Raw genomic sequence first — 57,329 nt, 5'->3', positions numbered from 1 at the left:
ATTGAATTGGGGTTTGAACGGGTGTCGCTCAGCGAGCATGGCTGCGTTATGGGCACCTTGCCGGGGAACGTTGCCTGGCCCGTGCCGGCAATTGGGTTTATTTCGCATCTGGATACGTCACCCGACTTTAGCGGAAAGCACGTTAACCCGCAGATCGTCGAGAATTACCGCGGTGGCGATATTGCGCTCGGCATCGGCGATGAAGTGTTGTCACCGGTGATGTTTCCGATCCTGCACCACATGTTGGGGCAGACACTGATCACCACCGACGGTAAAACGCTGCTCGGTGCTGATGATAAAGCGGGCATTGCCGAGATATTGACCGCCATGGTGCGGCTACAACTGCGTAAGATCCCACACGGTGATATCCGCGTGGCCTTCACGCCGGATGAAGAGGTTGGTAAAGGCGCTCGGTTGTTTGACGTTGCAGAGTTCAATGCCGAGTGGGCCTATACCGTAGACGGTGGCGGCGTGGGTGAACTGGAGTGTGAAAACTTCAATGCGGCGTCAGTAACGGTGAAAATTGTCGGTAATAACGTACACCCGGGGAGCGCCAAAGGGGTAATGGTGAACGCACTGTCTCTCGCGACCCGTATTCAGCAGGCACTACCGGCGGACGAAACCCCGGAAACCACCACGGGTTATGAAGGGTTTTATCATCTCAGCAGCCTTAAGGGGAGCGTTGAACGCGCCGAGATGCACTACATCCTGCGAGATTTCGAGCGTGACGGTTTTGAAGCGCGCAAACGCCGGATGATCGAGATCGCTCAGCAGGTGGGTAAAGGCCTGCCGCGTGATTGCTATATTGAGGTGGCGATCGAAGACAGTTATTACAACATGCGCGAGCAGGTGGCTGAGCATCCCCATGTGATTGCGCTGGCGCAACAGGCAATGCGCGACTGTGATATTGAACCTGTCATGAAGCCCATTCGTGGCGGCACCGACGGAGCACAGCTGTCGTTTCGCGGTTTGCCGTGCCCGAACCTGTTTACCGGCGGTTATAACTACCACTGCAAGCATGAGTTTGTTTCCTTGGAAGGGATGGAACAGGCGGTGGCGGTTATTATGCGCATCGCGGCGCTGACGGCCGAACGCGCAAAATAACACCGATTACAATCGTTATAATTGCTTGCCGCAACAAGGGTTTGCTCCTAGTGTGGGACATATATCCAGCACAAGGAGCCTTATCATGAGCACTGAACACCGTATCGATCGCCAATGCCTTGAACAGTTTGTACAGGCTATTTGGCGCCATGCCGGCAGCACGGAGCGGGAAGCCGCACTGGTGGCGGATCATTTAGTCCAGGCCAATTTGGCTGGGCACGATTCGCATGGCGTCGGCATGATCCCAAGCTACATGGCATCGTTGGCGCAAGGGCATTTACAACTGAATGTCCATGCTCAGGTGGTGCGCGATGCGGGGGCCGTGCTGACGATTGATGGTGGTCAGGGATTTGGCCAGGTGGTGGCCAGCGAAGCGATGGATAAAGGGATTGAACGCGCTCGGCAATTGGGGCTGGCGGCGGTGGCGTTGCATAATTCACACCATATTGGCCGTATTGGTCACTGGGCTGAACAGTGTGCACGTGCCGGTTTTATCTCCATTCATTTTGTCAACGTGGTGGGCGATCCCATGGTGGCGCCGTTCGGTGGCAGCGATCGTCGTTTTGGCACTAACCCATTCTGCGTCATTTTTCCCCGTCCCGATAAACAACCGCTGTTGTTGGATTTTGCCACCAGTGGCATTGCTTTTGGCAAAACGCGCGTGGCCTACAACAAGGGCCAGAGCGTCGCGCCTGGTTATCTTATCGATCACCTGGGGCAACCAACGACGGAGCCTTGCGTGATGCACGAGCCGCCGTTTGGCTCGTTGTTGCCCTTCGGTGCGCATAAAGGGTATGCGCTGGCCACGCTGTGCGAAATTCTCGGTGGTGCGCTGTCCGGTGGGCGTACCACCCATGACGCGACGTTGAAATCTGACAGCGACGCCATATTCAACTGTATGACCACCCTCATTCTCAACCCGGAGGCTTTCGCTGCGCCGGAAATGCAGAATGAAGCAGAGGCGTTTATCGACTGGGTGAAGGCTTCTCCCCCAAGCGACGGACAGCCGATTGCAGTTCCCGGGGAATGGGAGGCGGCGAACCGCGTGGCGCGGTTGCAACAGGGCATCCCGATAGATGCAAATACCTGGCAGCAAATCTGTGCGGCAGCGCAACAGGCCGGAATGCCGGACCATGAACTGGAAAACTACCGGACGAAGGTCTTACGGGGATAAAAAAAGCCACCCGCCGAAAAGCGGGTGGCTTGATGAGACAGTACTCAGCTTCAGTCTTTAAAATACCAATAACCGTTATTAACCAGCGCGGTCAGCAGCGCCAGGAATGACGGGTCGTCAATTGCATCGCCGAGCATGGCAGCATCAACGCTGAAGTTCTGGCACATGGCATTGACAGCCTGCAGGTGCTCGGTATCCATCAGTTCACCGTTCGCAAAGCACTGGTCGCCTACGCGAAGCACGCGCAGTCCACCCAGGCGTTGCAGAGGTTCGCCCTGTTGCAGCAGTTCGTAAATTTCCCCGGCTTGATAAGGCGGCTCCGGCGGCGCAGCATCCAGTTCGTGGCGCGTCTGGGAGATAAACTCGCCGAACCACTGCTGGAAGTGCTCGGGTTGCTGAACCAAATCCAACATCATCTGGCGTAATGCGTCGACTTCCTGCGGTAACACCTCTGCCGGTTGTTCACGCAGTTGGATCTCCGGGTCGCTGTAGCGTTTACTGCCCAGTTCGCGTGCAAGTACATAGTCAGCAAAGCCGCTGACCAGCTCACGAGCATTCGGTGCGCGGAAGCCTACAGAGTAATTCAGGGCATTTTCCAGCGCGTAGCCTTCATGTGGGAAACCTGGCGGGATATACAGAATGTCACCCGGTTCCATTTCTTCATCAATAATGGCGTCGAACGGTTCTACCTGCAGCAGGTCAGGATGAGGGCAGTGCTGTTTCATCGGCACTTTTTCGCCCACACGCCAGCGGCGACGGCCCGTACCCTGAATGATAAAGACGTCGTACTGATCGAAGTGAGGACCAACGCCACCCCCCGGGACCGAGAACGAAATCATCAGGTCGTCCATTCGCCAGTCAGGCAGTTGACGGAATGGGCGCATCAGCGCGCTGGAAGGCTCATGCCAGTGGTCGACTGCCTGAACCAGCAGTGACCAGTTGTTTTCGCTCAGGTGGTCAAAACTCTCGAATGGGCCGTGCGCAACCTGCCAGCGGCCGTCCTGGTGGCTGACCAAACGGCTGTCCACTTCGTTTTCCATCGCCAGCCCAGCCAGCTCGTCCGGGGAGATCGGATCGATAAAGTTTTTGAAGCCACGCTTCAGAATCACCGGACGCTTTTGCCAATAGCGTTGCAAAAAATCGTTCCAGTCCAGATCTAATTGATAATCCATGTTCTATTCCAGGATAGAGGAGTGAGCCTGAGTGCGATTATACTCGTCATACTTCAAACTGCATCTTTGTTGGCTACGCTTAGTTACGTGGCCCGTCCATGGGCCACGCCCCTGCGGGGCCGCTGCAACCAGCGTTCAAATCTGCTCCCGGCAGATTTGTCACCCAAATCACTGACTTTAGTCAGCTCACCGGGCTTTGCTCGCTTGCCGTCGCCATGCCATTCGAATTATGTAGAGTATATAACGGAAGATTGGCCCCGGGGATCGGGGCCTGAACAACAGAATTTACTCGTGGTGGTGAGAGTCGTGCTGGCGAGCGAAAGTGACCTGCATGCGGGCCCCTCCCAATGGGCTATCGCTAATGGTGATAGAACCGTCGTACTGCTCAATGATCTCCGCTGCGACTGACAATCCCAGACCCTGGCCAGGGCGAAGCGTGTCTACCCGCTGGCCGCGTTGGAAGATCAGTTCGCGTTTGCTTTCCGGAATGCCTGGGCCATCGTCATCGATGACGATAGTGAGGAATTTATCGGAGTGGAGGGAGGTGATTTCAACGAACTCCAGGCAGTATTTACAGGCGTTTTCCAGCACGTTGCCCATGACTTCCATAAAGTCGTTTTTCTCCCCCATAAAAGTCACTTCTGGTGAGATATCCAGCGTGATCACCACGCCTTTACGTTGATAGACCTTGTTCAGCGCCACGGTGAGGCTGTCCAGCAGTGCTGGCACCGAATGGATTTCACGCGTCAGTACCGTCTGCCCCGAGTTGATACTGGCACGGTGCAGGTAGTAACCAATTTGCTGGGAGATACGGCTGATCTGATCGAGCATGATAGGCTCAACTTCCTCAATCGTGGTCTGCTTGCCGGTACGCAGTGAACGTAACGTGGTTTGCAGCACCGCCAGCGGCGTCTTCAGACTATGCGTGAGATCGGAAAGCGTGGTGCGATATTTGGTGTAACGTTGACGTTCGTTACGCACCAGAATATTCAGATTGCGCACCAGCCCGCGCAACTCACTGGGGGGATTCTCGTCGAGTTGGTCACGTTCACCGTTTTCCAGCTCTCCGACCTGATTCACCAGTGCCTTGATGGGGCGCAGGCTCCAGTAAGCCGCCAGCCAAAGCAAGGGGACCACCAGCAGTAAGTTGGCCAGCAGCACATAGCTGAACCATTCCCAAACCACATCCGAACGCTGAAGCTCTTGCGGAATGGTGTCGACCACCACGATGCTCAGCGCCGGTAACCTGGCCGTTGCCGCGTAGGTGTTGACCGCCACGGAGTGGGTCAATGCGTTTTGATCGTTGTCGTCATAATCTTTGAGCTGATCTTGCGCTTTGGGGTTGTTGCCCAGCACTTCGCTACTGACGCGAGTATCAGTATCAATTTCGTAGAAACCGGATTCCTCCAGCCACTCTTTATTGATGCGTTTTTCCAACTCTGGCACCTGACGCTGGCTCCACAACAGGTTGCCTTTATCATCGTAAATGAAAACCAAAGTAGGGAAGTTGAGATCAATATCCGGTGGAATGGCGATGGTTAACTTGTTGTTATTCCATTGAGCCAGGCTGAAGAACAGATTGCTTTCACCGCGCAGCAAACGAAAGGCGGTTTTGTCGAAACTGACAATATAGCCCACCACGGCCACCAGACCATAAGACAGCGACAGCGCCAGGATCACCCCGGCGGTTGCCATCAAAAAGCGGGCGCGCAGTGAAAACGGTTTTTTATCCTTGTTGAACATGATGTTCACTTCGCATCAAAACGATAGCCCTGGCCACGTACTGTGGTGATCACTTCCTGTGGGTATTCCGCCTGCAGCTTTTTACGCAACCGGCCCATTAGCACGTCGATGGTATGGCTTTCACGCAGTTCAGCATCTGGATACAGTTGCAGCATCAAGGAATCTTTGCTGACCACCTTGCCGGCGTTGCGAATTAAGGTTTCGATAATCGTGTATTCAAACGCGGTCAGTTTAATTTGCTGTTCGTTGACGCTGAGCTCGCGACGCGAGAGGTCAATTTGGAACGGCGGTAAAACGATGACCTGTGAAGCAAGGCCGCTATTGCGACGCATTAACGCCTGCATACGGGCGATGACTTCTTCCAGATGGAACGGCTTGGTGACATAGTCGTCGGCGCCGGCTTCCAGCACGGCCACTTTGTCTTGCCAGCTCTCACGCGCAGTCAGTACCAGAATCGGCAGCTTCATCTGGTGGGCACGCCAGCGGCGGATCAGGCTCAGACCGTCTTCACCGGGCAGGCCAAGATCGACAATGGCGATGTCTGGCGCATGTTCTTGCAGGAAATAGTCGGCCTCCTTGGCATCTTCCGCTGCATCAACCTGGTGGCCCATTTCACGCATCTGTACAGAGAGGTGGTGGCGCAACAAACCATTATCTTCAACAACCAGTACTCGCATGACAGACTCCTGTAGAGTGGCGGGTGAACATCCTGTCACCCGCGCTATAAAAGGTAACACGCTCTTTGGCGTATACGGGATAGCGCGGTAACCATACCCATCTGATCGTGTTGACGTTATGGTAGGTATAACCTGCACTTATCGCAAGGGACGCAGAACCTTGGTTAAAAATAAGCGCTATCTATTTTTTGTACGCCGCCATTATCGGCAACGCCCGATAAACGCAGGATAAACAATGGCGGGGCAAAGCTAAACCAAACTTAAACAGAAGAGGCCGTTAACCAGAAAACCCAGGCATTTTGTTCAGGTTACGTCAGGGCGGGTACCGCGCTGTACGGTTGTGACATAATTCCCTGTATCACAGTAACTCTTGGTGTGGGCCGCACCGGCCTATCTTTGACTCGGAACACTATGAAGCCCAGCAGCGACAATAAGCAGCACGCCACGCAGGATGCGATACACGTGACCTTTACCCGGCATTTACGGCAAGGATTGACGCGTAAAGCCGCGTTGCACCTGACGATTAAGCAACTCGCGATCGCCGGAACGCTGGGGTATTTGGCTAAACTTCCGCCCAGCCGCACGTTGGCCGTACAGCTGGCTATTTCGCGCGATACCGTCGAGTTAACCTATGCCCAACTGGAAGCCGAAGGCTACATTGCCCGAGCCGTAGGGCGTGGCAGCTTTGTCAGTTATCAGCAAAATACGTTGATCGGCCGTGAGTTGTTGGCTTCGGAGAAGACTGAAAGCACCCTCTTGGTAGAACGGGAGCTTAGCGCACATGGCCGTTCTCTGCTGGTTGCTGCGCATACTCCCCATACCTGCCGTAATGGTGCACTGACCCCTTCATTGCCCGACTTGCGGCTGTTCCCCATCGAAAGCTGGCTACAGCTCGAAAGACAGGCCGTGCGTCAGGGAGCCGAGTCTCTGTTAGGCTATGCCGATCCTCAGGGGCTGGTGGAGCTAAGAGCAGAAATTATTGAATATCTGCGCCGTGAGAGGGGGGTTAAAGCCAGTGCGGAGCAGGTGATCGTGGTGACCAGTTCCCAGCAGGCGTTATCGCTGTGTACCCAGGTCCTGTTTAACCCCGGTGACAGCGTCTTCGTTGAGGAACCCGGTTACCAGGGGGCTAAAAAATTGGCTCAGTCTGCGGGGTTAATCACATATCCAATCGGTGTGGATCAATCCGGTATGGATATTGATGCGCTGATTCAGGCGGACGCGGGAGGCCGGGGGGTGTATATCACGGCCTCTCACCATTATCCGTTAGGCCATTCGCTCAGCATTGAAAGAAGGCTGAAACTTTTGGCGTGGGCACAGCATGAAAAAGCCTGGATTATTGAAGATGATTACGATTCTGAATTTAATTATAACGGCCTGACGACCGCCTCATTGCAAGGGTTGGATCAATATCAACGGACTTTATATATTGGCACCTTCAGTAAAACCTTATTCCCGGGATTGCGTATTGGATTCCTTATCGTTCCTCCGCAGTTAATTAAACCTATGGTGGCGGCAAAGCAATTTCAGGATGGTTATACGTCTGCATTACCACAAATGACGTTATTCAAATTCTTACATGGCGATTTTTATGCCGAACACTTAAGGAACATGCGCAAGATATATCAGGCTCGGCTTGAGATTTTGCATGCTGCAGTTTATCAGTATCTTGGTGCCTGGACTCAGCCGCTGTTGCCGCAGGGCGGCCTGCAGCTGGTATGCCCGCTGGCAGACGCAGCCACTGAGCGGCGGTTGATTCATGCTGCCGCGGCCCAAGGAATGAAAGTCTACGGGCTGATTGACTTTTATACTCATAAACCCAGTAAAGGGGCCTTGGTCTTCGGCTTTGCTGCCTATACACCGGATGAGATTGTAAAATTTATCAAAAGGTTATCATCTATTTTTAGCGAACTTCCAGCTCCGGCCTAAAGGTGGTAGTCCCGCCAAATTGGTCTGCTTACTGTTATTAATTGGTCTGTATTCAGCCTTGAGTGGTGGGTGTATCCTGCTGGTATTACGTTATTTTTTCTCAGAAAACCCGCGAGGATCTATGCGCCCAATCAACAATGAAGTTGTAGTACGAAAAATACAAAGCGATGACAAATCACAGTGGTTGGATCTTTGGCAAGGCTATCTTCATTTTTACCGTGCGGAGGTTCCGGCGCAGGTCACCGATCATACCTTTGAACGGTTATGCGAAGGGCATCAGGTTTACGGCCTGGTGGCGGAAGATAAAGACGGCACATTGTTGGGATTAATGAATCTGATTTTTCACCCATCAACCTGGAGCTCTGCCGGTTATTGCTATATTGAAGATCTTTATGTTTCACCGGCGGCGCGGGGTAAGAAAGCGTCCGAAAAGTTATTCGAGCAAGCTTATCTGCTGGCGAATGAAAAAGGCAGCGATAGGGTTTATTGGATGACACAAGAATATAACGCCCCAGCGCGCTCACTGTACGACAAAGTAGGCCAAAGAAGCTCGTTTATTGTTTATAACCGTTAGCGGCGGAGAATATATGATGATCAATCAATTCGGGCAGCCGGTCGGTGAGTCATTATCCGAGTGGCGAGCGGCGAAACGGCCCGCAGGGGAAACCCTGGCAGGGCGCTTTTGCCAGCTGAAGCTGCTTGACCCACAGCGAGATCATGCTGCGTTGTTCCACGCCTTCCAGCAGGCGCCGGATGGCCGGGACTGGACGTATTTGTCGATAGAGCGGCCTGAGAGCCCTGCGGCGATGTTGCAACACCTGACTGCGCTGCAGGCGAACCCCACACTGGTGAATTTGACGGTGTTTGACCGTGAAAGCGAGCTTCCGGTTGGGACGGTGGCTTATATGCGTATCGACGAAGGCAACGGCGTAGCGGAAATTGGCCATGTCAGCTGGTCACCGGCGATGAAGCAGCGTTCAAGCGCCACCGAAGCGATTTATCTGATGTTAAAGCACGTGTTTGAGGATTTGGGCTATCGTCGCTGCGAGTGGAAGTGTGACAGCCATAATGCCCCCTCCAGGCAGGCCGCGGCGAGATTTGGTTTCAACCATGAGGGGACATTCAGGTATGCAGTGGTCACCAAAGGCCGCAGCCGGGATACCGACTGGTTCGCGATGACGGTTGACCGGTGGCCGGCTATCAACGCCGGGTTTGAGCAATGGCTAAACCCCGATAACTTTACTGCGAACGGGCAGCAGAAAAAACGATTGCAGGATTTTATGGAATAAAAAAGGCGGCCAAACGGCCGCCTTTTTTGACTTGAAACCAAGCCGTTACTTCAGTTCATCAACCATGGTCGCGGCGCGACCGATGTAATTCGCTGGAGTCATGGCTTTCAGGCGCGTTTTCTCTTCTTCCGGCAGGGCCAGCCCATCGATAAATGCCTGCATGCCCGCGGCATCCACACGCTTGCCGCGAGTGAGCTCTTTCAGCTTTTCGTACGGTTTTTCGATGCCATAACGGCGCATCACGGTTTGGATAGGCTCGGCCAGCACTTCCCAGTTGTGATCCAGTTCGTCCAACAGGTGTGCCTGATTCACTTCCAGTTTGCTGATGCCTTTCATGGTCGCCTGGTAGGCGATCAGCGCATAACCCAGGCCAACACCCAGATTACGCAGCACGGTGGAGTCAGTCAGGTCGCGCTGCCAGCGGGAAACCGGCAGTTTGCTGGCCAAATGACCCAATACCGCGTTAGACAAGCCCAGGTTACCTTCAGAGTTTTCGAAGTCGATCGGGTTGACCTTGTGCGGCATGGTAGAAGAACCGATTTCGCCAGCGATGGTTTTCTGCTTGAAGTGATTCAGGGCGATATAACCCCAGATATCACGATCGAAGTCGATCAGGATGGTGTTGAAACGCGCCACGCAGTCAAACAGTTCTGCGATGTAGTCGTGCGGTTCAATCTGCGTGGTGTACGGGTTCCAGGTGATGCCCAGAGACGTAACGAACTCTTCGCTGAAGACATGCCAGTCCACTTCAGGGTAAGCGACAATGTGGGCGTTATAGTTGCCGACAGCACCGTTAATTTTACCCATGATTTCCACGCGCTCAAACTGACGGAACTGACGTTCCATACGGTAGGCTACGTTGGCGAATTCTTTCCCGACGGTAGACGGCGTTGCCGGCTGGCCGTGGGTACGGGACAGCAACGGAATATCACGGTATTCCAGCGCCAGGCCCTTGATTGAATCGATGATTTTACGCCAGTACGGCAGCACCACGTCCTGACGCGCGGTTTGTAGCATCAGTGCGTGCGACAGGTTGTTGATGTCTTCTGAGGTACACGCAAAGTGGATAAACTCGGACACCGCCTGCAGGGCAGGGATCGCTTCCACTTTTTCTTTCAGGAAATACTCAACCGCTTTCACGTCGTGGTTGGTGGTGCGTTCGATAGTCTTGATGCGTTGCGCGTCTTCTTCGCTGAACTCTGCGACGATTTTGTCGAGGAAAGCGTTTGCGTCGGCGTCAAAAGCCGGAACTTCCTTGATTTCTGCGCAGGCGGCCAGTTTTTGCAGCCAACGTACTTCAACCTGCACGCGGAATTTCAGCAGACCGTATTCGCTGAAAATGGCGCGCAGTGCGCTGACTTTATCACCGTAGCGTCCATCAACGGGTGAGACGGCGGTCAGTGAGGATAATTCCATCGGTAGCAACTCCTGGGATCTATTAACAATGAGCAACGATATTTTGCGCCTGTTTGAACAGACGATTACGGGAAAACATTAACTGCAGGCGGCTGCCGCCAACCTGTTGCCACAGCACGGCGGCACGGATGCCCGCCAGCAATGTGGCACGAACCTTGGCCTGCACCTGCGGGTTTTGCAAGATAGCCGGCGAGCCGGTGACCTGGATACGTGGCCCGAGCGGACTGACCACGTCGACATAAATGCCGGCCAGTGCGCTGATAATAGTGTCGGATTCCAGATCAAAATGCGCCAACTGACGTTCAAGTTGACCAAGACGTTCACCAAGCTGGTTCATCGCCTGTTTATTGGCGTTGAGTTTGCGCTCCAGCACCATCAAGCTGATGGTGTAGCGAGTCAGTTCTGCCCCCAACCCTTTATTATTGGCATTGAGCACGCTCATCAGCGTCTCAAGACCCACTTTCAGATTACGCTCTTCACCACCAAAGACGGCCAGCGTGGAAGAAGGGTCCATCTGCAGCAGGCTGCTTAGCGAGATATGAAAGGCGTCGCGATCGCATTGGCCTTCGTGCGCCAACTGTTGGACCATACGCGCGGCCTGGCTGATTCCGGCCATCGCCAGCGTAATGTCATAATAATTCTTCGCCACGGTTACTCCTGTAAACGCTGTTCGATAATGCCGCCGCCGAGACAGATTTCATCCTGATAGAACACGGCAGACTGGCCTGGGGTGACAGCGGCGACCGGCTCGTCGAAACGCACTTCAATACGTTCTTCGTCAAGCGGGGTGACTGTGCATGGAATATCCTGTTGGCGGTAACGCGTTTTCACCGTACAACGGAAGGGGCCAGTCAGTGGCAGACGGTCGACCCAATGTAGCTGTTGTGCGATCAGACCGACGGACATCAGACGCGGATGCTCATGCCCTTGGGCGACCACCAAAATGTTGTTGGCAACGTCTTTGTCGACGACGTACCACGGATCTTCACTGCTGTCCTTCATGCCGCCAATGCCCAGCCCTTTACGTTGACCCAGGGTGTGGTACATCAAGCCCTGATGTTCACCGACGGTCTGGCCGTCGACAGTGACAATGGGGCCTGGTTGTGCAGGCAGGTAGCGGCCGAGGAAATCACGGAATTTGCGCTCGCCGATAAAACAGATACCGGTGGAGTCTTTTTTCTTGGCGGTGACCAGCTCAAGCTGTTCGGCGATGCGACGCACCTCAGGCTTTTCCAGTTCACCGACCGGGAACAGGCTTTGTGCAACCTGCTCGTGGCTCAGGGTATAGAGGAAATAGCTCTGGTCTTTGTTACCGTCGACACCGCGCAGTAAGCGGCTTTTGCCCTCTACGTCCTGGCGACGTACGTAGTGACCGGTGGCGATAAAATCGGCACCCAGATCTTCTGCGGCGAATTCCAGGAACGCTTTGAATTTGATTTCTTTATTGCACAGAATGTCTGGGTTCGGCGTACGGCCGGCTTTGTACTCTTCCAGGAACAGCTCAAAAACGTTGTCCCAGTACTCTGCCGCGAAATTCACCGTATGCAGTTCGATACCGAGTTTGTCGCATACTGCCTGCGCATCGGCCAGATCGGTCGCTGCGGAGCAATATTCTTCGTCATCGTCTTCTTCCCAGTTCTTCATAAACAGCCCAGCGACCTGATAGCCCTGTTGCTGTAACAGATAGGCAGTAACGGAAGAGTCGACGCCGCCGGACATACCGACGATTACTTTTTTCTGGCTGTTGTCTGACATGGGGATCTCACGAACTTGAACACGAACCGTGCTGATAAAAAACAAGCGCAGGATTTTACCACGTTGGCCGCGCCGGCGCACGGCACTTATTTATCTCAGAACGGCCAGTTATAGCTGCTGACCAGCGACAGCGGATAACGTTCCGGCTGTTGATAACAACGAACGCTTTCCGCTACCAGCGCGGAACGCAGGTTAGGGGCCTGCAATATTTCGTCGGCAGTCAGCCACAGACAGCGATCGATATCGCTGTCGTGCGGCGCTGTTGGCAACTGCTGCTCCAGCTCGATAACAAAGCAAAAGCGCAGAAACGGCGTATTGTCCGGTGCGATCCATTGATGCAGCTTGAGGAATGACTGCGGCGTGGCACGGATGCCGGTTTCCTCCCACAGTTCGCGTTCGGCGGCCTGCACCAAGGTCTCGTCAGCCTCGAGATGACCGGCCGGCTGGTTCCATAGTGCCTTGTTGTTGATGGTTTCTTCGACGATCAAAAACTTTCCAGCGGCGTGAACCACGCAGGCAACGGTGACGTGCGGTTTAAACATGGCGGCCTCTTACAGCGGTTTGTTAATGTGCTGATAGATATCATCCAACTCGGCAATGCGAGTTTTGTAACTGGCGGACAGGCAATTGACGTCGCTACCGCACAGTTTACGTTGCTCTAACCAGCTTTGTTGTTGGTCCAGCATCTCTCCGCTCACCCCCATGGCGAACAGGCCGTGCAAAAACTGGTATTTGGTGGCCATTTCCACATCTTTGTCGCTTAGCGTACGGCTGGCGCAGATCGCCTTTTCATCGGCGTTGACGGCTTTGGCGCAGTCGAAACTGGCAGCCTGTGCGGCAGAGACGGAAAGCAGAGTGGTGAACAGTAGCGCGGTTAATGTTTTCATCGTTGCTGCTCCAGAGGCCAATTACAGTGAATCCAGGATTTTCCATTCACCGGGTTGCAGTTCACCCAATGAAATATCGCCCATACTGTAGCGAATCAGCCGCAGGGTAGGAAAGCCGATATGTGCAGTCATGCGACGCACTTGGCGGTTTCGACCCTCGTACAGGGTGATTTTTAGCCAGGCGGTAGGGATCGACTTACGTTCGCGGATTGGCGGGTTGCGTGGCCACAACCATTGTGGTTCTGCGACCAACTCCACACAGGCAGGCAGCGTAGGGCCATCTTTGAGCGTGACACTGCTGCGCAAGGGCGCCAAATCGCTTTCCTGCGGCGTACCCTCGACTTGTACGTAATACACTTTGCCGGTGCGTTTACCCGGTTGGGTGAGCTGTGCCTGCAACTTGCCGTCATTGGTTAATACCAATAACCCTTCACTGTCGCGATCCAGGCGTCCGGCGGCGTAAACATCAGGAAAAGGAATGAATTCTTTCAGCGTCGCGCGGCCTGCTTCATCGGTAAATTGCGGGAGCACATCGAATGGCTTATTGAATAACACGACACGACGCGGGCCCTGTGCTACAACGGGTTTAGCGGACTCAGGCTTGCTGAATCGTTTAACTTTGTGATTTTTAACAGAGAATTTTTTCATAACAGTTGAGATTACGGATGATAGGCGCATTATAACCGAATCCGTTTCGGATTGGCGCGGACAGAAAATTCCAGTAGTATCTACACGCATCTTACAAAGCATTAACAAAAATTGCGCTTGAAGGAGAGGTTGATGGAAAGCAAAGTAGTTGTTCCGGCAGAAGGTAAAAAGATTACGGTCGATGCCCAGGGTAAACTGGTTGTTCCGAATAACCCGATCATTCCGTTTATCGAAGGCGACGGTATTGGCGTTGACGTTACCCCTGCTATGATTCACGTGGTTGATGCAGCAGTGAAAAAGGCCTACCACGGCGAACGTAAAATCTCCTGGATGGAAATCTACACCGGCGAAAAATCCACTCACGTTTACGGGAAAGACGTGTGGCTGCCGGAAGAAACCCTGGATCTGATCCGTGACTACCGCGTTGCCATCAAAGGCCCGCTGACGACCCCTGTCGGTGGCGGTATTCGCTCCCTGAACGTGGCCCTGCGCCAGCAACTGGACCTGTACGTGTGTCTGCGTCCAGTGCGTTACTACCAGGGCACCCCAAGCCCGGTTAAACAGCCAGAGCTGACCGACATGGTGATCTTCCGCGAAAACGCCGAAGACATCTATGCGGGTATCGAATGGAAAGCCGGTTCTGCTGAAGCAGACAAAGTGATCAAGTTCCTGCGCGACGAAATGGGTGTGAAGAAAATCCGTTTCCCAGAGCAATGCGGTATCGGCGTGAAGCCATGTTCTGAAGAAGGGACCAAACGTCTGGTTCGTGCAGCGATCGAATACGCTATCACCAACGACCGTGACTCTGTGACCCTGGTTCACAAAGGCAACATCATGAAGTTCACCGAAGGTGCCTTCAAGGATTGGGGCTACGAACTGGCACGCGAAGAGTTCGGCGGTGAGCTGATCGACGGCGGCCCATGGCTGAAAATCAAGAACCCGAACACCGGTAAAGAAATTGTCGTTAAAGACGTGATCGCCGATGCCTTCCTGCAGCAAATCCTGCTGCGTCCGGCTGAATACGACGTGATTGCGTGTATGAACCTGAACGGTGACTACATCTCCGACGCCCTGGCCGCACAGGTTGGCGGTATCGGTATTGCACCGGGTGCCAACATTGGTTCTGATTGCGCACTGTTCGAAGCGACCCACGGTACTGCACCTAAGTATGCTGGCCAGGATAAGGTGAACCCAGGTTCCATCATCCTGTCTGCAGAAATGATGCTGCGTCACATGGGCTGGTTCGAAGCGGCTGACCTGATTGTTAAGGGCATGGAAGGCGCAATCGCTGCCAAAACCGTGACCTATGACTTCGAACGCCTGATGGAAGGCGCTAAGCTGCTGAAATGTTCAGAGTTTGGCGACGCTATCGTTAAACACATGTAATGGTGTTTAAGCGCTAAATGATAACGGGAACCTGATGGTTCCCGTTTTTTATTATTCAAATCGCAACGGTTATCAAAACATTATCAAAATAAGTTATCAAAACTCGGCCATTTTGGCTTTTTTGAGTGTATCAATCTAAAGCGTGAGTTCAGTCCAAACCATAGGAGTGGAGTAGTCCCGTTTGCAAATTACTTGTTTGCTTTAAACAAAACCAGTAGCTGTACAAGTCGAGTTTGAAGGGCAGTGTTGAGCGAGGAGCGGAAGTTCGCATTTGTCATAATCGCCGGGGTGTAGGACTTACATTAGCGTGTAATAACCAAGCATTGATACTCAATACGTTCTGCCATTGAATTCGATAACCCCGTCAGGTTGGTCATCTCCAACACTGCGAATCATGGCTCCATGGTAAAGATAGGTGTTCCACCGTTTATCCAAAACATCCCAATAATTTCAGCGCAGCTGAAGAAGTTCACGATAACCAGTAATATTATTTCGAGCTCCCGGAATAATCCAGCACCTGTGGATGTAACGTTGCTTGGCCCATCAAGAGAGTGATCCAGACACAGAATATAATGAGTGTCAGCTGTAATCAGGCTGCTTTGACGCAGCAGGCAATGAGATAGTAAGTTCATCGCGCTTGGCTCTAGAAACACAGGGCGTCATACAACGTTTCTTTTCGCTTTTGGTTAACACTGAATCCCGGTGATCTACCTCGCCCTGGTAATTGACTCGACATTTTCCGCATACGCCGGTTTCACAGGCTGACTCAATATGAATATTGTGGTTCCTCAGAGCCTCAAGCAGCGTGGTTTGGCTATCTACCGGTATTTTTTGCCCTGTTTCCTTAATCGTAACAACAAAATCATCATCGCTGCTCTTGTCTTTAGTTGCAAAGTTTTCAAAGTGGACATGATTATCGTGCCAGTGGCTGGCACTTTCTCGTACCAACTGAACGAAACCAGGGCTACCACAAGTATAAACGTGAGTGCCTCTGGCATGGTTTTCCAGCAACTTATTTATATTGAGTGGATTATCCGAGGAGTATACAAAAACGCTGCCATCATACTTTTCAAGCTGTTGCGCAAAGGCAAAGTGGCGCACGTCATTCACGCAGTAGTGAAGTTCATAGGTTTCGCCGTAGGCCAGTGCTTCTGCAATCATCGGAATAAATGGCGTAATACCAATGCCGGCAGCAATGAAAATATGGTGCTCATCTCTCGCCATGCTGAAATAGTTGGCGGGGGCAGAGACGGTGAGAATATCACCAATCTGAGCATCTTCATGTAAATACCGTGAGCCACCACGGCTATCGGTAGCCTGGTTTACCGCAATATGATATTCGCTGTCGCTCCAGGGCTCACACAGGGAATATGCACGCGATAAGCCGTTAGCCAACTGGAGTGTGATATTCGCGCCGGCAGAATATGCAGGCAAAATGCCAGCATCAACGCGGCTCAAAATGAAGCGTTTAATCCCTTTATATTCATCAACAATATTGATGATACGCATTTCAAGTACGCCATTGTTACCTGATAAGCGTCCGCCCCAATCCTCAATATCATTATTATCAAGACGGCGTTGAAAAACACCTTTAACTTCGCCACCCAGTGGTTCAAGCGCGGCAAGTTGTTCGGTGATGGCGTGATTATCGGTTTCGATATAAAGGTAACGCAGTATCCCGGCGATGGTCCATTGAGGGTAGGGGCGCTCAATCACTTCGAGCCCGTCGCCAGCGCAGATTTTGCCTTCTTTAAGTACGCGGTAAAACCAGCCGGTTTTACCCGTATCCTGTACAAAGCGGGAAAGGGTAGGCTCTTTAAATCGGTGGTTGAGCTTAAAACAGGGCTGTCTTGGCTGGGCAACCTGAAGAATTGCCGTTCCTGCTTTGACAATATCACCCACACACATGTTGCCTTCGTTCATTCCAGCAGCAACCAGATTTTCGCCAAACCCGCCCTTTACAAGCAGATGACGAGAGTCGGGATATTGCGCGACCAAAGACGCATAATGCTCAGAATCATACTGTAAAATCGCGCGTTCTTTTCCTCCATGAAAGCTTTCGGCCTGTTCATCGTCAGTAAAGCCAGTAAAGGTGACGGTGACGCTATCGACCGGGTGCTTATCAATGCCGGTATTGACCGAGAATAAGTGCTTTACTTCGCCTTGCCGTAACTCATCGATTGTTGATTTTGGGTACATTGGATGCCTCTCTCTCCAGATCTGTAGCCCCATGGTACAGCCTCTTTATCTGGAAGAATTTAGAATAATTGACTACTGATTGCTAAAAACGGTCAATTATTGTAGCGGCATGCACCTCAGTTTTTGCTGATATAGCGCCTTGGTGATTTACCTAACGCTTTCTTGAACATGGTGATAAAGGCGCTTACGGAATCATATCCCAGCCGCTCCGAGACCATTTGCACGGTTTCACCTTCAATAAGCCTTTGAAGAGAAATAACAATATGTAGCTGTTTACGCCACTGGCCAAAGGTCATGCCGGTTTCCTTTACGACCAATCGGGAATAAGTTCTTTCGCTAAGGGCAAGAAAAGAGGCCCATTCTTTGATCGTTCGCCTATCTGCAGGATCGTCAAGCAGCTTGCGGGCTACTTTCCTGAGCCTGGCATCGTTTGAGAGTGGGAAGTTCAGTTGCTCTCTCGGCATTTGCGGCATCATATGAAAGAGCAGGTTGATCAGTAAATGCATCTCTGTTTGCATTGTTGCTTCTTGTGAGATGCTAGCTAAATGCAGGATCATTTCCCGCACCAAAGGGCTGACCGAGAGCGTGCAGCATTTCTCGGGCAAAACGGTGCGTGATGGTTCAAAATACACAAAACAAAAAGTGGCCGCAGCGGACGGGAGATTTCGGTGCGGGAGTCCTGGCGGGATCCACATGGCGGATTGATTGGGAACCATCCATAGTTCATCGTTAACTTCACAGGTCATTGACCCCGTTACCGGCATGACTAATTGTCCTCGCTTATGCGAGTGAACAGGGACCTCTAACTCTAAATTTGAGGAGCTCAGGAATAATACGTTAATAGATGATTCAGATGAGTCAGGATCAAAACTACCCATATCATTCACATTTCCAGACAGATGTTGGCGTTAGGGAATACATATGCTGGACTGGCCTCTCAGCAGTTTAGCTATCTGATTATGAAGTTGCGCTTCCGAGTATTACTGCAAATCCAATAAAGAATATCCCTACCAATGCGTTTCCAATGGCAGATAGCATAGGGTTGTATTTTAAACGGCTGAGCAAGTAAGAACCACAGAAAACGAGAAAGCCGAGGTAAACGAGAGTAATTGTGAATATCACGGTTGTAAGAATGATAAACGCCATTCAGGAGTGCTCTGCCTGAACATTTATGAACTGAGCGAAGAAATATAGAACAGTAGCGTCTTTGGATTCAATAGCGTCACCAGCATTCCGCGTCCGATGCTCCTCCGTGTATCAGCTGAAGATTTTTTTCCTCACTCGTTTTGACAGTGGCTTTAACACGGCGCGTATCTGAGATGATAGGGCCGGTATACTCGCTTGAAATTAACATGACCCCCTTCGCAGCGCAGCAGCTGGACGCTGAGCGTCATTGCGACAGGTCGACAGGGACAAATCAGTGAGTCTGCAGGCTCGACGTTGCGACAGACCGGTCGCATCACACATCAACACCACAGCTTCTGGTCTGTCGTCAGTATTTTCGCCCAAGAGACGCCTGAAGCGCCTCCTTATCCAGCATGGCTTTGGCAAGCAGCTTCTTGAGTCTGGCATTCTCTTGCTCAAGCGACTTCAGGTGCTTAACCTCAGGAACATCGGGGTGTACTAATCAACGGAGAGCAAGTCAAAGGCGCCTGACCATGAAACACGGGTAAGTGGTTGCCCGTTTATAACCAAACGCCAAAGCGTAAGTTAACCAATAGCTTGCCACTCTCTCTTAAGCAGAGCGTAAACGAAGGTATTGTCATATTGTTCCTCGCCATTTTCCGCTATAAACGTAACAAACTCCTTGAAGCAACCTTCCTGACGCATATGAAGACGGGCGCAAAGTTTCTGAGACGCCAGGTTGTAATCTTCTACGTAGGCATAGAGGCGTCTGGCGTTTTTCTCAGTAAATAAATAATTAAACAACGCCATGACGGATTCGGTGGCAAAGCCTTGGCCTTCATAACGCTGATTAAAGTGCCAGCCCACGCTCCAGGTATTCTGGTCCGGCTCTTCACTATTATCGGCAAAGAGATGGCCAATAAGTATGTCGTTCTCTTTGAGGCATACGGCGAACTGACTGGGATCGAGAGCACGCTTGTTAACCGATTCGACTGCTTCGGCCAAGGAGTTGAGTTTCTCGTCATAAAAACAAGGCGTGCGGGGCGAGGACAGGTAGTCAAATAGCGCATTCGCATCTTTGCCATTAAATGCACGAATAATGAGTCGTGGGGTAGTGGTGACGATCATGAAACCTTCTTGTTAACCGGCGCTTTTTGCGGTTTATCCTAGCATCGTTTTACAGATGTTAGGATCGGTATCTGACACATCAGCAATGGCGGTCACGACCAAACACTGATAAATATTATCTCTTGTGAAAATCTGAAATCGGCAGGTGTGAAGCGTGTTGAAAAGATGCCAGTAACCAAGGAACCAGAAAAATGATTGTTCGTCTTGCTACGACAGCGGATATTTCTGCGCTGGCCGCTATCGATAGTTCTCTATCTCATGTCCCGCATCGCTGCGCCCAGATTCGGGAATGGTGTGCGGCAGGAACCTGTTATCTCGCTGAGAATGAAGAGCAGGTGGTGGCCTATGGTGTGTTGAGCGCCCATTTCTTTGGCTGCGGTTTTATCGAAATGCTGATGGTGGCTGAAGGCTACAGGCGACAGGGAGTGGGTTCACAACTGTTACACACGCTGATATCACTTTCACCTCAGCCCAAGCTTTTTACGTCAACCAACCGTTCGAATGTAACCATGAGGGGATTGTTGCTGGCGGCGGGCTTTATCGAGAGTGGCCATATTGAGAATCTTGATGAGGGCGATCCGGAGATGATTTTTTTCTATCCGAACAGGTGTGCGAGGAATTAACCGACAGGTGAGTTCACGTCAGCTTCAGCGGCACGCGTTGTTATCCCTATTGAGCCGATAAAGCCTGGCCTGGTAAGACACAGATACAACCGTTGGGGCCTGAAAAGGCCCCGGAATGAAGAGTACTGGCGTTTTACTCCGCCTTCGTGGCATCAGGGTGGTTTTTCCCTTCCTCGATGAATTCTTCATCGATTTCATCCGTATTTTCCTTGCTGTCGCGGCCGGAAAGGATATTCCAGCAAGCGATAAACAGGGCGGCAATCAGTGGGCCGATGACAAAGCCGTTGATACCGTAGATTTCCATCCCACCCAGGGTAGAGATCAGGATCAGATAGTCAGGCATCTTGGTGTCTTTACCGACCAACAGTGGACGAAGGATATTATCGACCAGCCCGATGATAACCACGAAGAAGCCCACCAGGAACAGGCCTTTCCACAGCATACCGGTGGCGAAGAAATAGATGGCTGCAGGTACCCAGATAATGGCAGAACCCACGGCAGGGATAATGGACAGGAATGCCATCAGTGCAGCCCACAACAGGCTACCTTCGATCCCGGTGACATAAAACGCCAGACCACCGAGCGCACCTTGCACGACGGCGACCACGACGGTGCCTTTCACCGTGGCACGGGAAACCGCGGCGAATTTCACAAACAGGTGATGTTTCACGTATTCGGATAACGGCAATGCTTCGAGCGTCAGGTTGACCAGATAAGGGCCGTCTTTCAACAGGAAGAACAGCAGATATAGCATGACGCCAAAGCCAACGGCAAAGTTGAACGTACCCTTGCCGATCAGGAACACGCTACCGGCAAGATATTGCCCGCCTTGCAGCGCCAGCTCGGAGAGTTTCTTTTGTATTTCTGCGGCATTGTCGAGGTTATGTTCAGTCAGAAAATGGCGTGCCCAACCCGGCAGTAATCGCAGGGTGTCGGCCAGAATGACCGGGAATTGCGTGTTGTTACCTTGCAACTTGGTGTAGACAACGTTGAGTTCAATCGCCAACGAAGATGCGATGATCGCCAACGGCGTAAACACGATCAAACAGATCACTGCGACCGTCAAAAGCGAAACCAGGCCATTTCGATCGCCCAGGTATTGTTTGAGCTTTTGTTTCACCGGGTGGAAAATCACCGCCAAAATGATGGCCCACAGCACTGACGAGTAATAGGGACCCAATACGTCCAGAAAAGCAGCGGTAACAATAAAAAGGATCAGAATAAAGAATCCTTTTGAAATACCTTTAGACATCATACCCGTCCCTCTGATGATAGATTTTTCTTGTCAATCTCGATATGCACCGGCATTGACACTTCTTGAAGAACAAACCCTAACATCACAAACGCGTAACAGGTAGTGGATTTTATGCACCAATAATTAATAAAGCTTATTAATGATGCCTCATTTTGTGGGGGTATTGGGTATAGGAAACGGGGCGTTAAGTTCGCCAGCGAGAATCCCCTTCGTCGGTGACGTTACTGCTCACATAGGCCACAGCGGCCTCTCGTTGATTACCAGCCCAATGGACTCATTTTATATATTGTGTAATGGGCCTTTCGTTTATCGCGCCTTCGTTGTGAGCGATAACGCCAGTGCGCTCCCCAGCACCGCGGCGGACAGCACCAGTACGGAGGGGGCTGTCCAACCCGCGTAGGCAACAAGGGCACTCAAGACGACCGGGCCGATCACCTGGCCGAGATAAATGCCTTGCATCACCAGGCCCAGGCTCAGGGGGATCAATGTGGGCTCTGGCGCTGCTGCTGGTGTCGCCGCCAAGATAGTGGCGGGCAGCATGCCACCGATGCCACTAAACAGTAAACACAGCGGGACAAGCAGGCCGTTAGGCGTTATTGAAAGGAAAACGCCGGCCCCGGCAAGCCCCATGAAGGTACTGACAACAGCGAGCAGGGTTCGGGCCCGTAGACCGCGCAACAACAGCACGCCTGCGGCCAGGTTGCCGAGAATATTGACGGCAATCACGGCAGCGCTGACGCCACCTGCCGCTGCCAACGTTAACCCGATGCGTTGCATCAGGAATATCGGCAAAAAGGCCATCACGGCAAAGAACTGCAGGTTGTAGGTGGTAAATATCAACGCCAACAACAGCGGTTGTCGCGCACGCATGATACTGAGCAGCGCCTGCCGCAGTTTGATCGCGGGTGCTGAGGAAAGGGTTATCGCACCACGTGGGGTCGTTAATGGCAGCAGCAGTGCTGCCAGCAGCGTCAGGGCACCGCCCGCGACCCAACTCTGTTGCCAGCCAGCGAAATGCGGGCCGAAAAACAGGGAGAGGGCTATGCCTGCCGGCATAAAGGTGCTCCAGATGCTGAACACCAGATTCCGTTTTTGTGGTGCGACCACACGCGTGAGCACGGTCGGTGCGGCGACGACGACAATGACGAAGCCAATTCCTTCGACGACTCGGGTCACGATCAGTCCGGCAAAATCATGTTGCATGGCGCCGGCAAAGCTGGCGAGGCTGACAATCACTAATCCCAGGCTCAGTAAACGACGATCGCCCCAGCGGCGAACCAGCAGGCCTGCAGCGATACCGCCAAACACGCCGATAAACGGAAAGGCCGAGATGATCCAACTCAGCGACTCCAGCGAACGACCAAATTCGCGCTGCAGTTCCGGCAGGGCAATGGTTGCTTTACCCACATGGAGGGCAACGGCAATACCAGCGAACAGCACGTTGACGATTGCTGGCCATTGCGTCGCGGTAGGGCTGGCCGAATCCACCGGGTCTGATTTGCTTGTGGTCATGATTTTCTCCAGGGAGATAAAAATCAGACTATGCGTTATGTCGATAATACCAACAGTTCAATTATTGCTCTATTCACCGGCGAAACCATTCATTTCGAGCTTTATTGAGAAGCCAGAACGCTAAAGCTTCGGGTGTGAAGTGAAACGGAGAGTCACTCCAGAATAGGGTTATAACGAAAGAGAGAAGCCCTATGGCTTCTCTCTTGTTTAGGTGAAGATCAGAAAACGACGGGTTTTCTCATCATGTGTGCAATGGCTGCTAGGGACGAGACTGCGCGTATAATCCTGCCAGCACCTCCGCTATTTTTTCGCCAATAAAGTCTTTATTGCGGCTGACAAACCAGTGGTCACCGTGTACCACAAATTGCTGGAAGGCGTGGGTGGTTTGCGCCTCCCAGGCGGTCATTTCATCGACCAGCGTGACCTCATCCTCCAGCGCTGAGAACACCGTAATCGGGCAGGACAGCGGCGCGTCGTGTTGGTATTCATAACTTAATAGTAATGGCATATCTCTGCGCAGCCCCGGTAAGATTTGCTTAACGAACTCCAGATCGTCAATGTAGGTCAACAGACCGAGGATTTTTTGCTCTGAGTTGGAAGCAACACCACTTTCGCGTAACGATTCGCGGTTTTTCCAGGTGCCGGTGAGCTGTGGTGCCATGGTTGCCGATGAGAAGAAATGCACCGGCAAGAGTTTGTTGCCGGCACGCAATGCCCGGTAGAGCTCGAACATCACTATCCCTCCGTAGCTATGACCAAAGAAGGCGATGTCACCCTCCCAACCCAGCTGTTTTTCATCTTCCATCAAACGATCGAATGCCGTTTCCAATTCGCTCAACAACGCCGACAACTGGGTGTGGTTTTCTTCCTGTAACCGGTTTTCACGGCCCGGGGATTGAATGGCATAGACTTCGCAATCTGCCGGGGCGTTATAGAGGAAGTGAGCAAACATCGATGCACCAGCCCCCATCGAAGGCATCATAAACAGCTTGGTTTTCTTCGGCTGTTCATTCGGTGCCCGTTTTAAACGGACAAAGTATTCATGCACAACCTCAATGTCGGCTTCTGAAGTAATACCTGAAATGTCGCCGGATGGTGCTTGCGCAGTGCTGCCATTGGTCAATTCCTGGTAAAGTTGCTCGGCGAGTTCAAGTAAGCTTGGGCCTTTCACCATGCGCATCAACGGGTAATTGATCTCCAGTTTTTGCTGGATCCAATGGCGTAACTGGTTGAGCATTAACGAATCCAAGCCCATCGCAGAAAGCGATTTTTCCGGCGCAACCTTATCAACGGTGGTACCAAGGATCCGCGCTAATGCTTCGGTCAGCTGATGTTTCAGTTCCTGTACGGCCTCGGAACCCGACAACGCCTGTACTTTTTCACGCAGGCTGATATTACCGTCGTTTTGCCCTTTGATCTGCAGTGCTTCATTGGACAAAAAATGGGCGAAACGCAGATCGTTGCGCAGATGATCGTAATGCTCACGGAAACGCGCCCAGTCAATATTGGCGGCCATTCTTATCACATTGCCGTCCAGCAAAACTTGCTCGATTTTCGCTGTCACCTGTTTCTGGCTCATCGGCAGCCAGCCTTGTTTATCCAGCAGGTTCAATAACGAATCGGCATCCTTTGTTAGCCCGGCAAACTGACCGAGTACGCCGATATTGATCGCCTGCGCAGTCAGTCCCTGCATTTGGCGATAATGCGTTAGCTTGTCGATAAAGTTATTGGCGGCGGAATAACAGGTCTGGCCGCCAAAACCGAACACGGACGCGATGGAGGAAAGCGAAAGGAAGAATTCCAGAGGCGTATTCTGCAGGGCTTGATGTAAATGCCAGGCGCCCAAGGCTTTGGCCTCGAAGGCTGGCATCAGTTCGTCACGCTGCAGATTGCCGATCAGGGCATTTTGCATCACCGCCGCTCCGTGAATAACCCCGCCCAACGGGGCAACGTGCTTGATCTGTTCGATCATGGCCATCACGTCGGTGGACGAAGAGAGGTCGACTTTAGGTAACAGCACCTCAACCCCTTGTTGGCGCATTAGCGCAATGGCATGGCGATCCTCGTCATGCTTAGGGCCGCTGCGGCTGGCGAGCACCAGTTTTCTGGCTCCGTGCTCCACCAACCACGTAGCCAGCACTATGCCCAATCCGCTGGCCCCGCCGGTGATCAGATACGTTTTCTCCGCTGACAGTTGTAAATGCTGCGCGGGAAGTGCGTTGACGGAGACCCCCTCCATGGTCACCACCCTGTTTTCTGACTGGCGATCGTCGCCCAGTGCGGAGGGAAGTGCATTGACCGGAAGAGCGGAGTAGGCCGGCAATGGCATTGGCGTTGCGCTGTTAATTGCATCGATGGCCTGAGCAAAGAGCTCTGCGGCTTCATGCGGTCTCTTAGCGACCAGAGACAGAACATCTACGGCAAAATAACTGAAGTTTGCTTGTTGGCAGTGGAAGCTTAACGCTTCATTTTCTCCTTGGTTATGTGGGTTCAGCGCTATAAACCGGCCAAAAGGCTGCAGGCATCTCAGACTTTGCATAGCGCCTTTACCGCTGAGGTTATTCAGAACAATGTCGACGCCGGCACCCTGCGTATCGGTCATAATTTGCTGATGGAAGCTTAACGTCGTGCTGTTATAAACGTGCGTAATGCCCAATGAGCGAAGCTGTTCTCGGCTAGCGTCGGTATCGGCGCTGGCAAAGACATCGGCTTTTAGCTGTTGAGCCAAATGCACGCAGGCCAATCCCGTTGGCGTATGCGCGCAGTGGATCAGCACACGTTCACCCGGTTTGATTCGAGCTAGCTTGAACAGGGCTTGCCAAGCCGTCAGGCAGGCGATAGGCAGCAGTGCGGCTTGTTCAAACGACAGGGCGGCAGGTTTATGTGTCACGTAATGTTTGTCGACTCGAGTGATTCCGGCCACGCCGTTAGCGGTGATAGCGATAACCCTATCCCCCGTCTTGAAGCCGCTGACTGCCGAGCCGATGCGGGTTATCACACCACTGCATTCGTGGCTGAGTGAACGTTCAGACGTTGTACGGCGGTTCAATGCCGTGGCTTTTATCGCGAGCTCAATCTCATGTTCCTGAAGCTCCGCAGGTGTAAATTGACGCATTTGCAGTGAACCGATCACGCCCGGCACACCAAACACAGCATGATAATTCCCGCCGCACCCCGGTAGCACTTTGGCGGCGTTGAGCTGAGCTTGGTCGGGGTCTACGCTCTTCAACCTGCGGGCGAAGAGTTGCTCCCCGCGTATCGCCAATTCGGTTTCATTCTTACCCCTGTGGGGGGCCGTAATCAGTCCAGCAAGAAGGCTCAGTTCGCCTTCGTTAGCCTTGCCTAAATCAACAACCTTGCAGACGGCAAGCGGATATTCATTGTTCATGGTGCGGCTGACGCCATACAGCGGAGCCTGTATCAGATTAATGGGCGAGTCTTCTGGCGTGACCCACTCCGAGCCGCAGTTGATGGTCCAAAGGACGGGTTGCAGTTCATTTTCAATGATTGCGTGGTTGATATTGACGCTTTTCCAGATTAGCGATTCTATCCGGGGGGCCAAGTCATGTTCACCGACGTGCTCTTGCGGCAGCAGATTCACAATGCGCGTCAGGGCAGGGTAGCGTGCTTTGACTTCCCCCAGCGCATTGAGCACGGCCTGGCGCTCCTGCAGGTCTACCGGCCAATCGAATGCGGGGTTTTCTCCCAAGGTAATGACCGTCGCCCCGCGCTGCTTCAATGCGTTGGCGAGTGCGCGATAATGCGTCTGCACGTCCGCAATCAACAATACTTCTGTACCAGGCTGTGCCGGTACACTTACGTTGTCGACAGGATGCCAGCCATATTCATAACAACCGCTGTAGGCAATATCCTCTTCGTTACTGCGTGAGCCGATGATGTATTTTAATCGCAGGCCGATGATTTGAGCGACTACATTACCGGCATCATCAAACAGCAACACATCACTTTGCAGATAGTCTTCGTCGGCTTGTTGGACAGAAAGGTAGCTCCATAAAATATCGCCCTGTGCCTTTTGGAAGAAGTGGTAGCGTTCGATATGCACCGGCAGGTAAACACCCAACTCTTCGTCAGTGTCCTGCTGTCGCGTAGCGAGAATGCTATGAACCACGGTGTCCATGAGTGCAGGATGCATGAAGTAGCGGTCGAGGCCAAACTTCAGGCTGTCAGGTATGACTATTTTCGCCAACAACTTATTCGGCGCGCTCCAGAGGTTCTGGATAGTTTTAAACGCAGGGCCATAGCTTAAACCACCGCGTTTTAAACTGTTGTAAGTGGGTTGTACCGGGATTCGGTGGCTGACATCACGCTGAACTTCTCTCAGGCTGATTTGCGGCGCTGCCGGTTTAACGTCCAGATAATTTATTATTCCGTTCGCGTGTTTTATCCACTCCGCATCGGGTTTGCTGCCATCCCGGCTTAACAGCCAATAGCGGCCTGATGCAGAATCAATCTCCAGGTTAATGGTTAAAGGCTCCCCTTCATCCGGCAGGAACAGTCCGCGTTCAAAACTGATATCCATCAGATAACTGAACGACTCGCCAAAGGCCTGACGACCTGAGGCCATTGCAAGTTCCAGAATCCCGGCACCCGGGAACAAAATCAGATCATCCATCCGATGCTCGCTGAGATACGGATCTGCCTGGCTATCAAGAAATACATTGAACACGTGCCAGGTTGGATTGATGCCTGAACGATGATGTTGGGTAATATTGGGGTGGAAATCGAGTTTGAGGCGGTGTTCCTGATGGCGACGGCTCTCATTCCAAAAACGTTTCTCTTGCCAGGCATAGCGAGGCAAATCATGCAGTCGGCCTGCACCAGGGCAGACCTTGTGCCAGCTCATTGGGTGTCCCGCGATCAGCAGCGCACCCAGGCTTTGCTTAAGGCGCACGGCTTCATCTTCCTGACGGCGGATTGACGGCAATATTTGTGCATTGACGTTCAGCTTGGTGAACAGTTCTTGTGCTCCACTGCTTAAAGCCGGGTGTGGGCCGATTTCGATAAACATATCAAAGCCGTCTTCTACCATGCGTTGCAGTGCCGGCGAGAAATAGACCGGGTCGCGGACGTTTTGGTACCAATAATCGCTGACTAAATGGAGTCCGTCTTCCCGCTTGCCGCTGACGGTGGAATAAAGGGCAATCTGGGCGGCAGTGGGCTCTAAAGCGCTGAGTGAGGCGATCAGCTCTTCTTTGAGTGGGCCCATATGGTGTGAGTGGAATGGCACATCGACCTTCAGGAACCGATGGAAGACATCTTTTTTTTCCAGCTCACTGGCAATCGCGTCCAGTGGTTTACGGTCTCCGGAAAGGGTAATGCTTTCGGGGCCGTTAATGGCGGCTATGGACACGCGATCGGCAACGTTGGCAATCAACTTTTCGGCGGTCGGTAAATCGACGCCAACAGCCAACATGACGCCTTTGCCAGATGCCGCGTGCTGGCCGCGACTGCGGTGGAATATCACCTGCACTGCCTGTTCCAACGTGAGTGCCCCGGCGGTATAGGCTGCCGCAACTTCACCGATTGAGTGGCCAATGACACCTTCAGGCTCAATACCGTTGTGTTTCCATAATTCGACCAAGGCGATTTGCAAGGCCATGATGGCGGGTTGGGCAATCCGAGTATCACTAATTTGTGATTCTGATTCTGGACGGCTCATTTCTTCCAGTAACGACCAACCGGCAATGTCGACAAACAGCTTGTCGATGGTGGCGATTACGTGACGGAAAACGGGCTCCGTATCAATAAGCTGACGGCCCATGGCGTACCATTGCGGCCCTTGACCGGTAAAGACGAAAGCCAAACGCGGCTTCTTATCCTGTGCCTGCCCTGACTCAACGCCGGCGAGCGACTCACCGCGTAGGTAAGCACTTATCTTTTCACCAAGATCCTCCGTGCTGCTGGCTGCAATAGCGAGACGGTGGCGAAGTAACGATCGATGTTGACCGGCGTTGAAACAGATATCGTTCAGGTTAGCTTGGGTGTCTGACAGATAGGCCAGATAGGTTTGTAATTGTGCTTTCAGCGCCTCAGGCGTTTGGGCACTGCAACTGAACAGATTTACCTCCGGCCGGATATCTTCTGCCTGATCCAGGCCGACAATGACCTCTGTATCCGGTATGTATTCTTCCAAGACAACGTGAGCGTTGGTACCTCCTGCACCAAATGAGTTAACACCGCCTATACGTGAGCGACCGTGGCTCGGTGCAGGCCAGCGTTGATTGCGGTCCACCACCTTCAGGCGCCAATTCTCAAAGTCAATTTTGGGATTTGGTCTGTTGAAATGCAGGTTCGCCGGGATCTGTTTATGATGGAGGCAGAGCGCCAGTTTAATCAAGCCGGTGACACCTGCTGCCCCCTCCAGATGACCAAGGTTACTTTTTATTGATCCAATAAGCAGGGGCTGTTCAACGGGACGCTGGCTAAACACATTGGCGAAGGCTTGAGTTTCCAATGGGTCACCGACAGAAGTTCCCGTACCGTGGGCCTCAATATATTGCACTCGTTGCGGATCAATGCCTGCTTGCCGGTACGCCGTCTGAAGCATTTCCGTTTGGGCTTCGGGGTTGGGTACGGTAAAACCGGCAGGGGTAAAGCCGTCAGAGTTACAGGCGCTGCCTCGCACCAGGGCATAGATCTTATTATTGTCCGCCAACGCCTGAGTTAGTGGCTTCAGATAGACCAATCCCACACCTTCTCCGCGCACGTAGCCATTGCCACTTTCGTCAAAACTTTTACAGGTGCCGTCTGCACTGAGGAAATTGCCTTTTGACAGCATCATCGTCAACGCAGGGTTGATATTCAGGTTAACCCCGCCGGCAATGGCCTGCTTCGCCTCCCGTAACCAAATGCTCTGACACGCCAGGTGGATGGCAACCAGGGAGGCCGAACACGCGGTATCGACGGCAATGCTTGGACCTTTTAAATCGTACAAATAGGAAATACGGTTTGCTAAAGATGTCAGTGAGATCCCCATGGCTGACTGCGGGCTAATGCGATAACGGTTATCAGGATCGGCAAGAATATCCTGATAATCGTTGGCAAACGAACCGATATATACGGCGGTTTTTGAGCCGCGGAACCTATCCAGTCGATCGCCAGCGTCTTCTAACGCCTCAAAGGTTGCCTGCAGCAGCAAGCGCTGCATGGGATCGATATTTTCTGCTTCCTTGGGGAAAATATTAAAGAATTCATTATCAAACTTATCAATGCCATTGATAAAACCACCGCGTGCCGTCTTGGTTTTTCCGGTTTTATTGGTGTCTGGATCGTAGAACTTGTCCTTATTCCAGCGCTCAGGGGGGACGTCGGTAATACCGTCGACGCCTTTCAGTAATACATCCCATAACTCTTTGTGATTATTCGCATTTCCAGGGGTTTTGCAACCAATGCCAATAATGGCAATAGGTTCTCTATTTGCAGACATAGGGTGACCTCCGTGATGTAAACATAGGATTTTTTTGAAGATAGGAATTTTATTAATTTGCTATTTATTTATGGTTTTCTCATTGATTTTCTCTGTGGTCAGGCGTCGAAAATTAATTATAGATAGTTAATTTTTTTTCACATTTATATTTCCTTGTTTTTAGTAATGATTTTATATCACTTTGTTTTATTTGATTTATTATTTCTATTAAATCCATATGGTATTATTTTTTTTCTGATATAACTAAGGTTATTTGTGTTTGTCGAGATGAGGGGAAATTAAGTAGTATCAGGTGATTACCCTGTTTATTACTGACATAACCATCTCGGTTTTGATTTTTTATTTTTATAATTGTTTATTATCTTTATTTCTATAATTTCAACACGGTTCTATTTATCTTTTTGTTGTCTGGTTCGAGAGTGGGGCACTGTCATAATGATGCAGCATGTTATTTTTTTTCGGCGGCTCTGATCGATATCATTGAAAACTATCGACAGTCTGGGTAACACTGATGTCAACACCAAAGGAGAAAACGATGTACAGCGACAATGAGAAGAAGTTCTATATCATCCTGAACCGCAACCACGAACCTGCAACCTTGTTCAACGCGTCCTGTCACTTGACGGCAGGCATTACCGATTTGATCGAACAGCGTGAATTCCATCATTACCCTAGCGCTATCGACGGTGTCAGCGCCAATATGAGCCATTACCCGATCGTGATCCTGCAGGCGAAAAACAGCAGCCAGCTCAGCAATCTGATCCTTAAATGTAAGGAAGAGGCGGTGCTGGCAAACTTCTTCACCACCACCATGTTGTCGCACTCTGCTGAGCAGCAGATCGCGGATACTGCGAATACAGAGTACGAAAAGTTGGAGTTCGTTGCCGTAGCGCTGTACGGAGACACCGAACAGCTTAAGCCCCTAACGAAAAAATTCTCCGTTTATCGGTAAACCCTGTCTCCGCCATACCTCATTAACGTGCCCGATCACACAAACGCTGCCGCCGAGTTTCGTCAGGCGCATTTGTCATGATAGTTTCTATCAGAATAATGATGGGAGACGAGTATGGCAGGTAAGAAAACTACCCTGGCCGCCATCGCCAGAGAGGCACATGTCGGCATTGCCACGGTTGACCGGGTGATAAATCAACGAGCAGCGGTGCGGCCAGAAACGGAACGCAAGGTGATTGCGGCAGCGAAAAAATTGGGGTTCGCCCTGGAGAAATCGCATCGTTTGTTTGAAACGGCCGGGAAACCGGTTGTTCGGGTAAAAATGGGGTTTATCCTGCTGCGGAAGGCGCATTCGTTTTACGCCCAATTGGCTGATAGCCTGATGGAACAGGCTGCGTTATATCACGATCCTGCCTCTCCCCCGCAGTTCATTTTTCATGATATCAGTGCCGTCAATGAGACGGCCGCAGCCATTACGTCCCTAAGCCAGCGTGTTGACGTTATCGGCGTACTGGCGTTGGATAACCCGATGATTGGTTACGCCGTTGAAGAGGCGACCCGGCGGGGCGTCAAGGTGTTTACGCTCCTGTCGGATCTGTCAGTGCACAGCCGCACTGGCTATATTGGTTTGGATAACCAGCAGGCTGGTCGTACCGCTGCCTGGGCGGTGGAGAGATTATGCCGACAGCCAGGAGACGTTGGTGTGATCATCGGTGATAACCGTTTTTTGTGCCAGGAAACCTGCGAAATCAGCTTCCGCTCTTACCTGCGTGAGCACCAGAGCGGCCATCGGGTACTTGAACCGGTGCGCAACCATGAACAGGCAGAAAGCGCCAGGCAGGTAACTCAGGCCTTGCTGGCGCAACATACTGAGCTGGTGGCCCTCTATGCACCTTGTGGCGGTGTTGAGGGGATTATCGCGGCGCTGCGAGGAAGTGGCAGGCAACATGAGATTACCTTGGTTTGCCATGGCCCGGTGGACGGAGGGGAGATGGCGCTGTTTGATGGCACGTTGGATTTGATGTTGAGACACCGCATTACTGAGTTTGCCGCGACGGTTATCAACACTTTTGTGTCGGCTGTAACCCATGATTCGTCCGGTTTTATACATGTCATTAATCGTTTTGATTTGATCACCCAAGAAAATATTTGACTGCCTGGCTCCCTGTTCGGGGGCCGTTCCCCGGTTCCAATTCCCTAAGCCCCTCTATAAGCCGTCTCGTCTTGATTTGATAAAAAACTATCATTTTTGTGATAAAAATTAACGCGATCGCTATCAAAAAATGAAATTTTCGTCATTGCCGATTTTGAAACGTTTGTTTGATACTGACGCCACGCCTACTTCGCTACGGAACAAAAATCATGACTTTGTCTATCGCCAATGCACCTTGCAGTTGGGGAGTGGATGACCCTAACAATCCGCATCTTCCGCCTTACGCAACCGTCTTGCAGGAGGCAAGTACGGCTGGTTACCGCAGCATAGAGCTGGGGCCGTGGGGATACTTACCGACCGATGTCCTGACGTTGAATACCGAGCTGCAACGGCATGGACTATCGCTGGTGGCGGGAACCCTGTTTGACGATCTGGTCAGTGAGCATAACTTCGGCCATATCCTTGAATTGACACATAACATTTGTCGCAACTTATCGCAGTCGATAAAAGCGCAACAAAACCGCGCCCCTCATTTTTCGCCACCTTATCTGGTCATTATTGATTTCGGCGACCCGCAGCGGGCGAAATTTGCCGGGCAGTCTTCTCTGGCACCGCGATTGTCACCAGACGATTGGCAAAGAATGATCAGCCATATTATTACCGTCAGCGAGATTGCCTGGCAGAAGTATGGCGTACGGCCGGTTGTACATCCGCACGCGGGGGGCTGTATCGAATTTGCTGATGAGATCGAACAACTGACCGCCCAAATCCCGCATCAAACCGCCGGGCTGTGCCTGGATACCGGGCACCTTTACTACGCCGGAATGGATCCCGTTACCTGGCTCGACCGTTACTTCACGCGCATTGATTATCTGCATTTCAAGGACGTTAACCCACGGGTATTTCACGATGTATTGGCGCGTGGGTTGGACTTCTTTACGGCTTGCGCGCAAGGGGTGATGTGTCCTCTTGGCCAGGGAGCCATTGACTATCCGGCTGTGCGTGAATTATTGGCGGCACGTGGTTATCAGGGCTGGATCACCATTGAGCAGGAGCGCGATCCGCGTCATGCGCAGGGTAGCCTGCGCGATGTTACGGAAAGCCTTAACTATTTGCGAAACATCGGCTTTTAATCAGGAGAAACGTGATGATCAACGGCATTAAACCTTTGGGAAGATCGCTGCGCTGGGGCATGGTCGGCGGCGGCGGCACCAGCCAGATTGGTTATATTCATCGTTCTGCGGCACAGCGCGATGGGACTTTCACCCTGCTGGCTGGTGCGTTTGATATCGATGCGCAACGTGGGCGCAGCTTTGGGCAAAGCCTGGGGGTGGCACCGGAGCGCTGTTATCCAGATTACGCCACGTTATTTCGCGAGGAGGCCGCAAGAGCGGACGGCATTGAAGCGGTTTCCATTGCTACGCCAAACAATACCCACTTTGCTATCTGTAAAGCGGCGCTGGCGGCCGGTTTACATGTGGTGTGCGAAAAACCCTTGTGTTTCACCACGGAAGAGGCGCAAACACTGATCGAACTGAGCCAAAAGCACCATAAGATTGTTGGCGTCACCTATGGTTACGCCGGGCACCAGCTAATACATCAGGCGCGACAGATGATCGCCGATGGGCTGCTGGGCGAAATACGCATTATTAACATGCAGTTCTCTCATGGATTTCACGCGGCGCCGGTGGAGCAAGAAAACCCCAGTACCCGCTGGCGGGTAGATCCACGTTTTGTTGGCCCCAGCTATGTATTGGGGGATTTGGCGACCCATCCATTGTTCTTGTCGGAAACCATGGTGCCGCAGCTTAAGATCAAACGCCTGATGTGCAGCCGCCAGAGTTTTGTTAAAACCCGAGCGCCGCTGGAAGATAACGCCTTTGTGCTGATGGAATATGATAATGGTGCTGTGGGTTCCATGTGGTGTTCGGCGGTTAACAGCGGATCGATGCACGGGCAGAAGGTGCGTATTGTTGGCGAAAAGGCGAGCCTGGAATGGTGGGATGAACAGCCTAACCAACTACGTTTTGAAGTGCAGGGGGAACCGGTACGCATTCTGGAGCGTGGTATGCCCTATCTCGATCCTATGGCGTTGGCGGATGATCGTATTGGCGGCGGTCATCCGGAAGGATTATTTGAAGCGTGGTCAAATCTCTACAGGCGCTTTGCGCTGGCCATGGACGCTAGCGATCGAGGGGACGGCGAATTTCTGGCCGATCTATGGTACCCCGACGTGCATGCAGGTGCGATGGGCGTGCGTTGGGTAGAAAACTGCGTGCGGTCGGCCGATGCTGGCGCCAGTTGGGTGGCGTTTCGCTGAGGTGCCGTAGTGCAACCTCATCGTAGGGGTTATCGCGGATAGGCAGGCAAGCCCATTGTGTTGTCTGCCTATTCGCGACGGCTCAGGCGCTGGCACCGTCATAGGGGTGGATTTGCAACGACTCGAGTGCCAGTTCGGGCACGCAGCGCAGGTTAACAGCGCACATCTCCGAACCGTCCGGACCTTTCCCATAGGCAAACGCCTCGGTGCCGCATGTTTGGCAAAATTGGTGCTGGATAACCTGTTTGTTAAAGGTATAGCCGCGCAGCAAGGTATCACCGCTGTTCAGCACAAAGGTGTTGATCGGGAAGAACGCCAGCAACAAGCCTTTGCGGCGACAGATTGAACAGTTGCAACTCAGGGCTTCATGGGGCAGATCGGCGTTCACCGTAAAGGTGACGGCACCGCAATGACAGCTTCCTTGAAATGACATAATGGCTCACCTGCTGAAAATCTCAGTTCGTCCAATTATAGTTCACCTATTTAGCCTATTGATTGGCCTGGTGTACTGGACCTGAAGTGGGAAAGCGGTTTTGGGACGGCTGTATTAGAAAAATCTTTAAATTCTGTTAAGTTAGTGATTAAGGCAATGACAAGGAGACAGTGATGTTAGAGCAATACTACCCAGCCACCCTGAGTTCCAAACCGATCACGGACGAACAACATAAAAGACTGGTGGCTGTGCAAGCCGCACTGGAGCTGATCAAGGCGACATTATCCGACACCAACGACGGAAACGGTGTTGATTTCCAGCTTAAAGCGGCCGAAAAGCACATTGGCCCGATGGCTGACGCCATTCAGGAAGCGTTGAAATAAACGCCGAAAACGAGAATAAACCGCCTAAGTCTTAAGGGCGGTTTTTTTGTGCCAGCTTTGCTGGCGAACCGCGTTGAGCGCACAGCCATCGCATGATTGCTGTGATTTTTTCATTAGCGTATTGCCTTTTTCCCGACTAGTGCCGTTTTCAGCACCCACCTACTATGCAGATCCGGTTCATTACCAGGTTCCCTGTCATGTTAAAGAACACCCTATCATCAACTTCACCGCTGCGCTTTGGTGGTATTACGCTGTTGGTCAGCGTCGTCATGTTCTTTGCGACTGCCGCGCCGACCCAGGGCGCGCAGGTTATCACCTTTGTGCCTGATGCCGCTGGGGGATACCCCGAGAGCATTGCCTGGAATGAGCGCGCCGGGGCGTTTCTGGTTTCGTCGCTGCGCGGCGGGCAGATCGGCCTGGTTTATGAGGATGGGCGCTACAGGCCTTTCGCCGTCGACCGTTCACAGATCACGACTTCCGGCATTGTCGTTGACGCCGTGCGCAACCGCATGCTGGTATGCAACGAAGATGTAGGCATTGCGCTCACGTCTTCACCCGGTACGCACAATCGCGTGGCGCAGGTGCTCGAGTTTGATCCCGATACAGGTGCGCTGCAACATGTCTATGATTTCTCGCCGTTGAGCAAAGGACCGACGCTCGCCAACGATCTGGCCTTCGACGCGCAAGGCAATGTCTACGTTACCGATAGTTTCCAGCCGCAGATTTATAAAATCGACCAGGCAACCAAGGCGGTTTCGATACTGGTGCGTTCCGAACGTCTGATGCCCGCCACGACCACGGCGGCGTCGGGGGCGAAACCTTATCTCAACGGAATTGTTTACCACCCGGACGGCTATCTGATTGCCGGGGACTATTCCCGTGGTCTGTTGTGGAAGGTGGCGCTGGATGGGAGGCACGCTCTAAGCGAAATCAAGCTGCCACAGCGTTTGAAAGGGCCCGACGGGTTACGTCTTAAAAACCCCGACACTCTGGTGGTGGTGCAGTCTTTCCCTGGCACCGGGCAGGGCATGTCGGGGGATGTGACGCTGCTTTCTTCATCCGACGGCTGGGCTAGCGCGCGCATTACCGCTGTTGTCACGCCGCCGGGATTGGATGGACCCACTGCGGCGGCAGTCAAGGATGGTGAGGTTTGGGTTGTCAATTCACGTTATCCTCGCCTCTTTGCCGATACCGCGAATGCCGATCGCACGCGCGCGTTCAGCATCGTCAAGGTGGCGTTTAGCGATGGCCAAAATGTCTCCGGGTTGCCATGAAGGGCCGTAACGCCCACTGATGGGGCGTGGATTTTCAACTGAAAGCGGCAGCGCATGGGGCCGATGGCTGGCGCGATCGTCAATCCTGGCAGCAATCATCAACCGCTTAAGTGGCGTTCACTGAGGCGGTTTTTTTGTGCTATTCAGGCGGGAAAATTCGGATTTTTTGTCTACTGATAGCGGAAAAAAATTGGCAGAATTCATCTCAGGATTATTTTAGGGAATAGGCGAGGAGAGCGTTGATGAAAGATGTGCATATTGCACTGTCGGGTGGCTGCGTGCGGTTGGCTTACCCGGGAGAGGACGTACTGGATTTCACCGATAACCTGTCATTTGGGCCGCTGTGCGCGCTGGATGACGAGCAGGGTCTTCAGGCCCGATCCCGCTGGTTTCAAGATCTGCACCACTCTGTTAACGCCCCCGATTGGGACACCTCTGCACAACGCCTGACGGCGATGGAAAGCTTAAAAAAGCAGTTGGCTGCGATCACCGGGCAGGTGACCCTGTGGATTGGCGACAACGCCGATGAGCAATTAATGTTGCGTGCCCTGCTGCCATTACTGCGTGAACACCCGGTGTTTGTGGTTAACGTCACCGCACTTGCCGGACATGAAACCACCGGTTGCTGTCCGATTGAAACGCTCGAATCTTTGTGGGTTCGCCGGCGTGAATTGCCACCCGAAGACCAAGTGGCGCTCATTACCGACTGGTATAGACTGCTGAAGGAGAACGCCCCAGTGCGGATCTTTGCACAGGGAGAAGTGCAGGGGAAAACGCTGGAGTTCCACGACCCGTTGCTGTTGCAATAATGCCCCAACGATTACACCCAGGGTTCCCGGGTGGTCGGCAACGCAAGGGTGAATTCGCCCTATGGGGTCGGCGACACTTTTCTGAATTTCCGACTGTACGCGTTGATTGAGCGGGGCATATTGCAGGCGCAGACCGGCGGCGTGAACATGAACCTTCTCCAGGTGCGGCAGGCTTAATCGTGCTCACCCCGCGTTGTGATTTTTTGTGCGGTGGGGCGGATAAAGCGGGGCAAAGCAGTTTTATCCGACCCCGGCTTCTGTTTATAATGCGGCATTGACTGTACAAATAAACAGGTATCTCGCAATGACGCTGGTATTGGATGGTGAAAAGATTGGCCGTAACCGGTTTACCGGCGAGAAGATTGAAAACGGCAGCTTTATTAACTGCGATTTCTCGGGTACCGACCTGACCGGTACCGAGTTTATTGACTGTCAGTTTTACGATCGCGAGAGCCAGCAGGGCGGTAATTTCAGCCGTGCGCTGCTGAAGGACGCCAGTTTCAAAAATTGCGACCTGTCGATGGCGGACTTCAGAAATGCCAGCGCGTTGGGCATCGAAATCCGCGAATGTCGTGCGCAGGGTGCTGATTTCCGCGGCGCAAGCTTTATGAATATGATCACCGCACGCACCTGGTTTTGCAGCGCTTACATCACCAAAACCAACCTGAGCTACGCCAACTTTTCAAAAGTGGTACTGGAGAAGTGTGAGCTATGGGAAAACCGCTGGAACAGTGCACAGATCCTTGGTGCGACCTTTAGCGGTTCTGACCTGTCCGGTGGCGAGTTTGCCTCTTTTGATTGGCGTGCGGCCAACTTTACGCATTGCGATCTGACCAATTCGGAACTGGGTGAGTTAGACCTGCGTGGCATTGATCTGCAGGGCGTGAAACTGGACAGCTACCAGGTGTTTCAAATGATGGAGCGGCTGGGTATTGCGGTTATCGGCTAGGGTTATGCCCAGCGCCTTTCAAGCTGCAATCTTGTCGCTGCCGGCGATGTTTTATGAAGGGCCGTGAGGCCCTTCCCGTTCGCGACGGCTGGCGCTGCGGCGGATAAATAATAAGAGGTGTGTATAAATATTATAATAAATATTCCTTGCTTAAATAATTCCCTCGTGTATAAATAACGCCATCGGTTTGTAGTACAGACCTTATGAAAGCAGTTTTAGTAAAGCAGTTCTCAGTATTAGTGATATCCATAGATACCTCTTCTCCCGCGAATTTCCTTCTTTAGTGCCCAATAAGTTTCCAACAAAAACAGACCTCTATCGCCATATGGCGTCTCAAAAATATAAAGGAAATATCTATGTCTACTAAAATGACTGGTTTGGTAAAATGGTTTGATGCAGGTAAAGGTTTTGGCTTTATCTCTCCGGCAGACGGCAGCAAAGACGTGTTCGTACACTTCTCCGCTATCCAGAGCAATGATTTCAAAACGCTTGATGAAGGTCAGCGCGTTGAATTCACTATCGAAAACGGTCAGAAAGGTCCTTCTGCCGGCAACGTCGTCGTTTTATAATTTGTAGGTAGTGATTTATTTCTTGCGATAGCGAAGACGGTGTAAACCTGAGCAGATGAGAAATAAATGCAATGCCTGAATAAACTCCAGGATTACCTGGAGTTTATCTAAAAATAAATTAAGCGTATTTCAATAACGGAAGTTATTGGCAACAGCAAAAGAGATTGGCGTCGTAACAATAATAACGACGATGATTCAGTCTATTTTTCTGTTGTGAAAAAGTTGTGCTTAGGCTGCGTAAGGTTGGAGTGTTGGATGGACGCTTACGCCATAACATGACAGTCGGGAAAGTAACCGACAAACATTGATAACCCTGGCCTGCGGCCGGGGTTTTTTTATGCCTAATGATCAGATTAGACGGTGGTTAGCTTCGCTGAGAATCCAGTACTTCACTGTTTTTCACGACGTCCTGCGCTTTAACATAGCTTTCAATGAGCAACTGATAGGCCGGGAATATTTTGGTGTAAACCTCTGCCCATTGCTGTGCATCCTCACGGTTCCAACTCCCCTGAAGTTCAGAAGCTACGCCTGCAGTATCAATCGGAACTACACCGGCCTGCACTACGCGCGCCAGGGTGATTTCCTGCGCCATTTTTGAATAGGTGCCCGACGCATCGATGACAGCAAACACTTTATATCCATCGGCGATTGCGCTTATTGACGGGAAAGCCATGCAAACGCTGGTAATGGTACCGGCGATGATCAGCGTTTTTCGCCCGGTAGCCTTAACCGCAGCGACAAAGTCTGGGTTATCCCATGCGTTGATTTCGCCTTTACGGGCAACATATTTTGCGTGCGGGGCATTTTGGTGGATCTCAGGGATCAAGGGGCCATTAGGACCTTGCGGTACTGAAGCCGTGGTGATTACCGGCAATTTGCTTAGCGTAGCGATACTGGCCAGTGCGCCAGCGCGAGCGCGCAGCTCAGTCATTGGCATGTCGGCGACGGTCTGGAACAGGCCGCTTTGATGATCGATCAGCAACATAACGGCATCATTAGCATCAATAACAGGACGCTGACCATTGAAGTTTGCTGGAGTGCTCATAGTTGTATTCCTCTTTCATCGGTAGATGGAACGTCAATTAACGTTAAAAAAGCCGGGCTGAATCTCAGCACCTGCCTTTAGTCTAGGGATGGTGAGGATTTTCGGTAGAGGGTGAAATCAGGATACATCGTCCCATCAACAGAACAATAACGCGGGAGGGCGATGATTTAATCGCTGAACTAAACTTAAGTTGCATGAGAGACATGCGAAACGTCTATTGCAAGGAGCGCGGTCCTGTTTATTGGCTCGATGTGGAGGGCAGTCATCGTGACTTATCAACATATCGTTGTTGCAACGGATCTCAGTGAAGATGCTGAATTCTTGCTCGGAAGGGGGGCCAGGCTGGCCAGCGAGCTGAATGCCAAACTATCGTTGATTTATATCGATATCCATCATGCCGGTTATTACGCCGAACTGGGGATCGGTGAATATAACTACACCGATCGTACCTTTTCTGAACGTGTAAAGAATATGCTCAATGCGATCAAGGAACGGTCATCTTATCCGGTTGAAGAGGTGATTATTGGGCGTGGCGAACTGACGGAAGAACTGAATCGGGCGGCAAAGAACAAAGGTTTTGACCTGATCATCTTTGGCCACCATCACGATATCTGGAGCCGATTGATGTCGTCGACACGACAAGCGATCAATCAGTTGAATATCGATCTGCTGGTTGTGCCCATTGAGAAAAAATAAGCCATCCTGGGCTGCCCAAGATGCAGTCCGGGTTTTTCTATAACGGTTGCTTATCAACCAGATGACAACATAGAACAGTTCTTGAACTTATTCATTTCTGATAATACAGCTTAAAAATAATCACGCATGATTATTTTATTAATGGCATCAAAGGCTTGGCCTAATTCCGATAGTGATTGCCCTGACGCCTTGAATTTACAATGAATACCTCTTTTTGATTATAAAACCGCACGTTTTGACTGGCCCTCACCCCCCATGAGTTTTATCCTCGGACTTAATCAGGATTTGTATGACTTATAAAAATACATTCACATGGAGGAGTTCTTATGCGTTTCGACAATAAAGTGGTCGTTATCACCGGGGCCGGCAATGGGATGGGGGAAGCGGCGGCACGCCGGTTCTCTGCCGAAGGGGCAACCGTGGTTCTGGCTGATTGGGCGAAGGATGCGGTAGACAAGGTGGCCGCCTCACTGCCAAAAGGCAAGGCATTGGCGGTGCATATCGATGTTTCCGACCACGTTGCGGTTGAAAAGATGATGAACGACGTGGCGGAAAAATTGGGCCGTATCGACGTATTGTTGAATAATGCCGGTGTGCACGTCGCGGGCAGCGTGCTGGAAACCAGCGTAGCTGACTGGCGTCGGATCGCCGGCGTGGACATTGATGGTGTCGTGTTCTGTTCTAAATTCGCCATGCCGCATTTGCTGAAAACCAAAGGCTGTATCGTTAATACCGCTTCGGTTTCTGGCCTGGGGGGGGACTGGGGCGCCGCGTATTACTGCGCGGCGAAAGGCGCGGTGGTGAACCTGACGCGTGCGATGGCGCTGGATCACGGCGGTGATGGCGTGCGAGTGAACTCCGTCTGTCCGAGCCTGGTGAAAACCAATATGACCAATGGCTGGCCGCAGGAGATCCGCGACAAGTTTAACGAGCGTATTGCGTTGGGCCGAGCGGCAGAGCCGGAAGAAGTGGCTGCGGTGATGGCGTTCCTGGCCAGTGACGACGCCAGCTTTATTAACGGTGCCAACATCCCGGTTGATGGTGGGGCGACCGCCTCAGACGGTCAACCTAAAATTGTTTAAGTCGTAACGGTCAGGCCCGGCATCGCCGGGCCTGTAAACCTTACACGCCAATCCGATCTCGCAGTGTGTAGTAGGCTGCACCAATAGCGGTAAAGGGGATCTGTAGATTGCGGCCACCGAAGAACGGCAAGTGTGGCAGCTTGGCAAAGGCGTCAAAGCGTTCCGCATCGCCGCGCATCAACTCCGCAATCAACTTGCCCGCTAAATGGGTACAGGTCACGCCGTGGCCACTGTAGCCCTGCATGTAATACACGTTATTTTCAAGGCGGCCGAATTGCGGCATACGTGACAGCGTCAGCAGGAAATTACCTGTCCAGCGGTAGTCGAGTCGCACGCCCTTCAACTGTGGGAAGGTTTTCAGCAGTTTTGGCCGGATCAGGTTGTCTATATCGTCAGGATCGCGGGCACCATAAACCACGCCACCGCCATACAGCAGGCGGTTATCGCCCGTGATGCGGTAATAATCCAACAGGTAGTTACAGTCTTCAACGCAGTAATTCTGTGGGATCAATGACTGAGCCACTTCCGGTGCCAATGGTTCAGTGGCAACCACCTGAGTGCCGCACGGCATACTCCGTCTGGCCAGCCGCGGCTCCAGTTTATCGCCCAGATAGGCGTTACCAGCCACGATCACATAGCGTGCCTTCACCTGCCCATTGGCCGTACTGACGATCGCCGGTTCACCGTGCAAGATGTTGGTGACCGCAGACTGTTCGAAGATCCGTCCGCCTTGCAGGCGAACGGCTTCGGCTTCGCCGAGCGCCAGATTCAGCGGATGGATATGGCCACCGCTGTGATCGAGCAGCGCACCGACGTAGCGATCGCTGTTGACCTCTTGGCGGATCCGCCCAGCATCCAACAGCTCAAGTTGCGTGTTACCGTAGCGTTCCCAGTTTTGTTTTTGCTCTATCAGCGCATGATATTGCCGGTTGTTGAGCGCGGCGAAGATCCCGCCTGGGCGATAGTCGCATTCGATGGCGTATTGCTTGATGCGGCTGCGAATGATTTCTGCGCCCTCAAACATCATGCTGCCGAGTATGCGGGCGCTTTCCGGGCCGTAGCGTTGTTCTATCACGTCGATATCACGGCTGTAAGAATTCACCAATTGACCGCCGTTACGGCCGCTCGCCCCAAAACCAATACGGGCAGATTCCAGCAGGACGACGTTGTAGCCGGCTTCCACCAGAAACAGCGCCGAGGACAGGCCTGTGTAACCGCCACCGACGATACAGACGTCGCATTCAATGGATTCATTCAACTGCGGATAGGGCGCGTGGCTGTTGGCCGAGGCCGCATAATAGCTTTTTACGTGTTCAGTCATGGTGTCTGCCCTTATTCCAGCGAAATCCAGGTGGTTTTCAGTTCGGTGAATTTATCCAGCGCATGCAACGATTTGTCGCGTCCATTGCCGCTTTGTTTGTAACCCCCGAAGGGCACGGTCATATCCCCGTCATTGTAGTTATTGATGAACACGGTACCGGCTTTTAACTGGCGAGCCAGGCGGTGCGCACGGGACAGATCGCGTGTCCAGAGCGCGGCACCCAGGCCGTAGTCGCTGTCGTTGGCCAGTTGCATGGCGTGTTGTTCACCGTTGAATAGCGTGACCGCCAGTACCGGACCAAAGATCTCATCGCGCGCAACGCTCATGGCATTATCCACCTGGGTGAGAATGGTCGGGCCAAGATACCCGGCGTGACCATGCTGTGGGTGTTCGCGGCCATCAAGGAACAGCGTCGCACCTTGGCTCAAACCTTGTTCGATATAGTCAGCGACTTTCTCGCAGTGGCCTTGGTCGATCAGCGTGCCCATCACCGTTGCAGGGTCGAGCGGATCGCCGGGCGTGAATGCTGCAGCATGTCGACGCAGCGCGTGCAGGAATTCTTGCTGAATGCTCTCTTCAACCAACAGCCGAGTCCCAGCGATGCACACCTGCCCCTGATTATAGAAGATGCCCGCTGCGGCACTTTGTGCCGCTTTATCCAGGTCAGGACAGTCGGCAAAGATAATATTGGCGCTTTTGCCACCGGCCTCCAGCCATACCCGTTTCATATTGGATTGGCCGGCGTAGATCATCAGTTGCTTGGCGACCTGCGTGGAGCCGGTGAAGGTGAGGGCATCAACGTCATTGTGCAGCGCCAATGCCTTGCCGGCATCGTGACCGTAACCGGGGACAATATTCAGCACGCCGTCCGGCAGTCCTGCCTGTTGCGCCAGTTTGCCCAGATAGATAGCCGTTAGCGGGGATTTTTCAGAGGGTTTGAGAATCACGCTGTTGCCGGTGGCCAAGGCCGGGCCGAGCTTCCAGCAGGCTAACAACAGCGGGAAGTTCCAGGGGACGATAGCCCCCACGACGCCAATGGGTTCGCGTTCGATTAACGCCAGTGCATCACCCGCGGTGGGGGCAATTTCGCCGTAAACCTTGTCGATCGCCTCGGCATACCAGCGCAGGCAGCGAATGGCACCAGGTACATCGTCACGCAGACTATGGCGAATGGGTTTACCGGTATCCAGCGTCTCCAGCAGTGCCAGCTCTTCTTGATGCTGCTCCATTAACGTCGCTAACCGTAACAAGGTGGCTTTGCGCTGCGCAGGCGCTGCCCGTGACCAGTCCCCACGTTCAAACGCCGCCCGCGCCGCACTGACCGCCAGATCAATATCGACACCGCTACCGCGGGACACCTGCGTTAACTCGCGTTGGGCGGCAGGATCCTCCACGGCAAAGGTTTTACCTTCGGCGGCGGGTTGATAACGGCCATTGATAAACAGTCGGTTCTCAATATTCAGGGCTTGTGCCCGTTGTTGCCAATACTGTAAGTGGTGGAAGTCCATGCCTTGCTCCGTTGATCAGAAAGTCGTCGGTGTATGGGCGCTGATAATTCGGCAAATCCGCGCCGACGTGTTGCTGAAACTGTGGGGAATGCCGGTGTTGATGGCGTAGCTCTGGCCAGCCTGCAGATGATAAGCCTGCCCATTGACCTGCAATACCACCTCGCCTTCCAGCAGGGTGCCAATCTCTTCCCCCTGATGCTTAATACGTTCGCCGGTGGTGGTACCCGGCTCATAGGTTTCGATCATCATCGCCAAAGTGCGATTGGGGTCGCCGTTGTGGATCAATTTCATCGACACCCCCTGACTGCCAATTTCGATCAGATCTTGGTGATCGATAACAATTTGCGGTTCATCCGGTTTTTCCGGCTCGGCGAAGAACGCCGACAGTGACAGCCCGTACACCGTCAGCAGCTTTTGCAAGGTACTGATGGCCGGGCTGACCTTGTCCTGTTCGATAGTGCTAATGGCGCTGTGGGTTAATCCAGACAGTTCGGCCGCGCGGCGCTGTGACAGACCCAATTGTTGGCGGATCTGTGACAGGCGTTTTCCCGGTGCCAAGCTGACATCGCTCATGGGCGTTTTTCCTTTTGATAGTGTCGGCAAGCGCTAATGAAACCTTCAAACAACAGACGCGACAGGGCGTACTCTTCACTGTTCCATTCCGGGTGCCACTGCACACCCAGCGCAAAGGGCTGATCGCGCAGGCTGATAGCCTCCACCAGCCCGTCTGCGGCGTGGGCCTCGATACGCACGCTGGAGCCGAGGGTTTTTGCCCCTTGCCCATGCAGTGAGTTCACCCAGAATCTGTTGCAATCCGGTATCAGTTGCGAGAGTAATCCGCCTTCCTGAACGATGACTTCATGGGCAGGGGCGTATTGTTGTTCCAGCGGTAGGTCGTGATCTTCTCGGTGTTCGAGTAATTCAGGTAATTCAAACAAGCGACGGTGGAGGGTGCCTTGGGTGGCAACCACCATTTCCTGCATGCCGCGGCAAATGGCGAAAAGGGGAATGCGCCTGTCGAGCGTATGGCGGATTAACGCCAGGCTCAATTCATCTCGCCCAGGATCGGCGTCAGGCTCATCGCCGTTTTCACCATAAAGGTGCGGCTGCACATTACTGGGGCTGCCAGGCAATAAAATGCCATCGAGGTGAGGCAGCAGTGCGTCCAGCAGTTCCGGCTCCGCAAGCGCGTGCGGCAGGGCGATTGGCAGCCCTCCAGCGGCTACTACGGCATTTAGGTACTTTTCTTGCAAGGTCTGAGTGAGGTGCCCGTTTAACCTATACCTGCACATCACTACGCCGACCACTGGTCTGTTAAATATATTGCCCATGCTATCCCCTTGGTATGTTCGAAATTATGAACGATAAGCTTCTCCACTGCCGTTTTCGTTCAATATTTTATAAATCTAGCAGTCAAATGGGCAATATTCAAACTCAAAGTAACACTTGCAAAACAATTTTGTTGCATATATGTTTCATTGGTGGACATTATATTGAGCAAGATGGTCAAAAAACATCGACGGCAATAAGTGTGAGAACCACAGACAAAAACATACATGGCGGGTGAATCATGCAGACCAACATAGTAGAAGTGGAAAACTTTGTTCAGCATCATGAAGAAAAGCGAAGTAGCGCGTTCCAGCGTGAAGTGAAGAAGTACCTGGAGCGTTATCCATTAACTCAGCACGTTGACGTTCTGCTGACCGATCTTAACGGGAGTTTCCGCGGTAAACGCATTCCGGTCGCCGGGCTGAGTAAACTGGAGAAAGGGTGTTACTTCCCCGCATCGGTTTTCGCGATGGATATTCTCGGTAACGTTGTCGAAGAGGCTGGATTAGGGCAAGAACTGGGCGAGCCGGATCATATCTGCGTGCCGGTGCTGGGGACATTGACGCCGTCAGCGGCGGATCCGCAGTACATCGGCCAGGTACTGCTCACCATGCTGGATGAAGATGGTACTCCCTTTGACGTTGAACCGCGCAATGTGCTGAACCGAGTGTGGCAGCGTTTGCGTCAGCGCGGGCTATCCCCCGTAGTAGCGGTAGAGTTGGAGTTCTATCTCATCGATCGCCAGCGCGATTCGGAAGGCTATCTTCAGCCGCCATGCGCACCGGGGACTCAGGAACGCAATACCCAGAGCCAGGTTTATTCCGTCGATAACCTTAACCACTTTGCCGATGTGCTCAGTGAGATTGATGAACTGGCGCGTATGCAAGGTTTGCCGGCGGATGGTGCGGTGGCGGAAGCCTCGCCAGGCCAATTTGAGGTCAACCTGCACCACACCGACAATGTCCTGCAGGCCTGTGACCATGCATTGGCGCTAAAACGCCTGATCCGCATGGTGGCGGAAAACCACAACATGCAGGCCACGTTTATGGCAAAACCTTACGAAGAACACGCCGGCAGTGGTATGCACGTGCATATCAGCATGTTGGACAGGCAGGGCAATAACGTTCTTGCGGACGACGACGGCGAAGATTCCGCATTACTGAAACAGGCATTGGCGGGAATGATCGCCCTGATGCCTTCTTCTATTGCGTTACTGGCACCTAACGTTAATGCTTACCGCCGTTTCCAACCGGGCATGTACGTCCCTACTCAGGCATCCTGGGGCCACAACAACCGCACTGTGGCACTGCGCATTCCCTGTGGCGATCGCGACAGCCACCGTGTGGAGTATCGCGTGGCCGGCGCCGATGCCAACCCTTATCTGGTGATGGCGACCATTTTGGCGGGTATTGTTTATGGCCTGGAAACGACGTTGCCTTTGCAAGAGCCGGTAACCGGCAACGGCCTGGAGCAAGAGGGGCTACCTTTCCCAATCCGCCAAAGTGATGCGCTGTACGAATTTGAACACCAGCCGGTACTGACTGCGCTGCTGGGGGAAAGGTTTAGCCACGTCTACCTGGCCTGCAAAACGGATGAGTTGGTGCAGTTTGAGCGCCTGATCACCGAAACCGAAATCGAGTGGATGCTGAAAAACGCCTGACCCACTCAATATCCATTATACCGCGCGCGTCTGGCGCATTCCGCCGGCTATCCTGTGGCCTGCGAAGCTGCGCGCAGCGGTACAGCATTTCTTCCACTTTGGCGTACAGGACGCCAGCGAGGAAATAATCATGACATCCATAACTGAACCATCAGTCTGCTCAGGCGTGTGCCTGAGCCGCAGTAAATACGGGCCATCTACAGGCTTGTCCCCGTTGTCTTTACATCGCATTTTCCGCCGCCTGAGCAGCAGTTTCCCCGCGGCCTCTCTGAATGACGTTAACCAGTTACCAGCAGAGGACAAAGAGGGGAAGAGCCATGACGATTAATGCCATTAACGGTAATGAAGCAGCCAAACCGCAGCTGCGTAAATCCCTGAAGCTGTGGCAAGTGGTGATGATGGGCCTGGCTTATCTGACACCGATGACCGTGTTTGACACCTTCGGTATTGTTTCCGGCCTGACTGACGGTCACGTGCCTGCCTCTTATTTGCTGGCGCTGGCTGGCGTACTCTTTACGGCCATCAGCTACGGCAAACTGGTGCGCCAGTTTCCGACGGCGGGTTCCGCCTATACCTATGCGCAGAAGGCCATTAATCCGCACGTCGGCTTTTTGGTGGGGTGGTCCTCGTTACTCGATTACCTGTTCTTGCCGATGATTAATACGCTGCTGGCAAAAATCTACCTGACCGCCTTGTTTCCTGACGTGCCGCCGTGGGTATGGGTGGTGGGTTTTGTGATCATTATTACTGCCATCAACCTGAAAAGCGTCAATCTGGTGGCCAACTTCAATACGTTATTTGTTCTGGCTCAGGTTGCCATCATTGTGGTGTTTATTTTCCTGGTGGTGCGCGGTTTGCACAGCGGTGAAGGGTTGGGCACCGTGTGGAGTTTGCAACCGTTCGTGAGTGAGAACGCGCATCTGCTACCGATTATTACCGGTGCTACCATTTTGTGTTTTTCGTTCCTTGGCTTTGATGCGGTCACCACGTTATGTGAGGAAACGCCCGACGCCGCCAGGGTAATTCCACGCGCTATTTTTTTGACCGCGCTGTATGGTGGGGTGATTTTCATCAGCGTGTCGTTCTTTATTCAGCTGTTTTTCCCTTCTATTCAACGTTTCCACCAGCCAGATGCGGCATTGCCTGAAATCGCGCTGTATGTGGGCGGCAAGCTGTTCCAATCGATTTTCCTCTGCATTACCTTTATTAACACTTTGGCGTCCGGTTTGGCCTCACACGCCAGCGTGTCGCGGCTGTTATATGTAATGGGGCGCGATAACGTGTTCCCGGAAAAGTATTTTGGCTATATCCATCCGAAGTGGCGCACGCCGTCGTTGAACGTGCTGTTGGTTGGGCTGGTGGCGTTGTCTGCGCTGTCATTCGATCTGGTCACGGCCACGGCATTGATCAACTTTGGTGCACTGGTGGCTTTCACCTTCGTCAATTTGTCGGTGATCAGTCATTTTTATATCCGCGAGGGCCGCAACAAAACGTGGAAAGACCATTTCAATTATCTGTTCCTGCCGTTGGTGGGGGCTCTGACGGTGGGCGTACTTTGGTTGAATCTGGAAAAAAGCTCGCTAACCATGGGACTGATTTGGGCCGCTCTGGGCTTTGGTTACCTGGTGTATCTCACCCGGCGTTTCCGCCAGCCACCTCCGCAGTTTGAGCGACAACCGCAGCAATAACCCAAGCCAGGCGGGGACGCCCGCCTTTCTTTTTTTTCCTGTGGGCAGTAGAGTGAAAATCCTGATAAAAAATAACCTATTGGATTTCATCGATGCCCTCTTTCCCCGTCCAGTATAGAGCCACATTACTCGGCCTGTTAGCGATCTTGCTGTGGAGCAGCGTTGTCGGCCTGATACGTAGCGTTAGCGAGGGGCTGGGGCCTATTGGCGGTGCGGCGATGATTTACAGCGTCAGCGCGATTTTTTTGCTGCTGGTGCTGCGGCTGCCAAATTTTCGCCATTTCCCGCGAGCCTATCTGATCCTCGGTAGCCTGTTGTTTGTCAGCTATGAGATCTGTCTGTCACTGTCACTGGGCTACGCGAATACCCGCTTGCAAGCCATTGAGGTTGGGATGATCAACTATCTCTGGCCTTGTTTTACCGTGCTGATGGCGCTGGTATTCAACGGGCAAAAAGCCAAATGGTGGCTGGTGCCAGGGTTGTTACTGTCATTATTCGGTATCGGCTGGATCATGAGCGGCGAGGGCGGTTGGTCACCGGCGCAAATGCTGGAAAATGTGCGTAGCAATCCGCTGAGCTATTCGCTGGCGTTTGCTGGCGCGGTGATTTGGGCACTGTATTGCAATCTGACCAAGAAAATTGCGCAGGGCCAAAACGGTGTCGTGCTGTTTATTACGCTGACCGCCGTGGCGTTATGGCTGAAGTACGCGTTTAGCGCCGAAAGCGGCATGCAATTTACCCTGCCCGTGACCTTGACGCTGCTATGTGCGGGTATCGCGATGGGGGCGGGCTACGCGGCGTGGAACGTCGGTATTCTGCATGGCAATATGACGTTATTGGCGACGGTGTCCTATTTTACGCCGGTGTTGTCAGCGGTATTTGCCGCCCTCGTGCTGGAGACTGCGCTGACGGCCAATTTTTGGCAGGGGGTGGTGATGGTCACGTTGGGCTCATTAGTGTGCTGGCGGGCAACCCGAGGAAATTAACGGAAATTATCAACCGATTGTCCGATGTTGGACTAGAATCTAACTAGCGATTCTGCATGAAGGAACATGAAAATGAGAGACGATATCCAATTCATTCAGCAGCCAGTTATTGATGATGAAAGCTATATGCGCGGTGATACCGTGCGACTGACCACGGCTAATTTGCGCCACGAATACCAACTGGATGTCAGTATTTTGCGTCGCGAAGGCAAGTTGATTGTGGGGTCGGTGATCGCTGCCGCACCCAAAGTGGATATTCCACCCAAAGAGTGGGAGATCGCACCTGGGCAGGAGGTGGTTTTCCGTCAGGAGAATATCGCGAAAGCTCTGCCCGCCGTTAACTGAAGTTTGACCAGCGGGGGAGGGTATTCCCCGTTTATCACCGTAGATTTCCCCAAAATGCCAGCGTTAAAAGCGCTGGCATTTTCATTTTGACGACAGACCTGGTTACGTTTTTGTGTTGAACATAATTGGCACAGAAACTGCTTAAAAATTTACCGGGCATGACAAAAATCACAGCGATCGTGAATTTTCATGAAACATAATTTGACAAATGTGAACGCAATCGATTACCTATTCGCAAAATGCATAACTGGATCACAGATTCTTACACCCAGTGATTTCTATAATGCGCGCGTCGCCCGAGAGTTTGTAAGCGGAGGCAACGCCAGGTGTCGTCAGACTCATTGTCATCTTTTCTAACGGGCAGGAAATGGCCCTTTAAGCATGTGGTAATAAAATGAAAAAAATAGCTCTCGCAGCAGGTGTACTGCTCGCAGCGTCTTACAGTGCATCTTCAATGGCTGATAGCAAAGACAGCCAATACGTTTCAGATTGGTGGCACCAGAGCGTTAACGTGGTAGGCAGCTACCATACCCGTTTCGGACCTCAGTTGAACAACGACGTCTACCTGGAGTATGAAGCCTTCGCTAAAAAAGATTGGTTCGACTTCTATGGCTACGTTGACGTACCTAAGTTCTTCGGCGTTGGTAACACGCCGGATCGTGGCATCTGGGACAAAGGTTCACCGATGTTTATGGAGATTGAACCGCGCTTCTCCATCGACAAACTGACCGGTACCGATCTGAGCTTCGGCCCGTTCAAAGAATGGTACTTTGCTAACAACTACATCTATGACCTGGGCCACAATGCCGATGGTCGCCAGAATACCTGGTACATGGGTCTGGGTACCGACATCGACACCGGTCTGCCGATGAGCCTGTCGATGAACATCTATGCAAAATACCAGTGGGAAAACTACCAGGCTGCCAACGAAAACAGCTGGGATGGTTACCGCTTCAAAGTGAAATACTTTGTGCCGTTGACCCAACTGTGGGGTGGCAATCTGAGCTACATCGGCTTTACCAACTTTGACTTTGGTTCCGATCTGGGCAAAGACAGCAATTGGACCGACGGTACCGGCAAGCAAGTGCGTACCAGTAACTCAATTGCTTCCAGCCATATCTTGGCGTTGAATTACGATCACTGGCACTACTCGTTTGTTGCCCGTTATTTCCATAACGGTGGCCAGTGGCAGGATGGGGCTGATATCGGCACTCCGCAGGGCCCAATTAAATCCACCGGTTGGGGTTACTACCTGGTAGCCGGTTATAACTTCTGATTTTCCGTGGTGTCAGAAACAGAAAACCCCGCTTTGGCGGGGTTTTTTTTGTCATCACTGCGCAGGTTCACCCGGCAAATGTCTTACCGGCATAAATAATCGTCCTTTGATTACATGGCATTCATTATTGATCCAGTTGATGATTTGTTCACGGCTCACGCCTTCAGATTGCGCGTAGCGGTGAAGATCGCCATTAAAGTGCTGTGTGATGTATTCCATGAGGGTCATTTGCATGTCTTTTGCTCCTGAACGCCCGTCAGTTGCCACCTGGCCATTGCGGGAGGTTAAGGTTTCTCAGACGCCGAATTTAAAGTATTGGCAACTAAATCTCAACAAAAAGCACTGGTGTGGTGCATATGATGTCAGTTTTATAGCAAAAAGAATCCCGCACGGAGTGGCGGGAAGTATTCCGAATTATCACTTTGGGTGATGAAAAATAATTTGAGGTGCGACGAAAAAGAGCAGATTCACTCTTTTTTGTGACCCTCACAAACTACGACAAGGCTTATTTCTCTGCAAGAAAAATCTCAGTCAAATCATTCGGTTTTATCGAGTTATTTTGCAGTGGGGGACCGTATTTTCATCTGAAGGGTGCGTCCTCATTCCAGGGGATAAATATCTCAGAGTTTTCCGCATGCTTTATGTGGACAGTTGCGCCAATATTGGAGGCAATAACCCATGCAGGAAGTGACACCCATGCGTACACCTCATATTACCTTCACCGTGCTGGCGCTGATCGCGTCGTTGGGCCTGTCATCTGCACCGGCATTGGCTGATAAAGGGGGGAACGGCCATGGCAACAACGGTAATCATGGCAATAACGGTAACCACGGTAATAAGGCCAAAGGAAACGATAGCGACCAAGGCATGGTTTCAGTCAGTATTTCTCGTGAGCGTGCACGCTCTCTGGCAGTGAACTATGGGCTGACCGGGTACCGTTCTTTACCGCCGGGTATTGCCAAAAATTTGGCGCGTGGCAAGCCGTTACCCCCAGGCATCGCCAAGAAAATGGTGCCCTCATCGATGCGCCATGATTTGCCTTATTATCCAGGCTATGAATGGCGTATTGCCGGTGACGACCTGGTCTTGGTCGCGCTGAGCACCGCATTGGTAGCATCAGTGATCAATGGCGTGTTTAATTAACGCGGGATTTTGCTGCGTAGAGCCTCGCTTCGGCGGGGCTTTTTATTTGCCTGAACCCAAGGTTCGTGGTGAACTCTTATCCTTATTGTTTTTAGGCAAATAAATAAGGACATGGTCATGTTCAGGATGTTATTAATTGCCTGTTGTCTGGTCAGTTTTTCCTCGTTGGCTGAAAGCAACATGGCACTCGGTGAGCTGGTAAACCAGCGGTTGTCTTACATGAAAGATGTTGCGGGTTATAAGGCACAACGCAATCTGCCTATTGAGGATTTGGCGCAAGAGGCCAACGTATTGGCAAGTGCGGAGGCAGAAGCGGGGCGTTTAGGATTGGATCCGCTTTCTGTCAGGCCCTTTATCAAGGCACAAATGGACGCGGCCAAGGCAATCCAATACCGTTATCGCGCAGACTGGCTGGCGCAGCCGGAAAGTGACTGGCAGCCGCGCCCGCTCGAGAGCGTACGGCCGCAGATTGCTGAACTCAGTAGCCGTATTTTACAGCAGCTGGCGACGGAGGTGAAAAGCGGTTCGTTGACGCAGGCCAGTCGCAGTGCCTTTATTCACGCGATTGATCAGGCCAACCTGAGCGAGGCTGACAAACAGCGCTTATTTACCGCCTTGCTGGCCGTCAGGGTAAGCAAGGCGGGGTGACAGCGCGATTAATCGCAACCCACGCCGCTGCGTTGAAAGGTCAGCACGCGGCTGCGATTAGCAATTAAATCCACGCTGTAACCACGGAAGTACAGGCAAAAGCGTTTTAACCACGGGCCGTCGTTGCTTTCAACCAGCATGCGGCCCTGGCCGAGCGAACTGATTGTCCCGGTCTGTGCCGCAGGGCCAACCCCAATATGCACCTGATCGCCGCAAATTTCGAAAGCTGTTCGGTACTGCGGGTGATACCACAACCCCTGAACGTGTTTCAGGCAGTCGCGGTTGGGTGTCACTGGCAGAAAACTGCGCGTCACATGGCCCACTTCCCCTTCAACGGCTTCCCCCGTCCATTTGAGCCGTATCGGCATATGAGCGGAAAGCGACACGGCGTAACCATCATCAGCTTGATACAGGGGTTCATCGCTACCCAGATAGGCGACGTTGCCGTTTTTCACCTCCAGCCAGTAGGGTTCGGCCACCGTGGCATAAATACCGTCAGGAATCGCCGTGCTGCGTTGCGGGAGCGCTTCGCCAAGCAAAGCGGCCATGACCTGCAGTGCCATAGCAAAACTGTCACAGTCCTCGCGGTTGGCGACCAGTACGACGCCAGCTTGACGGTCAGGTGCCAACAAGAAATAGGTTTTGTAGCCGGCATGTGAACCGCCGTGCCCCAGCAGTTGATGTTGGCCGAGCGGAGTTTGTGCCAGCCCCAGACCATAACGGCTGAGTTGGCCCTGGTTGAGATGACGCGGCGCACTGAGTTGTGCCAGTACGCCACGGCCGGGATCGCGATCGGCGAGCAGCGTTTGTAACCAGCGGGTGAGGGCATTGGCGCTGCCCGTCAGGCTACCGGATGCGGAAAGATGCAGACCCGCAGTGGCGAGTTGCCAACCCTGTGCTGAACGCCAGTAACCGGGGGCTAGACCGGGGACAACGTCAAACCAGCTTTCGGGCGCCCGTAGCTGCACCTGCAACGGCTGGGCGATGTGCTGCTGCACCAGTTGGTCAAAATCATAGCCCCTGGCTTGGAGTGCGGCTTCGACCAGCCGGTAACCGGTATTGGTGTAGGTGATTTCGCTTCCCGCGGGGTAGTTCAACCCACTCAGCCCTTGCAGGAACTGCATCACCGGCTGTGCCTCGCTGCGAGTGTGCACCGAGATGCCCAACAACCCCAGGGTTTCGCGCACGTCGGGGAGCCCGCTGGTCATGTCGAGCGCTTGGCCGACGGTGACGTCTGCCAACGGAGATTGCAGCTCAGGCAGCAAGTTGCCAAGCCGGTCACTGAGGCTGATGGCGTTGTCCGTGGCATTTAGCGCCAGCGCGGCGAAAATATGTTTGGTGACAGAGGCATAACGGACTACGGTGTCGGCGGTAAACGGGGTATTTTGCGCCAGATCGGCAAGGCCGGCGCTGGTGGTCGCTTGGATCTGCATCGCGTCGAACAGGGTAATCGCTCCACCGGGTTGGCCATCGGGCTGCCAATCAGCCAACAGCCGGTTGGCAACCGCCTGTGCGGCGCGCCAGTTTAGCGGGATTTCAGACATATCTAGCCTCCAGAATAGATTATCAATTTGTGCCTCGATGGGCTTTTCGCCAGATTGTCGCGTACCACGCAATCTGCGGGCCGCTGTTTTGTGCGCTGTTCCGACCAGATACGGTAATTTTCAGTCAAAACTGAGATGCAGTACGCAAATCGAAACGGCAGAAGGGAAGGAGGCAAAATGTGTGCCACAAGGCAAGACGTCAAGCGCAGGGATATGCGAGGCCGGCGCCGTGCCTCGCAACAGGTCGAGAAGATTTAGCGTGGCAACCCGCCCCAGGAAAGCAGACTGTCGATCATTTGTTTGAGCAGGCGTTGCAAGGACGCTGCACGCTGCGGATCAAAAGCAAAGGGATACTGTTCTGACATGTAGTTCACCTGCGCCAGCTCAAGCTGAATGGCATGCAGCTGTTCTTGCGGCTGGCCATAAGCGCGAGTGATGTAACCACCTTTGAAACGGCCGTTAAGCACGTGCGTGAACTGTTGCTGCTGTTCACAACAGGCGACCAGACGATCGCTCAGCGCCGGGGCGCAGCTTTCACCGCTGTTGGTGCCCAAATTGAGGTCCGGCAGCTTACCGTCGAACAACCGTGGGATCACTGAGGCAATAGAGTGCGCATCGAAGAGCAATGCGTAACCGTGTTTTGCCTTTAACCGTGCCAGTTCATCCTGCAATTGCTGGTGATAGGGTTGCCAGATGTCTTGCAGATAACGGGAACGCTCCTCATCAGAGGGTGCCTTGCCCGGCAAAAAGCTCGGACGTCCGTCAAACAGCACGTCAGGATACAGACCGGTCGTCGCGGTGGTATACAGCGGCTTATCGTCCGCGGGGCGGTTCAAGTCGATGACAAAGCGCGAATAATTACCGACCAACATGCTGGCACCCATCGCACGGGCAAAATCGTACAACTGCGGGATATGCCAGTCGGTGTCGGGTAGCGGTCGCGCGTCGTCGGTCAAACCGGCTTCGACCGCCGGCGTGAGTCGAGTACCGGCATGGGGAATGCTGATCAGCAACGGCAGGCTGCCGGCATGGAAATCAAACGGATCGCGAATAGTCATTGACGTACTTCTCCTCGGAAAATCACCGTACAGGGCAGTTGTCCGCCCAACCAGTAAGCCAGTTCAGCCGGTCGCGACAGCGGCCAGTGTACAAAATCTGCCACTTTGCCCGTTTCCAGCGTGCCATGGCTGGCTTGAAGGCCCAGCGCTTTAGCCGCGTGAGTCGTGACACCGGCAAGGGCTTCTTCCGGTGTCAGACGGAACAGGGTGCAGGCCATATTGATCATCAAACGCAATGACAGGGCCGGTGAGGTGCCTGGATTGGCGTCACTGGCAATGGCCATTGCCACACCGTGTTTGCGGAACAGGTCAACCGGTGGACATTGGGTTTCACGTAACAGGTAGTACGCCCCTGGCAGCAGTACCGCTACGGTACCGGCGTCGCCCATGGCGCGGGCATCTTGTTCGGTGGCGTATTCCAGGTGATCGGCGGATAGGGCATGGTGCTGCGCTGCCAATGTGCTGCCGCCCAGTGCAGAAAGTTGTTCGGCGTGCAGTTTCACGGGCAAGCCCGCCGCTTCAGCGGCGGCGAACACTTTTGCCACCTGCGCGGGAGAGAATGCCAGGTGCTCGCAGAAGGCGTCGACCGCGTCGGCCAGCCCGGCGGCAGCCGCTTGAGGAATGATGGTGTTGCATACCAGATCGATATAGTCGTCGGCGCGGTTGGCGTATTCCGGCGGCAGGGCGTGC

General features: G+C 52.7%; 51 protein-coding genes and 2 pseudogenes (2 of these 53 cut by a window edge). 27 read left to right on the top strand and 26 right to left on the bottom strand.

From position 1 onward, the window contains the following. On the top strand, positions 1 to 1,104 hold the 3' portion of the coding sequence (gene pepT, locus ACI2J2_RS07550) for a peptidase T (RefSeq protein ID WP_404759773.1). The gene continues 126 nt to the left of window position 1, outside the view; 1,104 of the gene's 1,230 nt are visible here — the last part of the coding sequence; its start codon lies off the left edge, out of view; it ends in the stop codon at positions 1,102 to 1,104. Positions 1,105 to 1,189: 85 nt separating this feature from the next. Beyond that, complete coding sequence (locus ACI2J2_RS07545) at positions 1,190 to 2,278, top strand: malate/lactate/ureidoglycolate dehydrogenase (RefSeq protein ID WP_404759772.1); 1,089 nt, start codon at positions 1,190 to 1,192, stop codon at positions 2,276 to 2,278. Positions 2,279 to 2,328: 50 nt separating this feature from the next. On the opposite strand, the gene ACI2J2_RS07540 is transcribed toward ACI2J2_RS07545, so the two are convergent. The 3 genes from ACI2J2_RS07540 to phoP form a co-directional block, all read right to left on the bottom strand. Next, positions 2,329 to 3,450 (bottom strand): JmjC domain-containing protein, encoded by a 1,122-nt coding sequence (locus ACI2J2_RS07540; protein WP_404759771.1) that lies wholly within the window; start codon positions 3,448 to 3,450, stop codon positions 2,329 to 2,331. 285 nt (positions 3,451 to 3,735) lie between these two features. Beyond that, positions 3,736 to 5,193, bottom strand: a complete 1,458-nt coding sequence (phoQ, locus tag ACI2J2_RS07535) for a two-component system sensor histidine kinase PhoQ (protein WP_265556973.1) — start codon at positions 5,191 to 5,193, stop codon at positions 3,736 to 3,738. Positions 5,194 to 5,198: 5 nt separating this feature from the next. Then, entirely contained in the window at positions 5,199 to 5,870 is a 672-nt protein-coding gene (phoP, locus tag ACI2J2_RS07530; RefSeq protein ID WP_020826469.1) for a two-component system response regulator PhoP, read from the bottom strand. A gap of 411 nt (positions 5,871 to 6,281) precedes the next feature. Here phoP and ACI2J2_RS07525 point away from each other — a divergent pair, with 411 nt between their 5' ends. The 3 genes from ACI2J2_RS07525 to ACI2J2_RS07515 all read left to right on the top strand — a co-directional run bounded on the left by ACI2J2_RS07525 (position 6,282) and on the right by ACI2J2_RS07515 (position 9,088). Then, positions 6,282 to 7,799 carry a PLP-dependent aminotransferase family protein gene (locus ACI2J2_RS07525; RefSeq protein WP_404759770.1) on the top strand — a complete coding sequence of 506 codons (1,518 nt, stop codon included), beginning with the start codon at positions 6,282 to 6,284 and terminating at the stop codon, positions 7,797 to 7,799. A 121-nt stretch (positions 7,800 to 7,920) separates the two neighbouring features. Then, positions 7,921 to 8,373, top strand: a complete 453-nt coding sequence (locus ACI2J2_RS07520; RefSeq protein ID WP_209632868.1) for a GNAT family N-acetyltransferase — start codon at positions 7,921 to 7,923, stop codon at positions 8,371 to 8,373. Between the two features lie 13 nt (positions 8,374 to 8,386). Continuing rightward, positions 8,387 to 9,088, top strand: a complete 702-nt coding sequence (locus tag ACI2J2_RS07515; RefSeq protein WP_404759769.1) for a GNAT family N-acetyltransferase — start codon at positions 8,387 to 8,389, stop codon at positions 9,086 to 9,088. A 45-nt stretch (positions 9,089 to 9,133) separates the two neighbouring features. On the opposite strand, the gene purB is transcribed toward ACI2J2_RS07515, so the two are convergent. The 6 genes from purB to rluE all read right to left on the bottom strand — a co-directional run bounded on the left by purB (position 9,134) and on the right by rluE (position 13,794). Further along, positions 9,134 to 10,504 carry an adenylosuccinate lyase gene (gene purB / locus ACI2J2_RS07510; RefSeq protein WP_061807620.1) on the bottom strand — a complete coding sequence of 457 codons (1,371 nt, stop codon included), beginning with the start codon at positions 10,502 to 10,504 and terminating at the stop codon, positions 9,134 to 9,136. A 22-nt stretch (positions 10,505 to 10,526) separates the two neighbouring features. Continuing rightward, positions 10,527 to 11,153, bottom strand: a complete 627-nt coding sequence (gene hflD, locus ACI2J2_RS07505) for a high frequency lysogenization protein HflD (protein WP_265556967.1) — start codon at positions 11,151 to 11,153, stop codon at positions 10,527 to 10,529. A gap of 2 nt (positions 11,154 to 11,155) precedes the next feature. Next, on the bottom strand, positions 11,156 to 12,259 hold the full coding sequence (gene mnmA / locus ACI2J2_RS07500) for a tRNA 2-thiouridine(34) synthase MnmA (RefSeq protein WP_209632871.1): 1,104 nt from the start codon (positions 12,257 to 12,259) through the stop codon (positions 11,156 to 11,158). 95 nt (positions 12,260 to 12,354) lie between these two features. Then, complete coding sequence (locus tag ACI2J2_RS07495) at positions 12,355 to 12,801, bottom strand: NUDIX hydrolase (protein ID WP_209632872.1); 447 nt, start codon at positions 12,799 to 12,801, stop codon at positions 12,355 to 12,357. 9 nt (positions 12,802 to 12,810) lie between these two features. Beyond that, positions 12,811 to 13,146 carry a lysozyme inhibitor LprI family protein gene (locus ACI2J2_RS07490; RefSeq protein WP_265556964.1) on the bottom strand — a complete coding sequence of 112 codons (336 nt, stop codon included), beginning with the start codon at positions 13,144 to 13,146 and terminating at the stop codon, positions 12,811 to 12,813. 21 nt (positions 13,147 to 13,167) lie between these two features. Next, the gene (rluE, locus tag ACI2J2_RS07485; RefSeq protein ID WP_404759768.1) at positions 13,168 to 13,794 is read right to left on the bottom strand and encodes a 23S rRNA pseudouridine(2457) synthase RluE; all 627 of its coding nucleotides are present in this window, start codon (positions 13,792 to 13,794) and stop codon (positions 13,168 to 13,170) included. 132 nt (positions 13,795 to 13,926) lie between these two features. Here rluE and icd point away from each other — a divergent pair, with 132 nt between their 5' ends. Continuing rightward, positions 13,927 to 15,180 carry an NADP-dependent isocitrate dehydrogenase gene (gene icd, locus ACI2J2_RS07480; protein WP_012006449.1) on the top strand — a complete coding sequence of 418 codons (1,254 nt, stop codon included), beginning with the start codon at positions 13,927 to 13,929 and terminating at the stop codon, positions 15,178 to 15,180. A 579-nt stretch (positions 15,181 to 15,759) separates the two neighbouring features. Here icd and ACI2J2_RS07475 read toward each other — a convergent pair. The 4 genes and pseudogenes from ACI2J2_RS07475 to ACI2J2_RS07460 all read right to left on the bottom strand — a co-directional run bounded on the left by ACI2J2_RS07475 (position 15,760) and on the right by ACI2J2_RS07460 (position 19,632). Continuing rightward, complete coding sequence (locus tag ACI2J2_RS07475) at positions 15,760 to 17,379, bottom strand: MOSC domain-containing protein (protein WP_404759767.1); 1,620 nt, start codon at positions 17,377 to 17,379, stop codon at positions 15,760 to 15,762. A gap of 116 nt (positions 17,380 to 17,495) precedes the next feature. Beyond that, positions 17,496 to 18,125, bottom strand: a complete 630-nt coding sequence (locus ACI2J2_RS07470; RefSeq protein WP_404759766.1) for an AraC family transcriptional regulator — start codon at positions 18,123 to 18,125, stop codon at positions 17,496 to 17,498. 570 nt (positions 18,126 to 18,695) lie between these two features. Continuing rightward, positions 18,696 to 18,994: pseudogene (locus tag ACI2J2_RS07465) on the bottom strand (IS3 family transposase); the annotation flags it as partial. 95 nt (positions 18,995 to 19,089) lie between these two features. After that, on the bottom strand, positions 19,090 to 19,632 hold the full coding sequence (locus ACI2J2_RS07460; protein ID WP_404759765.1) for a GNAT family N-acetyltransferase: 543 nt from the start codon (positions 19,630 to 19,632) through the stop codon (positions 19,090 to 19,092). A 191-nt stretch (positions 19,633 to 19,823) separates the two neighbouring features. Between ACI2J2_RS07460 and ACI2J2_RS07455 the strand changes: the two genes are divergently transcribed. Further along, positions 19,824 to 20,255, top strand: coding sequence for a GNAT family N-acetyltransferase (locus tag ACI2J2_RS07455; protein ID WP_404759764.1), 432 nt, complete (start codon positions 19,824 to 19,826; stop codon positions 20,253 to 20,255). 133 nt (positions 20,256 to 20,388) lie between these two features. Here the strand turns inward: ACI2J2_RS07455 and ACI2J2_RS07450 are convergent, their stop codons facing one another. From ACI2J2_RS07450 to ACI2J2_RS07440, 3 genes are all read right to left on the bottom strand, one after another. Then, on the bottom strand, positions 20,389 to 21,510 hold the full coding sequence (locus ACI2J2_RS07450) for an AI-2E family transporter (RefSeq protein ID WP_209632920.1): 1,122 nt from the start codon (positions 21,508 to 21,510) through the stop codon (positions 20,389 to 20,391). Positions 21,511 to 21,816: 306 nt separating this feature from the next. Further along, positions 21,817 to 23,022: a CynX/NimT family MFS transporter gene (locus tag ACI2J2_RS07445; RefSeq protein WP_404759763.1), complete on the bottom strand. Its 1,206-nt coding sequence runs from the start codon at positions 23,020 to 23,022 to the stop codon at positions 21,817 to 21,819. A gap of 259 nt (positions 23,023 to 23,281) precedes the next feature. Then, entirely contained in the window at positions 23,282 to 30,469 is a 7,188-nt protein-coding gene (locus ACI2J2_RS07440) for an SDR family NAD(P)-dependent oxidoreductase (protein WP_404759762.1), read from the bottom strand. 535 nt (positions 30,470 to 31,004) lie between these two features. Between ACI2J2_RS07440 and ACI2J2_RS07435 the strand changes: the two genes are divergently transcribed. The 4 genes from ACI2J2_RS07435 to ACI2J2_RS07420 all read left to right on the top strand — a co-directional run bounded on the left by ACI2J2_RS07435 (position 31,005) and on the right by ACI2J2_RS07420 (position 34,893). After that, positions 31,005 to 31,421, top strand: coding sequence for a DUF2000 domain-containing protein (locus ACI2J2_RS07435; protein ID WP_209632923.1), 417 nt, complete (start codon positions 31,005 to 31,007; stop codon positions 31,419 to 31,421). Between the two features lie 114 nt (positions 31,422 to 31,535). Further along, positions 31,536 to 32,573 (top strand): LacI family DNA-binding transcriptional regulator, encoded by a 1,038-nt coding sequence (locus ACI2J2_RS07430; RefSeq protein WP_404759761.1) that lies wholly within the window; start codon positions 31,536 to 31,538, stop codon positions 32,571 to 32,573. Positions 32,574 to 32,782: 209 nt separating this feature from the next. After that, entirely contained in the window at positions 32,783 to 33,706 is a 924-nt protein-coding gene (locus tag ACI2J2_RS07425; protein WP_404759760.1) for a TIM barrel protein, read from the top strand. A gap of 14 nt (positions 33,707 to 33,720) precedes the next feature. Next, on the top strand, positions 33,721 to 34,893 hold the full coding sequence (locus ACI2J2_RS07420) for a Gfo/Idh/MocA family protein (RefSeq protein ID WP_404759759.1): 1,173 nt from the start codon (positions 33,721 to 33,723) through the stop codon (positions 34,891 to 34,893). An 82-nt stretch (positions 34,894 to 34,975) separates the two neighbouring features. On the opposite strand, the gene ACI2J2_RS07415 is transcribed toward ACI2J2_RS07420, so the two are convergent. After that, on the bottom strand, positions 34,976 to 35,326 hold the full coding sequence (locus tag ACI2J2_RS07415; RefSeq protein ID WP_404759758.1) for a GFA family protein: 351 nt from the start codon (positions 35,324 to 35,326) through the stop codon (positions 34,976 to 34,978). 173 nt (positions 35,327 to 35,499) lie between these two features. Between ACI2J2_RS07415 and ACI2J2_RS07410 the strand changes: the two genes are divergently transcribed. From ACI2J2_RS07410 to cspA, 6 genes and pseudogenes are all read left to right on the top strand, one after another. Then, positions 35,500 to 35,709, top strand: a complete 210-nt coding sequence (locus ACI2J2_RS07410) for a hypothetical protein (RefSeq protein ID WP_209632928.1) — start codon at positions 35,500 to 35,502, stop codon at positions 35,707 to 35,709. Between the two features lie 197 nt (positions 35,710 to 35,906). Beyond that, complete coding sequence (locus ACI2J2_RS07405) at positions 35,907 to 36,983, top strand: gluconolaconase (RefSeq protein WP_404759757.1); 1,077 nt, start codon at positions 35,907 to 35,909, stop codon at positions 36,981 to 36,983. 242 nt (positions 36,984 to 37,225) lie between these two features. Next, positions 37,226 to 37,792 (top strand): DUF1835 domain-containing protein, encoded by a 567-nt coding sequence (locus tag ACI2J2_RS07400; RefSeq protein WP_404759756.1) that lies wholly within the window; start codon positions 37,226 to 37,228, stop codon positions 37,790 to 37,792. A gap of 12 nt (positions 37,793 to 37,804) precedes the next feature. After that, positions 37,805 to 37,969 (top strand): annotated as a pseudogene (locus tag ACI2J2_RS07395) (DUF3658 domain-containing protein); the annotation flags it as partial. 127 nt (positions 37,970 to 38,096) lie between these two features. Further along, complete coding sequence (locus tag ACI2J2_RS07390; protein WP_265557133.1) at positions 38,097 to 38,741, top strand: Qnr family pentapeptide repeat protein; 645 nt, start codon at positions 38,097 to 38,099, stop codon at positions 38,739 to 38,741. Positions 38,742 to 39,097: 356 nt separating this feature from the next. Beyond that, positions 39,098 to 39,310, top strand: a complete 213-nt coding sequence (cspA, locus tag ACI2J2_RS07385; protein ID WP_012006483.1) for an RNA chaperone/antiterminator CspA — start codon at positions 39,098 to 39,100, stop codon at positions 39,308 to 39,310. A 364-nt stretch (positions 39,311 to 39,674) separates the two neighbouring features. On the opposite strand, the gene ACI2J2_RS07380 is transcribed toward cspA, so the two are convergent. Next, the gene (locus tag ACI2J2_RS07380; RefSeq protein WP_265557132.1) at positions 39,675 to 40,355 is read right to left on the bottom strand and encodes a hydrolase; all 681 of its coding nucleotides are present in this window, start codon (positions 40,353 to 40,355) and stop codon (positions 39,675 to 39,677) included. Between the two features lie 267 nt (positions 40,356 to 40,622). On the opposite strand from ACI2J2_RS07380, the gene ACI2J2_RS07375 reads away from it, so the two are divergent. After that, complete coding sequence (locus ACI2J2_RS07375) at positions 40,623 to 41,051, top strand: universal stress protein (RefSeq protein ID WP_265557131.1); 429 nt, start codon at positions 40,623 to 40,625, stop codon at positions 41,049 to 41,051. 326 nt (positions 41,052 to 41,377) lie between these two features. Further along, positions 41,378 to 42,133, top strand: a complete 756-nt coding sequence (locus ACI2J2_RS07370) for an SDR family NAD(P)-dependent oxidoreductase (RefSeq protein ID WP_061807606.1) — start codon at positions 41,378 to 41,380, stop codon at positions 42,131 to 42,133. Positions 42,134 to 42,173: 40 nt separating this feature from the next. Here the strand turns inward: ACI2J2_RS07370 and ACI2J2_RS07365 are convergent, their stop codons facing one another. Genes ACI2J2_RS07365 through puuD form a run of 4 tightly spaced genes read right to left on the bottom strand, consistent with a single transcriptional unit; the run spans position 42,174 to position 46,293 of the window. Next, positions 42,174 to 43,454 (bottom strand): FAD-binding oxidoreductase, encoded by a 1,281-nt coding sequence (locus ACI2J2_RS07365; protein ID WP_265557130.1) that lies wholly within the window; start codon positions 43,452 to 43,454, stop codon positions 42,174 to 42,176. 11 nt (positions 43,455 to 43,465) lie between these two features. After that, positions 43,466 to 44,962: an aldehyde dehydrogenase PuuC gene (gene puuC, locus ACI2J2_RS07360; protein WP_209632935.1), complete on the bottom strand. Its 1,497-nt coding sequence runs from the start codon at positions 44,960 to 44,962 to the stop codon at positions 43,466 to 43,468. A 15-nt stretch (positions 44,963 to 44,977) separates the two neighbouring features. Beyond that, positions 44,978 to 45,535, bottom strand: a complete 558-nt coding sequence (gene puuR, locus ACI2J2_RS07355) for an HTH-type transcriptional regulator PuuR (protein WP_209632936.1) — start codon at positions 45,533 to 45,535, stop codon at positions 44,978 to 44,980. Next, on the bottom strand, positions 45,532 to 46,293 hold the full coding sequence (puuD, locus tag ACI2J2_RS07350) for a gamma-glutamyl-gamma-aminobutyrate hydrolase (RefSeq protein WP_265557128.1): 762 nt from the start codon (positions 46,291 to 46,293) through the stop codon (positions 45,532 to 45,534). Before puuD ends, puuR begins: the two co-directional genes overlap by 4 nt. A 239-nt stretch (positions 46,294 to 46,532) precedes the next feature. On the opposite strand from puuD, the gene ACI2J2_RS07345 reads away from it, so the two are divergent. The 6 genes from ACI2J2_RS07345 to ACI2J2_RS07320 all read left to right on the top strand — a co-directional run bounded on the left by ACI2J2_RS07345 (position 46,533) and on the right by ACI2J2_RS07320 (position 52,246). Then, entirely contained in the window at positions 46,533 to 47,951 is a 1,419-nt protein-coding gene (locus ACI2J2_RS07345) for a glutamine synthetase family protein (protein WP_209632938.1), read from the top strand. Between the two features lie 130 nt (positions 47,952 to 48,081). After that, positions 48,082 to 48,279, top strand: coding sequence for a hypothetical protein (locus ACI2J2_RS07340; protein ID WP_404759755.1), 198 nt, complete (start codon positions 48,082 to 48,084; stop codon positions 48,277 to 48,279). Further along, a complete protein-coding gene (locus ACI2J2_RS07335) occupies positions 48,269 to 49,639 on the top strand; it encodes an APC family permease (protein WP_404759754.1) in 1,371 nt (456 codons plus the stop codon). Before ACI2J2_RS07340 ends, ACI2J2_RS07335 begins: the two co-directional genes overlap by 11 nt. A 92-nt stretch (positions 49,640 to 49,731) precedes the next feature. Beyond that, positions 49,732 to 50,625, top strand: coding sequence for an aromatic amino acid DMT transporter YddG (gene yddG, locus ACI2J2_RS07330; protein WP_265557125.1), 894 nt, complete (start codon positions 49,732 to 49,734; stop codon positions 50,623 to 50,625). Positions 50,626 to 50,697: 72 nt separating this feature from the next. Beyond that, positions 50,698 to 50,970, top strand: coding sequence for a hypothetical protein (locus ACI2J2_RS07325; protein WP_209632942.1), 273 nt, complete (start codon positions 50,698 to 50,700; stop codon positions 50,968 to 50,970). Between the two features lie 394 nt (positions 50,971 to 51,364). Further along, a complete protein-coding gene (locus ACI2J2_RS07320) occupies positions 51,365 to 52,246 on the top strand; it encodes a nucleoside-specific channel-forming protein Tsx (RefSeq protein ID WP_209632943.1) in 882 nt (293 codons plus the stop codon). A 54-nt stretch (positions 52,247 to 52,300) separates the two neighbouring features. Here the strand turns inward: ACI2J2_RS07320 and ACI2J2_RS07315 are convergent, their stop codons facing one another. Further along, complete coding sequence (locus ACI2J2_RS07315) at positions 52,301 to 52,480, bottom strand: hypothetical protein (protein WP_209632944.1); 180 nt, start codon at positions 52,478 to 52,480, stop codon at positions 52,301 to 52,303. A gap of 462 nt (positions 52,481 to 52,942) precedes the next feature. Between ACI2J2_RS07315 and ACI2J2_RS07310 the strand changes: the two genes are divergently transcribed. Together ACI2J2_RS07310 and ACI2J2_RS07305 are read left to right on the top strand one after the other, a co-directional pair. Next, entirely contained in the window at positions 52,943 to 53,389 is a 447-nt protein-coding gene (locus ACI2J2_RS07310) for an anti-virulence regulator CigR family protein (RefSeq protein ID WP_404759753.1), read from the top strand. Positions 53,390 to 53,506: 117 nt separating this feature from the next. After that, positions 53,507 to 54,037 carry a chorismate mutase gene (locus ACI2J2_RS07305; RefSeq protein ID WP_404759752.1) on the top strand — a complete coding sequence of 177 codons (531 nt, stop codon included), beginning with the start codon at positions 53,507 to 53,509 and terminating at the stop codon, positions 54,035 to 54,037. 8 nt (positions 54,038 to 54,045) lie between these two features. Here the strand turns inward: ACI2J2_RS07305 and ACI2J2_RS07300 are convergent, their stop codons facing one another. The 3 genes from ACI2J2_RS07300 to hutI form a co-directional block, all read right to left on the bottom strand. Continuing rightward, on the bottom strand, positions 54,046 to 55,581 hold the full coding sequence (locus ACI2J2_RS07300) for a serine hydrolase domain-containing protein (protein WP_404759751.1): 1,536 nt from the start codon (positions 55,579 to 55,581) through the stop codon (positions 54,046 to 54,048). 254 nt (positions 55,582 to 55,835) lie between these two features. Beyond that, positions 55,836 to 56,639: an N-formylglutamate deformylase gene (gene hutG / locus ACI2J2_RS07295; RefSeq protein ID WP_209632948.1), complete on the bottom strand. Its 804-nt coding sequence runs from the start codon at positions 56,637 to 56,639 to the stop codon at positions 55,836 to 55,838. Further along, a protein-coding gene (gene hutI / locus ACI2J2_RS07290) for an imidazolonepropionase (RefSeq protein WP_265557121.1) crosses the window boundary here: on the bottom strand, positions 56,636 to 57,329 show its 3' portion. 530 nt of this gene lie beyond the right edge of the window; the window shows 694 of its 1,224 coding nt (coding positions 531-1,224); its start codon lies off the right edge, out of view; the stop codon is at positions 56,636 to 56,638. The genes hutG and hutI overlap by 4 nt, the downstream gene beginning before the upstream one ends.

The sequence above is a fragment of the Serratia sp. NPDC087055 genome (genome assembly GCF_044900985.1).
In the GTDB taxonomy this organism is placed as follows: Bacteria; Pseudomonadota; Gammaproteobacteria; order Enterobacterales; family Enterobacteriaceae; genus Serratia.
Note: the sequence above shows the minus strand (reverse complement) of the source record. Positions and strands in the feature narration are given on the sequence as shown.

Excerpts from the sequence above, each read along its gene's own strand:
- ACI2J2_RS07420 (WP_404759759.1), top strand. The coding sequence starts at position 33,721 with ATGATCAACGGCATTAAACCTTTGGGAAGATCGCTGCGCTGGGGCATG.
- ACI2J2_RS07475 (WP_404759767.1), bottom strand. The coding sequence starts at position 17,379 with ATGTACCCAAAATCAACAATCGATGAGTTACGGCAAGGCGAAGTAAAG.
- icd (WP_012006449.1), top strand. The coding sequence starts at position 13,927 with ATGGAAAGCAAAGTAGTTGTTCCGGCAGAAGGTAAAAAGATTACGGTC.
- purB (WP_061807620.1), bottom strand. The coding sequence starts at position 10,504 with ATGGAATTATCCTCACTGACCGCCGTCTCACCCGTTGATGGACGCTAC.
- ACI2J2_RS07345 (WP_209632938.1), top strand. The coding sequence starts at position 46,533 with ATGCAGACCAACATAGTAGAAGTGGAAAACTTTGTTCAGCATCATGAA.
- phoP (WP_020826469.1), bottom strand. The coding sequence starts at position 5,870 with ATGCGAGTACTGGTTGTTGAAGATAATGGTTTGTTGCGCCACCACCTC.
- ACI2J2_RS07525 (WP_404759770.1), top strand. The coding sequence starts at position 6,282 with ATGAAGCCCAGCAGCGACAATAAGCAGCACGCCACGCAGGATGCGATA.
- ACI2J2_RS07440 (WP_404759762.1), bottom strand. The coding sequence starts at position 30,469 with ATGTCTGCAAATAGAGAACCTATTGCCATTATTGGCATTGGTTGCAAA.
- ACI2J2_RS07305 (WP_404759752.1), top strand. The coding sequence starts at position 53,507 with ATGTTCAGGATGTTATTAATTGCCTGTTGTCTGGTCAGTTTTTCCTCG.
- ACI2J2_RS07450 (WP_209632920.1), bottom strand. The coding sequence starts at position 21,510 with ATGATGTCTAAAGGTATTTCAAAAGGATTCTTTATTCTGATCCTTTTT.
- ACI2J2_RS07370 (WP_061807606.1), top strand. The coding sequence starts at position 41,378 with ATGCGTTTCGACAATAAAGTGGTCGTTATCACCGGGGCCGGCAATGGG.
- cspA (WP_012006483.1), top strand. The coding sequence starts at position 39,098 with ATGTCTACTAAAATGACTGGTTTGGTAAAATGGTTTGATGCAGGTAAA.
- ACI2J2_RS07410 (WP_209632928.1), top strand. The coding sequence starts at position 35,500 with ATGTTAGAGCAATACTACCCAGCCACCCTGAGTTCCAAACCGATCACG.
- ACI2J2_RS07315 (WP_209632944.1), bottom strand. The coding sequence starts at position 52,480 with ATGCAAATGACCCTCATGGAATACATCACACAGCACTTTAATGGCGAT.
- hutG (WP_209632948.1), bottom strand. The coding sequence starts at position 56,639 with ATGACTATTCGCGATCCGTTTGATTTCCATGCCGGCAGCCTGCCGTTG.
- ACI2J2_RS07490 (WP_265556964.1), bottom strand. The coding sequence starts at position 13,146 with ATGAAAACATTAACCGCGCTACTGTTCACCACTCTGCTTTCCGTCTCT.
- ACI2J2_RS07320 (WP_209632943.1), top strand. The coding sequence starts at position 51,365 with ATGAAAAAAATAGCTCTCGCAGCAGGTGTACTGCTCGCAGCGTCTTAC.
- phoQ (WP_265556973.1), bottom strand. The coding sequence starts at position 5,193 with ATGTTCAACAAGGATAAAAAACCGTTTTCACTGCGCGCCCGCTTTTTG.
- ACI2J2_RS07415 (WP_404759758.1), bottom strand. The coding sequence starts at position 35,326 with ATGTCATTTCAAGGAAGCTGTCATTGCGGTGCCGTCACCTTTACGGTG.
- ACI2J2_RS07380 (WP_265557132.1), bottom strand. The coding sequence starts at position 40,355 with ATGAGCACTCCAGCAAACTTCAATGGTCAGCGTCCTGTTATTGATGCT.
- ACI2J2_RS07430 (WP_404759761.1), top strand. The coding sequence starts at position 31,536 with ATGGCAGGTAAGAAAACTACCCTGGCCGCCATCGCCAGAGAGGCACAT.
- ACI2J2_RS07335 (WP_404759754.1), top strand. The coding sequence starts at position 48,269 with ATGACGATTAATGCCATTAACGGTAATGAAGCAGCCAAACCGCAGCTG.
- puuR (WP_209632936.1), bottom strand. The coding sequence starts at position 45,535 with ATGAGCGATGTCAGCTTGGCACCGGGAAAACGCCTGTCACAGATCCGC.
- puuD (WP_265557128.1), bottom strand. The coding sequence starts at position 46,293 with ATGGGCAATATATTTAACAGACCAGTGGTCGGCGTAGTGATGTGCAGG.
- ACI2J2_RS07545 (WP_404759772.1), top strand. The coding sequence starts at position 1,190 with ATGAGCACTGAACACCGTATCGATCGCCAATGCCTTGAACAGTTTGTA.
- mnmA (WP_209632871.1), bottom strand. The coding sequence starts at position 12,259 with ATGTCAGACAACAGCCAGAAAAAAGTAATCGTCGGTATGTCCGGCGGC.
- ACI2J2_RS07405 (WP_404759757.1), top strand. The coding sequence starts at position 35,907 with ATGTTAAAGAACACCCTATCATCAACTTCACCGCTGCGCTTTGGTGGT.
- ACI2J2_RS07340 (WP_404759755.1), top strand. The coding sequence starts at position 48,082 with ATGACATCCATAACTGAACCATCAGTCTGCTCAGGCGTGTGCCTGAGC.
- ACI2J2_RS07455 (WP_404759764.1), top strand. The coding sequence starts at position 19,824 with ATGATTGTTCGTCTTGCTACGACAGCGGATATTTCTGCGCTGGCCGCT.
- ACI2J2_RS07390 (WP_265557133.1), top strand. The coding sequence starts at position 38,097 with ATGACGCTGGTATTGGATGGTGAAAAGATTGGCCGTAACCGGTTTACC.
- rluE (WP_404759768.1), bottom strand. The coding sequence starts at position 13,794 with ATGAAAAAATTCTCTGTTAAAAATCACAAAGTTAAACGATTCAGCAAG.
- ACI2J2_RS07435 (WP_209632923.1), top strand. The coding sequence starts at position 31,005 with ATGTACAGCGACAATGAGAAGAAGTTCTATATCATCCTGAACCGCAAC.
- ACI2J2_RS07470 (WP_404759766.1), bottom strand. The coding sequence starts at position 18,125 with ATGACCTGTGAAGTTAACGATGAACTATGGATGGTTCCCAATCAATCC.
- ACI2J2_RS07400 (WP_404759756.1), top strand. The coding sequence starts at position 37,226 with ATGAAAGATGTGCATATTGCACTGTCGGGTGGCTGCGTGCGGTTGGCT.
- ACI2J2_RS07445 (WP_404759763.1), bottom strand. The coding sequence starts at position 23,022 with ATGACCACAAGCAAATCAGACCCGGTGGATTCGGCCAGCCCTACCGCG.
- ACI2J2_RS07515 (WP_404759769.1), top strand. The coding sequence starts at position 8,387 with ATGATGATCAATCAATTCGGGCAGCCGGTCGGTGAGTCATTATCCGAG.
- ACI2J2_RS07540 (WP_404759771.1), bottom strand. The coding sequence starts at position 3,450 with ATGGATTATCAATTAGATCTGGACTGGAACGATTTTTTGCAACGCTAT.
- ACI2J2_RS07520 (WP_209632868.1), top strand. The coding sequence starts at position 7,921 with ATGCGCCCAATCAACAATGAAGTTGTAGTACGAAAAATACAAAGCGAT.
- puuC (WP_209632935.1), bottom strand. The coding sequence starts at position 44,962 with ATGGACTTCCACCACTTACAGTATTGGCAACAACGGGCACAAGCCCTG.
- ACI2J2_RS07310 (WP_404759753.1), top strand. The coding sequence starts at position 52,943 with ATGCGTACACCTCATATTACCTTCACCGTGCTGGCGCTGATCGCGTCG.
- ACI2J2_RS07460 (WP_404759765.1), bottom strand. The coding sequence starts at position 19,632 with ATGATCGTCACCACTACCCCACGACTCATTATTCGTGCATTTAATGGC.
- ACI2J2_RS07365 (WP_265557130.1), bottom strand. The coding sequence starts at position 43,454 with ATGACTGAACACGTAAAAAGCTATTATGCGGCCTCGGCCAACAGCCAC.
- yddG (WP_265557125.1), top strand. The coding sequence starts at position 49,732 with ATGCCCTCTTTCCCCGTCCAGTATAGAGCCACATTACTCGGCCTGTTA.
- ACI2J2_RS07495 (WP_209632872.1), bottom strand. The coding sequence starts at position 12,801 with ATGTTTAAACCGCACGTCACCGTTGCCTGCGTGGTTCACGCCGCTGGA.
- ACI2J2_RS07425 (WP_404759760.1), top strand. The coding sequence starts at position 32,783 with ATGACTTTGTCTATCGCCAATGCACCTTGCAGTTGGGGAGTGGATGAC.
- ACI2J2_RS07300 (WP_404759751.1), bottom strand. The coding sequence starts at position 55,581 with ATGTCTGAAATCCCGCTAAACTGGCGCGCCGCACAGGCGGTTGCCAAC.
- ACI2J2_RS07325 (WP_209632942.1), top strand. The coding sequence starts at position 50,698 with ATGAGAGACGATATCCAATTCATTCAGCAGCCAGTTATTGATGATGAA.